Annotated in this window: 46 protein-coding genes and 1 pseudogene; 21 read left to right on the top strand and 26 right to left on the bottom strand. The window is 62.4% G+C overall.

From position 1 onward, the window contains the following. Positions 1-171 (bottom strand): annotated as a pseudogene (locus tag ACLEJR_RS20370) (carbon starvation CstA family protein); the annotation flags it as partial. Between the two features lie 158 nt (positions 172-329). Between ACLEJR_RS20370 and ACLEJR_RS20365 the strand changes: the two are divergent. Continuing rightward, entirely contained in the window at positions 330-686 is a 357-nt protein-coding gene (locus ACLEJR_RS20365; protein WP_440798600.1) for a PilZ domain-containing protein, read from the top strand. Positions 687-854: 168 nt separating this feature from the next. Here the strand turns inward: ACLEJR_RS20365 and radA are convergent, their stop codons facing one another. From radA to katB, 3 genes are all read right to left on the bottom strand, one after another. After that, on the bottom strand, positions 855-2222 hold the full coding sequence (gene radA, locus ACLEJR_RS20360) for a DNA repair protein RadA (protein ID WP_440798602.1): 1368 nt from the start codon (positions 2220-2222) through the stop codon (positions 855-857). Positions 2223-2264: 42 nt separating this feature from the next. Further along, on the bottom strand, positions 2265-2816 hold the full coding sequence (locus tag ACLEJR_RS20355) for an ankyrin repeat domain-containing protein (RefSeq protein ID WP_440798604.1): 552 nt from the start codon (positions 2814-2816) through the stop codon (positions 2265-2267). A gap of 182 nt (positions 2817-2998) precedes the next feature. Beyond that, positions 2999-4540 (bottom strand): catalase KatB, encoded by a 1542-nt coding sequence (gene katB / locus ACLEJR_RS20350; RefSeq protein WP_440798606.1) that lies wholly within the window; start codon positions 4538-4540, stop codon positions 2999-3001. A gap of 283 nt (positions 4541-4823) precedes the next feature. Between katB and mscL the strand changes: the two genes are divergently transcribed. Next, positions 4824-5237, top strand: a complete 414-nt coding sequence (gene mscL, locus ACLEJR_RS20345) for a large-conductance mechanosensitive channel protein MscL (protein ID WP_440798608.1) — start codon at positions 4824-4826, stop codon at positions 5235-5237. A 160-nt stretch (positions 5238-5397) separates the two neighbouring features. Here mscL and ACLEJR_RS20340 read toward each other — a convergent pair whose 3' ends face one another. Further along, complete coding sequence (locus tag ACLEJR_RS20340; protein ID WP_440798610.1) at positions 5398-6174, bottom strand: ferredoxin--NADP reductase; 777 nt, start codon at positions 6172-6174, stop codon at positions 5398-5400. A gap of 252 nt (positions 6175-6426) precedes the next feature. On the opposite strand from ACLEJR_RS20340, the gene ACLEJR_RS20335 reads away from it, so the two are divergent. After that, positions 6427-7167: an autoinducer binding domain-containing protein gene (locus tag ACLEJR_RS20335; protein WP_440816037.1), complete on the top strand. Its 741-nt coding sequence runs from the start codon at positions 6427-6429 to the stop codon at positions 7165-7167. A gap of 182 nt (positions 7168-7349) precedes the next feature. Beyond that, positions 7350-8474, top strand: coding sequence for a methyltransferase (locus tag ACLEJR_RS20330; protein WP_440816034.1), 1125 nt, complete (start codon positions 7350-7352; stop codon positions 8472-8474). Between the two features lie 83 nt (positions 8475-8557). Here ACLEJR_RS20330 and ACLEJR_RS20325 read toward each other — a convergent pair whose 3' ends face one another. From ACLEJR_RS20325 to ACLEJR_RS20315, 3 genes are read right to left on the bottom strand one after another with little or no spacing between them, the layout of a single operon-like run. After that, positions 8558-8728 (bottom strand): DUF2474 domain-containing protein, encoded by a 171-nt coding sequence (locus tag ACLEJR_RS20325; protein WP_440798616.1) that lies wholly within the window; start codon positions 8726-8728, stop codon positions 8558-8560. 14 nt (positions 8729-8742) lie between these two features. Then, the gene (cydB, locus tag ACLEJR_RS20320) at positions 8743-9750 is read right to left on the bottom strand and encodes a cytochrome d ubiquinol oxidase subunit II (RefSeq protein WP_440816032.1); all 1008 of its coding nucleotides are present in this window, start codon (positions 9748-9750) and stop codon (positions 8743-8745) included. Positions 9751-9753: 3 nt separating this feature from the next. Further along, positions 9754-11193 (bottom strand): cytochrome ubiquinol oxidase subunit I, encoded by a 1440-nt coding sequence (locus ACLEJR_RS20315; RefSeq protein WP_440798620.1) that lies wholly within the window; start codon positions 11191-11193, stop codon positions 9754-9756. Between the two features lie 475 nt (positions 11194-11668). Here ACLEJR_RS20315 and ACLEJR_RS20310 point away from each other — a divergent pair, with 475 nt between their 5' ends. Beyond that, positions 11669-12919: an MFS transporter gene (locus tag ACLEJR_RS20310; protein WP_440816029.1), complete on the top strand. Its 1251-nt coding sequence runs from the start codon at positions 11669-11671 to the stop codon at positions 12917-12919. Positions 12920-13057: 138 nt separating this feature from the next. Here ACLEJR_RS20310 and ACLEJR_RS20305 read toward each other — a convergent pair whose 3' ends face one another. The 3 genes from ACLEJR_RS20305 to ACLEJR_RS20295 are packed head-to-tail and all read right to left on the bottom strand — an operon-like array spanning position 13058 to position 16778. Next, positions 13058-15259, bottom strand: coding sequence for a xanthine dehydrogenase family protein molybdopterin-binding subunit (locus tag ACLEJR_RS20305; RefSeq protein ID WP_440816027.1), 2202 nt, complete (start codon positions 15257-15259; stop codon positions 13058-13060). Further along, positions 15259-16248, bottom strand: a complete 990-nt coding sequence (locus tag ACLEJR_RS20300) for an FAD binding domain-containing protein (protein WP_440816024.1) — start codon at positions 16246-16248, stop codon at positions 15259-15261. The genes ACLEJR_RS20305 and ACLEJR_RS20300 overlap by 1 nt, the downstream gene beginning before the upstream one ends. Then, positions 16245-16778 carry a (2Fe-2S)-binding protein gene (locus ACLEJR_RS20295; protein WP_440798628.1) on the bottom strand — a complete coding sequence of 178 codons (534 nt, stop codon included), beginning with the start codon at positions 16776-16778 and terminating at the stop codon, positions 16245-16247. Before ACLEJR_RS20295 ends, ACLEJR_RS20300 begins: the two co-directional genes overlap by 4 nt. 200 nt (positions 16779-16978) lie before the next feature. Between ACLEJR_RS20295 and ACLEJR_RS20290 the strand changes: the two genes are divergently transcribed. Then, positions 16979-17257 (top strand): type II toxin-antitoxin system RelE/ParE family toxin, encoded by a 279-nt coding sequence (locus ACLEJR_RS20290; RefSeq protein WP_440816042.1) that lies wholly within the window; start codon positions 16979-16981, stop codon positions 17255-17257. Between the two features lie 15 nt (positions 17258-17272). Then, on the top strand, positions 17273-17560 hold the full coding sequence (locus ACLEJR_RS20285) for a HigA family addiction module antitoxin (RefSeq protein WP_440798630.1): 288 nt from the start codon (positions 17273-17275) through the stop codon (positions 17558-17560). A gap of 6 nt (positions 17561-17566) precedes the next feature. Here ACLEJR_RS20285 and ACLEJR_RS20280 read toward each other — a convergent pair whose 3' ends face one another. Both ACLEJR_RS20280 and ACLEJR_RS20275 read right to left on the bottom strand, forming a co-directional pair. Beyond that, positions 17567-18133 carry a DJ-1 family glyoxalase III gene (locus ACLEJR_RS20280; protein ID WP_440798632.1) on the bottom strand — a complete coding sequence of 189 codons (567 nt, stop codon included), beginning with the start codon at positions 18131-18133 and terminating at the stop codon, positions 17567-17569. A gap of 74 nt (positions 18134-18207) precedes the next feature. Next, a complete protein-coding gene (locus tag ACLEJR_RS20275; RefSeq protein ID WP_440798634.1) occupies positions 18208-18654 on the bottom strand; it encodes a DUF4879 domain-containing protein in 447 nt (148 codons plus the stop codon). A gap of 214 nt (positions 18655-18868) precedes the next feature. Here ACLEJR_RS20275 and ACLEJR_RS20270 point away from each other — a divergent pair, with 214 nt between their 5' ends. From ACLEJR_RS20270 to ACLEJR_RS20255, 4 genes are all read left to right on the top strand, one after another. Next, positions 18869-20164, top strand: coding sequence for an NCS2 family permease (locus ACLEJR_RS20270; RefSeq protein WP_245139705.1), 1296 nt, complete (start codon positions 18869-18871; stop codon positions 20162-20164). Further along, positions 20161-21240, top strand: a complete 1080-nt coding sequence (gene trmA, locus ACLEJR_RS20265; RefSeq protein ID WP_440798636.1) for a tRNA (uridine(54)-C5)-methyltransferase TrmA — start codon at positions 20161-20163, stop codon at positions 21238-21240. Before ACLEJR_RS20270 ends, trmA begins: the two co-directional genes overlap by 4 nt. Before the next feature lie 309 nt (positions 21241-21549). Next, positions 21550-21990 carry a type II 3-dehydroquinate dehydratase gene (gene aroQ, locus ACLEJR_RS20260; RefSeq protein ID WP_245139699.1) on the top strand — a complete coding sequence of 147 codons (441 nt, stop codon included), beginning with the start codon at positions 21550-21552 and terminating at the stop codon, positions 21988-21990. A 5-nt stretch (positions 21991-21995) separates the two neighbouring features. Next, positions 21996-22847, top strand: coding sequence for a shikimate dehydrogenase (locus ACLEJR_RS20255; RefSeq protein WP_440816022.1), 852 nt, complete (start codon positions 21996-21998; stop codon positions 22845-22847). A gap of 154 nt (positions 22848-23001) precedes the next feature. Here ACLEJR_RS20255 and ACLEJR_RS20250 read toward each other — a convergent pair whose 3' ends face one another. After that, positions 23002-23679, bottom strand: a complete 678-nt coding sequence (locus ACLEJR_RS20250) for a TetR/AcrR family transcriptional regulator (RefSeq protein WP_440798640.1) — start codon at positions 23677-23679, stop codon at positions 23002-23004. Between the two features lie 102 nt (positions 23680-23781). After that, complete coding sequence (gene quiC / locus ACLEJR_RS20245) at positions 23782-25683, bottom strand: 3-dehydroshikimate dehydratase QuiC (RefSeq protein ID WP_440816019.1); 1902 nt, start codon at positions 25681-25683, stop codon at positions 23782-23784. A 306-nt stretch (positions 25684-25989) separates the two neighbouring features. On the opposite strand from quiC, the gene ACLEJR_RS20240 reads away from it, so the two are divergent. Continuing rightward, positions 25990-27291, top strand: a complete 1302-nt coding sequence (locus ACLEJR_RS20240; RefSeq protein WP_440816017.1) for an MFS transporter — start codon at positions 25990-25992, stop codon at positions 27289-27291. Between the two features lie 139 nt (positions 27292-27430). Here the strand turns inward: ACLEJR_RS20240 and ACLEJR_RS20235 are convergent, their stop codons facing one another. Together ACLEJR_RS20235 and ACLEJR_RS20230 are read right to left on the bottom strand one after the other, a co-directional pair. Continuing rightward, on the bottom strand, positions 27431-28309 hold the full coding sequence (locus tag ACLEJR_RS20235) for a DMT family transporter (protein ID WP_440798646.1): 879 nt from the start codon (positions 28307-28309) through the stop codon (positions 27431-27433). A 73-nt stretch (positions 28310-28382) separates the two neighbouring features. Further along, positions 28383-28532, bottom strand: a complete 150-nt coding sequence (locus ACLEJR_RS20230) for a hypothetical protein (RefSeq protein ID WP_440798648.1) — start codon at positions 28530-28532, stop codon at positions 28383-28385. Positions 28533-28611: 79 nt separating this feature from the next. Between ACLEJR_RS20230 and ypfJ the strand changes: the two genes are divergently transcribed. Continuing rightward, positions 28612-29496 carry a KPN_02809 family neutral zinc metallopeptidase gene (gene ypfJ, locus ACLEJR_RS20225; RefSeq protein WP_440798650.1) on the top strand — a complete coding sequence of 295 codons (885 nt, stop codon included), beginning with the start codon at positions 28612-28614 and terminating at the stop codon, positions 29494-29496. Continuing rightward, entirely contained in the window at positions 29497-30444 is a 948-nt protein-coding gene (locus ACLEJR_RS20220; RefSeq protein WP_440816015.1) for an alpha/beta hydrolase, read from the top strand. It begins immediately after the preceding gene. Between the two features lie 142 nt (positions 30445-30586). Here ACLEJR_RS20220 and ACLEJR_RS20215 read toward each other — a convergent pair whose 3' ends face one another. From ACLEJR_RS20215 to ACLEJR_RS20205, 3 genes are all read right to left on the bottom strand, one after another. Then, entirely contained in the window at positions 30587-31180 is a 594-nt protein-coding gene (locus ACLEJR_RS20215) for an HAD family hydrolase (protein ID WP_440798654.1), read from the bottom strand. Continuing rightward, positions 31177-32046 (bottom strand): acyl-CoA thioesterase II, encoded by an 870-nt coding sequence (gene tesB / locus ACLEJR_RS20210; protein ID WP_440816014.1) that lies wholly within the window; start codon positions 32044-32046, stop codon positions 31177-31179. The genes ACLEJR_RS20215 and tesB overlap by 4 nt, the downstream gene beginning before the upstream one ends. 106 nt (positions 32047-32152) lie before the next feature. Beyond that, positions 32153-32722, bottom strand: coding sequence for a GNAT family N-acetyltransferase (locus ACLEJR_RS20205; protein ID WP_440798725.1), 570 nt, complete (start codon positions 32720-32722; stop codon positions 32153-32155). 72 nt (positions 32723-32794) lie between these two features. Here ACLEJR_RS20205 and ACLEJR_RS20200 point away from each other — a divergent pair, with 72 nt between their 5' ends. Continuing rightward, positions 32795-33715: a histone deacetylase family protein gene (locus tag ACLEJR_RS20200; protein WP_440816012.1), complete on the top strand. Its 921-nt coding sequence runs from the start codon at positions 32795-32797 to the stop codon at positions 33713-33715. A gap of 282 nt (positions 33716-33997) precedes the next feature. Beyond that, the gene (locus tag ACLEJR_RS20195; RefSeq protein ID WP_440816011.1) at positions 33998-35242 is read left to right on the top strand and encodes a TIGR03862 family flavoprotein; all 1245 of its coding nucleotides are present in this window, start codon (positions 33998-34000) and stop codon (positions 35240-35242) included. 134 nt (positions 35243-35376) lie between these two features. Here ACLEJR_RS20195 and ACLEJR_RS20190 read toward each other — a convergent pair whose 3' ends face one another. Together ACLEJR_RS20190 and yedA are read right to left on the bottom strand one after the other, a co-directional pair. Continuing rightward, positions 35377-36714 (bottom strand): DEAD/DEAH box helicase, encoded by a 1338-nt coding sequence (locus tag ACLEJR_RS20190; protein WP_440816009.1) that lies wholly within the window; start codon positions 36712-36714, stop codon positions 35377-35379. 59 nt (positions 36715-36773) lie between these two features. Next, positions 36774-37676 carry a drug/metabolite exporter YedA gene (gene yedA, locus ACLEJR_RS20185; RefSeq protein WP_440798664.1) on the bottom strand — a complete coding sequence of 301 codons (903 nt, stop codon included), beginning with the start codon at positions 37674-37676 and terminating at the stop codon, positions 36774-36776. Positions 37677-37838: 162 nt separating this feature from the next. Between yedA and ACLEJR_RS20180 the strand changes: the two genes are divergently transcribed. Further along, a complete protein-coding gene (locus ACLEJR_RS20180; protein WP_440798666.1) occupies positions 37839-38291 on the top strand; it encodes an Lrp/AsnC family transcriptional regulator in 453 nt (150 codons plus the stop codon). Between the two features lie 127 nt (positions 38292-38418). Here the strand turns inward: ACLEJR_RS20180 and ACLEJR_RS20175 are convergent, their stop codons facing one another. From ACLEJR_RS20175 to ACLEJR_RS20165, 3 genes are all read right to left on the bottom strand, one after another. Continuing rightward, on the bottom strand, positions 38419-39030 hold the full coding sequence (locus ACLEJR_RS20175; protein ID WP_440798668.1) for a 3'-5' exonuclease: 612 nt from the start codon (positions 39028-39030) through the stop codon (positions 38419-38421). A 22-nt stretch (positions 39031-39052) separates the two neighbouring features. Further along, positions 39053-39532: a LabA-like NYN domain-containing protein gene (locus tag ACLEJR_RS20170; protein ID WP_440798670.1), complete on the bottom strand. Its 480-nt coding sequence runs from the start codon at positions 39530-39532 to the stop codon at positions 39053-39055. Between the two features lie 126 nt (positions 39533-39658). Further along, complete coding sequence (locus tag ACLEJR_RS20165) at positions 39659-40426, bottom strand: DUF2076 domain-containing protein (RefSeq protein ID WP_440816006.1); 768 nt, start codon at positions 40424-40426, stop codon at positions 39659-39661. Between the two features lie 175 nt (positions 40427-40601). Between ACLEJR_RS20165 and ACLEJR_RS20160 the strand changes: the two genes are divergently transcribed. Beyond that, positions 40602-41264: a YciC family protein gene (locus tag ACLEJR_RS20160; protein ID WP_440816003.1), complete on the top strand. Its 663-nt coding sequence runs from the start codon at positions 40602-40604 to the stop codon at positions 41262-41264. 82 nt (positions 41265-41346) lie between these two features. After that, positions 41347-42426: an endonuclease/exonuclease/phosphatase family protein gene (locus ACLEJR_RS20155; protein WP_440816002.1), complete on the top strand. Its 1080-nt coding sequence runs from the start codon at positions 41347-41349 to the stop codon at positions 42424-42426. A gap of 140 nt (positions 42427-42566) precedes the next feature. Here ACLEJR_RS20155 and hrpB read toward each other — a convergent pair whose 3' ends face one another. Beyond that, positions 42567-45083: an ATP-dependent helicase HrpB gene (gene hrpB / locus ACLEJR_RS20150; RefSeq protein ID WP_440816001.1), complete on the bottom strand. Its 2517-nt coding sequence runs from the start codon at positions 45081-45083 to the stop codon at positions 42567-42569. 96 nt (positions 45084-45179) lie between these two features. Here hrpB and ACLEJR_RS20145 point away from each other — a divergent pair, with 96 nt between their 5' ends. Both ACLEJR_RS20145 and ACLEJR_RS20140 read left to right on the top strand, forming a co-directional pair. Beyond that, on the top strand, positions 45180-45599 hold the full coding sequence (locus tag ACLEJR_RS20145) for a polyribonucleotide nucleotidyltransferase (RefSeq protein WP_440798680.1): 420 nt from the start codon (positions 45180-45182) through the stop codon (positions 45597-45599). Positions 45600-45627: 28 nt separating this feature from the next. Beyond that, positions 45628-46521 carry a cation diffusion facilitator family transporter gene (locus ACLEJR_RS20140; RefSeq protein WP_440798682.1) on the top strand — a complete coding sequence of 298 codons (894 nt, stop codon included), beginning with the start codon at positions 45628-45630 and terminating at the stop codon, positions 46519-46521. The last annotated feature ends 14 nt before the right edge of the window (positions 46522-46535 follow it).

Genomic DNA, 46535 nt, shown 5'->3' with positions numbered 1-46535 from the left:
AAGGCTGTAGTAGCGGTAGGCGACCAGGTAGATGGCCACGGCTGCGACGACGATCCAGAGAGCGTTGATGGCTTCGCCGCGGCGCAGGGCCACGACGCCCAGGGCGCACGCTCCCAGGACGGCCAGCAAGAGCCAGGGAATATGGCGCAGCAGGCTATTATTGTTTGTCATTTTTATATTCCAGCCAGGGTGGACAAGAAGGTTAGCCACCGGAGTTTAGCGCTAACCGTCGCAAAGGCCATACCCGACATTCGTCTGTCACCGGCCGAACGGTGCCGGTGACGCGCCAGTTGGGTCTATAGTCAATGAATCTCCGGAGGGAATGCGTAATGAGCGAACGTCGCCGCTTCGTACGAATCGAATTTCATGCACGGACTGAACTGAGCCAGGGGCCCTATATCTGGCCGGTGAAACTGCTGGACCTGTCTCTCAAGGGCCTGCTGATCGAAAAGCCCGAGCCCTGGCTTGGCAACCCTGAAGAACCCTTCATGGCCGACATCCACCTGAGCAATGAGGTGGATGTGCAGATGGAGGTTCGTCTGGCCCACGACGATCACGGCCACCTGGGTTTCGTCTGCGAGCATATCGACCTGGACTCCATCGCGCATCTGCGTCGGCTGGTGGAACTGAACCTGGCCGATCATGACGAACTGGAACGGGAGCTGGCGGCGTTGATCCAGATTTGAATCGCCGGAGCTTCCGTGGCGAGGGAGCTTGCTCCCGCTGGGCTGCGCGACAGCCCCAAGTCCAGCAACACCAAGCCCAGCAACCCGGTGTGTCAGAAAAATTGAGTGAAGTTTCCGGGCCTGCTTCGCAGGCCAGCGGGAGCAAGCTCCCTCGCCACGGGGAACGCGTTACTCAAACAACGCATCCAACGCCTGTTCCAAACGTGTCACCGCGATGATCTGCAACCCCACCGGTGCCTCCTTCGGCGCATTGCCCTTGGGCACGATGGCGCGTTTGAAACCGTGCTTGGCCGCTTCCTTGAGCCGCTCCTGCCCGCTGGGCACGGGGCGGACTTCGCCCGACAGTCCCACTTCACCGAACACCAGCAGGTCATGGGGCAATGGACGATTACGCAGGCTGGACATGACCGCCGCCATCAACGCCAGGTCAGACGCGGTCTCCAGCACCTTGACCCCGCCCACCACGTTCAGGAACACGTCTTGGTCGTGGGTCGGAATGCCGCCGTGCCGATGCAACACGGCCAGGAGCATGGCCAGGCGATTCTGGTCCAGGCCCAGCGTGACCCGGCGCGGGTTCGCCAGGTGGCTGTCGTCCACCAGCGCCTGCACTTCCACCAACATCGGGCGAGTGCCTTCCCACGTTGCCATGACCACACTGCCCGGCACTTCTTCCTGGGCACGTGTCAGAAAGATCGCCGAGGGGTTGGAGACTTCTTTCAGCCCCCTGTCGGTCATGCCGAACACGCCCAGCTCGTTGACGGCGCCGAAACGGTTCTTCACTGCCCGTAACAGACGCAGGCGCCCATCGGATTCACCTTCGAAATACAACACGGTGTCGACCATGTGCTCCAGCACCCGCGGGCCCGCCAGCGCGCCTTCCTTGGTCACGTGGCCCACCAGGAAAATCGCCGTGCCGCTCTGCTTGGCGTAACGCACCAGCAACGCCGCACTTTCGCGAACCTGGGACACACCGCCCGGGGCCGACTGGAGTTGCTCGGTGAAAATCGTCTGGATCGAGTCGATCACCATCACCTTGGGTTTTTCCAGGCGTGCCGTGGCGATGATGGTTTCAATGCAGGTTTCGGTCATGACCCGCAGCTGGTCCTGGGGCAACCCCAGGCGTCGGGCGCGCATGGCGACCTGTTGTTGCGACTCTTCACCGGTGACGTACAGCGCCGGCATGCGCGTGGCAATGTTGCATAAGGTTTGCAACAGGATGGTGGATTTACCAATGCCCGGGTCCCCGCCGATCAGCACCACCGAACCGTCCACCAGACCGCCACCGAGCACGCGGTCCAGCTCGCCGGAGGCGGTGGAGAAGCGCGGGATTTCCTCGACGCTGACTTCGGCCAGGGTCTTGATCTGCGCCTGCTGGCCGGCCCAGCCCGTGCGCCCGGTGGGCGCCGCTGCGCCGCCGCTTTCCACCATGGTTTCGGTCAGGGTGTTCCAGGCCCCGCACTCACTGCACTGGCCGGCCCATTTGGGAAAGGTCGAGCCGCACTCGGTGCAGCCGTACATGCGCTTTGCCTTGGCCATCTGAACCCCCGGGAAAAACCGCGATGATAGCCCAGGCGGAGGTCAACGAGGGGCCGGCATTCTGATTTCACCCTTGGCCAGATCCGTCGCGGTATTGCCCAGCGGGTCGGCGGCATCCAGGTCAGCGCCTTTGGCTTTCAAGGCATCCAGCAGTTCGACACGCTTGAACAGCCCGGCGTACATCGCTGCGGTCTGCCCTGCCGCGTTGCGCTGGTCGGGACTGCACTCGGTGGATAACAAGCGGCGGGCGATCTGCACCTCGCCCTTGAAAATGGCCCCCATCAGTGCTGTGTTACCGCGCTTGTCCTGGGCACAGGCATCGGCGCCGGCCGACAGCAGCCGCTCCACCGCAGGGCCCTGACCGTGATACGCCGCCAGGATCAACGCGGTGTAGCCCTTTTCATCCTGGGTATCGAGGGCGTAGCCGGCCTCGATAAAGGTGTCGAGCATCGGCACGTCGCCCCGGCGGGCGGCGTCGAAATAATAATTCTGCAGTTGTTCCCGTATGGCAGCCGGGTCGGCCGGCACAGGCTGGTCGGCCAGCACGCCCGCCGACCAGATCGCAACTATCGATAATAGAAACCTGACCTTCATGAGATCTCCTTAAACGCGCTCCCACAGGGAATCGGGGGTGAGCAAATCCTCAGACCACACAAAGCCAATGTGGGAGCGAGCTTGCTCGCGATTGCGGTCTGTCAGCCGAACCTTCGCCGACTGGCCCACCGCTTTCGCGAGCAGGATCGCTCCCACAGGGTTAACCCCCTGCTGGCAGTCGGTCAGTCGGTCAGTTTTTCCGCCAGCGCCTTGACCCGGGACAGGTCGCCCTTGGCGACACGGGCCACGCCAGTGCCGTATTCAGGATCAGCCTTGTAGAGGAACGACAGGATGATGTGCTTGCTTTCATCATCGGTGGTCGCCAGGGAGCCGCCGAAGCTTTCGATCAGATCGTTGCGTTCTTTCTGATTGAAGGAGCGGTACAGGTCACCGGCCTGCTTGAAGTTCTGCTCGCGCTGAATCTTCGCCTGCTGGGTACTGCCGCTCAGCGCGGTCTGGCTATAGCGGGCCGCCGGCTGTTCGTCGCGGGGCTCCAGCCGGCTCGGCTGGTAATTCACGCCGGTGCTGGTGCTGCCGGGGTTCATCGCACCATCCTGGTTACCGTTGTTCACCGCGACCTTGGGCGCGTTGATCGGCAACTGCAACGCATTGGCGCCCAGCCGATACATTTGCGTATCGGCATAAGAGAACACCCGGCCCTGAAGCAGCCGATCTTCCGAAGGCTCGATGCCCGGCACCAGATTGGCTGGGGCCATCGCCACCTGTTCGGTTTCCTGGAAAACATTCGCCGGATTGCGGTTCAGAACCATCTGCCCGACTTTGCGCTCAGGCACCCCCGGCCAGATCTTAGTGGCGTCCAATGGATCGAAGTCGAACTTTGCCAACTCTTCAGGCTTCAATACCTGAACGTACAGATCCCACTTTGGAAAGTCCCCCTTGTTGATATGGCTGACCAAGTCGTTAGTCATATGACTGTAATCTTGCCCTTGAACTTTCACGACTTCTTTCGGATCGAGGTTTTTCAGCCCCTGCAAACTTTTCCAATGAAATTTCACATAGTGAATATCACCCTTGGCATTCACTAACTTGTAGGCGTGTACACCATTGCCATCCATTTCGCGGTAACTGGCCGGCGTACCGGAGTTGGAATACAGCTCGGTCAGAGTACGTGTCGCCTCTGGGACATGGGAGAAGAAGTCGAAACGACGTGAATCGTCGTCCAGATTGGTCCGCGGGTCCGGCTTGAAAGCGTGGACCATATCGGGAAACTTGATGGCGTCGCGGATGAAGAAGGTCGGGAAGTTGTTCCCCACTAGATCCCAGTTACCGTCGGCGGTGTAGAACTTGGTGGCAAAGCCACGAGGGTCGCGCAGGGTCTCCGGTGAATGGTTGCCATGCACGACCGCCGAAAAGCGCACGAACACCGGTGTGGTCTGGCCTGCGGCGAAGACCTTGGCCTTGGTCAGGTCGCTGAGGTCGTCGGACACCGTGAAGGTACCATGGGCGCCCGTGCCCCGGGCATGTACCACGCGCTCGGGAATGCGTTCACGGTCGAAGCGCTGGAGCTTCTGAATCAATTGCACGTCCTGCAGCAAGGTCGGGCCGTTGGGCCCCGCTGTCTGCGAGTTCTGGTTATCGCCGACCGCGGCACCGTTATCCCGGGTCAAGGTCGCGGCGTTGACGGAAAAAGACAGCAGGCCCGCCGTCAGCGCAAAAAGGGCACGACGGTGGGAAAACGTTCCGCCGCCAAGGGAAGTATTCATAGAAATTTCCTCTGATGTTATAGAGCGCATCCGTGTGCGCCCTTCAGAGGCTAGTGCTCGAAAATCCAAAACCTAAATAGAAAAGCCGTACCGCTTCGATAGAAAAAACGTTGTGGGGGATCGGTACTAAACCCAGTATCACGCGCGATTGATGGCACTTTGTAAACTTTTCGGCAGGCACTGGGTCGATAACTGAAGCTTTGTAAGCGGGCGTTTCAAGCGGGACGCGTCTGGCTGAATTACACTGCCACTCAAACTCATCTGTCACAAGGAACAACAACTCATGGGCGTGCTAAGCGAGTTCAAGGCCTTCGCGGTCAAAGGCAATGTCGTCGACATGGCCGTCGGGATCATTATCGGTGCCGCTTTCGGCAAAATCGTCTCGTCCTTCGTCGGTGATGTGATCATGCCGCCCATCGGTCTGCTGATCGGCGGAGTCGATTTCAGCGATCTGGCAATCACGCTCAAGGCCGCCCAGGGGGACACGCCTGCAGTGGTGCTGGCCTACGGCAAATTTATCCAGACCACCATCGATTTCATCATCGTGGCGTTCGCGATTTTCCTAGGCGTGAAAGCCATTAACCGCCTCAAGCGCGAAGAAGCCGTGGCGCCCAGTGCCCCTCCGGTTCCGAGCAAGGAAGAATTGCTCCTGACCGAGATCCGCGACCTGCTCAAGGCGCAGAACGAGCGGCCCTGAGCCCTCGTCAGAAGCAAGCTGGGCCGCTCAGATCTGTGGCGAGGGAGCTTGCTCCCGCTGGGCTGCGGAGCGGCCCCGGCTCTTTGCGATTGCTGCGCAATCGAGCGCGAGCAAGCTCCCTCGCCACAGGGGCGCGCGCTGAACTCCTGGGCGCACTCTCCTACCAATAGTTTTCCACCGCCACTTGGCCCGGCCGACGCGTAAGGCTCAGTTGCAACCCCCTGGCCTTGAGCAGCTTGCGCGTGTCGTCGATCATCTGCGGATTGCCGCACAGCATCACCCGTGAATGCTCCGGCGTCAGCGCCACACCGGCCGCACGTTCAAGTTCGCCGTTCTCGATCAACGCAGTGATCCGCCCATTGAGGGTCCCCGGATGCGCCTCGCGAGTCACGGTCGCAATGAAGCGAAGCTTGTGGGCGTACTCCGCCAGGTACTCGCGTTGGGCCAACCCTTCGATCAGCGCCTGATACGCCAGCTCACGGGCCTCGCGGACGCTGTACACCAGGATGATCCGCTCGAATCGTTCCCAGGCTTCGAAATCCTGGAGGATCGAAAGAAACGGCGCGACGCCCGTCCCGGTGGACAACAGCCACAGGTCCCGGCCGTCGACAAAACGATCCAGTGTCAGGTAGCCGAAGGCCTGGCGCTCCACCAGCAGGCTGTCACCCGGCGCCAGGCGACTCAGCTCGCTGGTGAACTCACCCTGCGGGACCACGATGGAAAAGAACTCGAGGAATTCGTCGAAGGGTGAAGACACCATCGAATAGGCACGCCAGACGGTGGTGCCATCCGCCTTTTCCACACCCAGCCGAGCGAACTGGCCGGCGCGAAAGCGAAAGCCGCGATCACGGGTGGTGCGCAACGTAAACAGATGAGCGGTCACTGGTTGAACGTCGAGCAGGGTTTGACGGGTGAACTTTTCTTCGCTATCGGTCATGGGCCACTCCAACAAAACTAGGCCTGTAGTGTCCCGCAAAGCGTGTATTTTAACCACCGAACAATTAGTGGCGCTTTAATAGCAATCGCCGCATTCTCGCGCCATAAATCAACCAAACTTATACAATTCAACACCATTTGTAATGCCTGATGTTTCAAGATATATCTACCCCCGACCAAATCTGTTCAAAAAAACCTACGCGAAGTTAGGAATGGTCCTACACTGAATTTTCGCATCATGGATTGGATCCGCATGGACGAATCAACCCAGGAGAAAGCGATGGACAAGTGGAAGGACTTGCAACTCAAGAAGTTATCCTGCGAAAAAGATTTGCAGGCGGCTTATCGCCTGGTCCTTAATTTCTTTAACAATCAAGGCTTTGAATATTGCGCGTTTGCCACTTACCTCGGCAGCCCGGACAAGCACACCGGTAAGGTCAACCTGAATAATTACCCTTATGGATGGGACAGGTTCTATGAACAGAACGGTTACGCTTCAAACGATCCAGTAATAGCACATTGCAATCAATCAACGTTGCCGATCTTATGGAACGAGGGTGTTTTTGCCCGAACCCCCAAGTTATGGCGCGAACTTAATCGACAGGGACTTAAACACGGCTGGACTCAGGCCATCCATGATGAACACGGTATCCATTACAGTCTGTTCAGCCTCGCAAGGACGCACTGCCCAATCGATATAGAGGAGCATTATGGCAACCTCGGCTACGCCATTTTCGCCAGTCAGCGTCTGCATGCCCTGGCCAGCAAGAAGCTGTCGGATGCCAGCGCTGTCACCCACAAATATCATTTATCACCCAGGGAAATCGAAGTGCTGCGCTGGTCTGCCGAAGGCAAGACGGCCTCGGAAGTAGGCAGGATCCTTTGTCTTTCCGAGCGGACCGTGAATTTCCATGTGTGCAGTTGCATGCGAAAACTGAACGTCAGCAACAAGATTTCAGCGGTGGCCAAGGCAGCCCAGTTCCATGTGATCTGATGAACGCAGCAGCCGCGAGGAGCAGAAAAACCCGCAAGTAATGTGCAGAAAAAGAACGTACCATTTACGGCTCCACTTGAATGATGACGCTGCTTGTACGCGACGCAGTTCATTCAAGCGGTCCCGCACAGACACCTCCATCCAGGCCGCGGGACTTTCGTTGATCTCCAGAGCCCCCAGCCATGCCCTTGCTTGACAGCCCCTTCGCCCGACTCGACCTGATCCGCCAGCCCGAACAGCAGAACGAACCGTTGCAAGCCTTCGATGCGGCCGACGAATACCTGCTCGCGTACCTGGCCGAACAACAACCCGCCCCGCAAACCCGGGTGCTGGTTCTCAACGACGGCTTCGGCGCCCTTGCAGCGAGCCTGGCCGGCAAGGTGGCGGTGCTCAGCAGCGGCGATTCGTTCCTGGCGCTGCAAGCGCTGGAGAAGAACCTGGTGCGCAACGGCCAGCCTTTCGACGCGGTCCCGACATTGCCAGCGAGCGAGCCGCTGACCGGCCCGTTCGACCGGGTCTTGATCAAGGTGCCCAAGACCCTGGCCCTGCTCGAGGAACAGCTTATCCGTCTGCAAGGCCAACTGGCGCCAGGGGCCCAAGTGATAGCCGCCGCGATGATCAAACATCTGCCCCGGGCCGCCGGAGACCTGTTGGCACGCTACATCGGCCCCGTGCAGGCGTCCCTGGCGGTGAAGAAAGCCCGGTTGTTGATTGCGACCCCGGCCGTCGTGACACGGGCCGTATCGCCCTACCCGACCCGCTATTGGCTGGACGAGCCGAAAATCGAGCTGCTCAATCACGCCAACGTGTTCTGTCGCGAAGGGCTGGACATCGGCACCCGCGCATTCCTGCCGCACCTGCCGAAAAACCTGGGCCAGGCCCGGGTCGCGGACCTGGGTTGCGGTAACGGCGTACTGGCAATTGCCAGCGCCCTGCACAATCCCGAGGCCCACTACACGTTGGTGGACGAGTCCTACATGGCCGTGCAATCGGCCGCTGAAAACTGGCGGGCGGCCCTCGGCAAACGCGAAGTGACGGTCCGTGCCGGCGATGGCCTGGCCGGGCAACCCTCGCAATCATTGGACGTGGTGCTTTGCAATCCACCCTTCCATCAGCAGCAAGTGGTGGGCGACTTCCTGGCCTGGCGCATGTTCCAGCAGGCCCGCGAAGCGCTGGTGGTGGGTGGTGCGCTGTACATCGTCGGCAACCGGCACCTGGGCTATCACAGCAAGCTGGCGCGGCTGTTCCGGGGCGTCGAGCAAGTGGCCTCGACCCCGAAATTCGTGATCCTCAAAGCTCGCAAGTAAATAGCTCGCAAGTAATCTTTCCACTGTAAAAAACCCTCCTTTCGGAGGGTTGAAACCGTGCCGCAAGGCAACGGGATGGGAAATCAGTGGGTGGTCAGGCCGGCGGCGTTCATGAACATCCGCATCAGGCTGGCGACTACGAACAACGCCAGGACACTGCCGGCCCAGATCGCCGCCAGCCAGCCGAGCCGTTGCCAGAGCGGTTTTCGTTCGGCGGCCTCTATGTCTTTCAGATCAGGTTTGGCCATGTTCATCGCCTCGCAGTGGATCAGTGGTAACCGTCATCGTGGGTCACCTTGCCGCGAAACACGTAGTAGCTCCAGAAGGTGTACACCAGGATCAGCGGGATGATGAACAAGGTCCCGACCAGCATGAAGCCCTGGCTCTGGGGCGGCGACGAGGCGTCCCAGATCGAGATCGACGGCGGCACGATGTTCGGCCACAGGCTGATGCCCAGGCCACTGTAGCCAAGGAAGATCAGCACCAGGGTCAAAATGAATGGTGTGTAGTTGGCGTTGCGGGCCACCGCCCGGAACAACCCGTACATGGTCACCAGCACCAGGATCGGCACCGGCAGGAACCAGAACAGGTTGGGCAGGGTGAACCAGCGCGCCGCAATGTCAGCATGGGCCAGTGGCGTCCAGATGCTGACAATCCCGATCACCGCCAGCACCGCGAATGCCAGGGGTCGTGCCAGGTCATGCATCTGCTCCTGCAACTTGCCCTCGGTTTTCATGATCAGCCAGGTACAGCCGAGCAACGCATAGGCGGCAATCAGTGCCAGGCCGCAGAACACCGTGAACGGCGTGAACCAGTCCAGGGATCCGCCAGCATACTGGCGATTGACCACCTCGAAGCCATCGATAAACGCCCCCAGCGCAACGCCCTGGAAGAACGTGGCCGTCAGCGAACCGCCGATGAACGCCTTGTCCCAGAGGTGGCGTTTCTCGGCCTTGGCCTTGAACCGGAACTCAAAGGCCACGCCCCGGAAGATCAGGCCGATGAGCATCAGGATCAGCGGCAGGTACAGCGCCGACAGCACCACCGAATAGGCCAGCGGGAACGCCCCGAACAGGCCGGCACCGCCCAGCACCAGCCAGGTCTCGTTACCGTCCCAGACTGGCGCCACGGTGTTCATCATCACATCGCGGTCGCGCTCGCCCTTGACGAAGGGGAAGAGAATGCCGATCCCCAGGTCGAAGCCGTCCATGATCACGTACATCATGATGCCGAAGATGATGACCACGGCCCAGATCAGCGGAAGATCAATACCCATGGCTCAATTCCCCTTGTTCGAGCGGTCGTTGTGGTCGGCTTCGTCGTCGCCTTCGTTGGCGGCCGACAATGGACGGGCCGGGGTGCGTTTCTGGCCCGGACCGCCATCGGTCGGCTCGGCCTCGTGGGCCACCGGCCCCTTGCGCACCAGGCGCATCATGTAGCTCAGGCCGGCGCCGAACAGCGCGAAATACACCACCACGAACAGCACCAGGGTGATGCTCATCTGGGCGAGGCTGTGGCCGGACGACGCGTCGGCCGTGCGCATCAGGCCATAGACGACCCAGGGCTGGCGGCCGATTTCCGTGGTGAACCAGCCGGCCAGGATCGCGATCAGCCCGGACGGCCCCATCCACAGCACCAGGTGCAGGAACGGTCGGGACTGGAAGATCCGGTCGTTGCGGCGCAGCCACAAGCTGCACAGGCCGGTGAAAATCATCAGCAGCCCGAGGCCGACCATGACCCGGAACGACCAGAACACGATGGTCGAATTGGGCCGGTCTTCAGGTGGGAATTCCTTGAGGGCCGGCACCTGCTTGTCCAGGCTGTGGGTCAGGATCAGGCTGCCCAGGTAAGGAATTTCCACGGCGAAGCGGGTCTTCTCGGCCTGCATGTCCGGCAGCCCGAACAGGATCAACGGGGTCGGCTCATTGCCGACGTTTTCCCAGTGGCCTTCGATGGCGGCGATTTTCGCCGGTTGATGCTTGAGGGTATTGAGACCGTGGAAATCGCCGATCACGGCCTGTATCGGCGCGACGATCAAGGCCATCCACATCGCCATCGACAGCATGCGGCGAACGGCCGGGTTGTCACGCCCGCGCAGCAAATGCCAGGCTGCCGACGAGCCGACGAAGAACGCCGTGGCAACGAACGCTGCGGTGGACATGTGCAGCAGGCGATACGGGAACGAGGGGTTGAACACCACCGCCAACCAGTCCACCGGTATCACCCGGCCATCTACGATTTCATAGCCTTGGGGGGTCTGCATCCAACTGTTGGAAGACAGGATCCAGAAGGTCGAGATCAAGGTGCCGATCGCCACCATGACCGTGGAAAAGAAGTGCAGGCCGCGACCGACGCGATTCCAGCCGAACAGCATCACACCGAGGAAACCGGCTTCGAGGAAGAACGCCGTGAGCACTTCGTAAGTCAGCAGCGGCCCGGTGACCGCGCCGGCGAAGTCCGAGAAGCGACTCCAGTTGGTGCCGAACTGATAAGCCATCACCAACCCGGAGACCACGCCCATGCCGAAGTTGACGGCGAAGATCTTCGACCAGAAATGGTACAGATCGCGGTAGGTGTCATCGCGGGTCTTGAGCCACAGGCCCTCGAGCACCGCCAGGTAACTCGCCAGGCCAATGGTGATGGCCGGGAACAGGATGTGGAACGAGATGGTGAACGCGAACTGGATTCGGGCGAGATCGAGCGCCTCCAAACCGAACATAAGTCTTCCTCTGTCAGGTAAAACCGGCTGCGGGTGGGGCCTGCATCACGGCCCCAGTGATATGGAGTGCAATGCTTTTCAAATCGTTCTTTTTAAAACCGTTACCACGCAGGATGCTGGCCGGATGGCCGCCAGTTCAGCGCCCAAAAGGGAATTGATCTGGGTCAAGCAATGCGTAAAGAGTAGTCGGATTATTGCCGATGAACGGCGTGGTCTTTTGTCGCGTGACAGGTTGTCTCAGTGCGGTTACCGGTCAATGGCACGCGCACCTGTGGCGAGGGAGCTTGCTCCCGCTCGACTGCTCAGCAGTCGCAAGATTTCAAGTCCGCTACGCAGCCCGGCGGGAGCAAGCTCCCTGGCCCAAGTATGCGGAACACCGGATATCGATGTTTGGCTAACTATTTTTCCAGTGGTCGTACCTCTTGGTTACAGCTCGGTGATAATCTCGATGCCTTCATCACCGGACCCATCATAGATGCCCAGCCAAGCGCCGTTGCTGCTCCGTCACCACCGCCCTTTCATTGCCTTCTGGCTGGCGCGGATCTTCACCGCCAGCGGCTTCCAGATGCTCACCGTGGCCATTGGCTGGAACCTCTATCAACTGACCGGCAACGTGCTGGACCTCGGCCTCGTCGGCCTGGTGGAGTTCGCGCCGCGCGTGCTGTTCATGCTCCACACCGGGCACGTCGCCGACCGTTATGACCGGCGCAAGGTCGCGGCGATCTGCCAGTCGTTGCAGGCGTTAATTGCCCTGGCGCTGGTGATCGGCAGCGCCACCGATCAGGTCACCCGGGAAATGATCTTCATCCTCGCGTTTTTGCTGGGCGCGGCCCGCTCCTTCGAGATGCCGACCACCCAGGCGCTGCTGCCGAGTATCGTGCCCGCCGCGCTGTTTCCCAGGGCGGTGGCCGCCGCGCAATCGGCCCAGCAATCGGCCACCATCGTCGCCCCGGCACTCGGCGGACTGCTCTATGCCTTCGGCAGCGTCTGGGTCTATGGACCGACTGTGCTGCTCTATGTCATTGCCTGTTGCCTGATGCTCAACCTGCCGGCCCGGCAAACCCCGTTGAACAAAGGCAAGGCGACCCTGGACTCGTTGCTCGCCGGGATTCGCTTCATCCGCAGCCGCCCAGACATTCTCGGGGCGATCTCCTTGGACCTGTTCGCGGTACTGCTCGGCGGCGCCACAGCGCTGCTGCCGGTGTTCGCCAAGGACATCCTGCTGACCGGTCCCTGGGGCCTGGGCCTGTTGCGCTCGGCGCCGGCGGTCGGGGCCTTGTTGATGTCGCTGTGGTTGGCGCGGTTCGCCGTGGAGCGCAAGGTGGGTCGGGTGATGTTCACCGCCGTGGGTGTGTTCGGCGTCGCCACCATTGCCTTCGGCCTCTCCACTTCGTTCTGGTTCTCACTGGCGGTGCTGGTGGTGCTGGGCGCGGCGGACATGATCAGCATGGTGATCCGCGCCTCGTTCGTGCAATTGGAAACACCGGATGAAATGCGCGGGCGGGTCAGCGCGGTGAATGGCCTGTTCATTGGCGCGTCGAACCAGCTGGGCGAGTTCGAGTCCGGCCTCACCGCCCACTGGTTCGGCACCGTGCCGGCGGTGGTCATGGGCGGGATCGGCACGCTGCTGGTGACCGGGGTCTGGATCAAGCTGTTCCCGACCCTGGCCAACCGCGACCGGATGCATGAGCCGGTGCACGAGGCGCCGGAAGCGACGAAAGCCTAGGGTTGTATGAAAAGTCGCCGAGCGGCGATCAGGCAAGGCGAAAACAGGCGAGGAAGCGGAGTTTACTGGTTGTAAATGAGCATTCCGAGCCTGTTTTCAACGCAGCATGATCGTCGCGCAGGCACTTTTCCTACAAGCCTAAAGCAACTTGTCGAGGGTGATGGGAAACTCCCGCACCCGCTTGCCGGTGGCATGGTAAATCGCATTCGCTACCGCTGCCGCCACCCCGACGATGCCGATTTCACCCACGCCCTTGGACCCCAGCGCGTTGACGATCTCGTCGTGTTCCTCGACGAAAATCACCTCGATTTCGCCAATGTCAGCGTTGACCGGCACATGGTACTCGGCCAGGTTGTGGTTCATGTGCCGACCCAGGCCATGATCGGTCAGCGTTTCTTCGTGCAGAGCCATGCCGATGCCCCACACTACGCCGCCGAGGATCTGGCTGCGGGCGGTCTTGGGATTGATCACTCGTCCGGCAGCGATAGCGCTGACCACCCGATGAACCTTCACGGTGCCGAGGTCTTCATCCACGCGGACCTCGACGAACACCGCCGAGTGTGTGGCAGTGGCGTAGGCTTGGCGTTTGTCGTCCGGTCCGGCCGTGACCTCAGCCTGCAAGGGCGTCTCCCCGCTGTTTTGCGCCAGCTCGGCCAACGCCACACTGGCCTCGCCCAGGCGTAGTTGGCCATCGGCGAAGGTCACTTGCTCGATGGTCGCACCGCTAAAGGCCGGGCAAGTCTGCCGGGCCACGGCCAACAGCTTTTCCTTCAAGGCCTCGCAGGCCTGCTGCACGGCGGTGCCCACGGAGGAAACAGTGAACGATCCGCCCTGCAAGGGCGCAGTCGGCAAGGATGAATCACCGAGGACAAAGGTCACGTTCTCAAGGGAAACGCCTGACGCCTCGGCGGCGATCTGGGTCATGACTGTGTAAGTGCCAGTGCCGATGTCGGTCGTAGCACTGCTGACCGTGAGCTTGCCGTTCGCATCCAATGAGGCGCGGGCACTGGCCTTTTGCTGCATGGCCTCCCACACACCGCCGGCCATGCCCCAACCCACCAGTTGCCGGCCTTCACGCATGCTGCGCGGTTCCGGGTTGCGCTTGTCCCAGCCAAAGCGAAGTACGCCTTCGGCGTAGCATTCGCGCAGCGCCTTGCTGGAATACGGCTTGCCTTCGTTCTCGTTGCGTTCGGCGTAATTGATCAAGCGCAGTTGAACCGGATCGATCGCCAACGCGCACGCTAGCTCGTCCATGGCGCATTCCAGGCCGATCAAGCCGAGGGCGGCACCGGGAGCGCGCATGTCCAACGGCGTGTAGACGTCCAAGGGCGCCAGCTTGTAGGTCAGTTCCACGTTGTCGCAGTGATAGAGCATGCCACTCCACTCCACCACGTGCTCGGTGAAATCCTCGAAACGCGAAGTCTGGCCGACGGCGCTGTGGGCCAACGCCAGCAAGCGCCCGTTGGCCGCGGCGCCCAAGCGCAAGTGCTGGAAGGTCCGCGGACGATAGCCGAAGGTAAACATCTGCTGGCGCGTCAGGCTGACCCGCACCGAGCGTTTGAGCGCCAGCGCCGCCATCACCGCCAACGGCAGCTGGTATTGCGGCCGCAGGCCGGAACCGAAGGCGCCGCCGACAAACGCGGCAAACACCCGCACCTGTTCTTTCTCAAGACCGAAGACTTTCTGTATGTACGACTGACAGTTCTGCGTGCCCTGGGTCTTGTCGTGGATGTGCAGGCTGCCGTCAGGCTGGTAGAGCACGGTGGAAGCGTGCGGCTCCATCGGGTTGTGGTGTTCGATGGGGGTGCTGTAGGACACATCCACATTCAACGCCGCACTGGCGTATTCGCCCTGAAAATTCCCACGAGGCTTGGGCAATTCGGCCGGCGCCGGATGGGCTTCGTTTTGCAGGATCGTCAGATCGGTCTGATGGTCCTGAACCTCGTATTCGATTTCAACCAGCGAACCGGCATAGCGCGCCAGCTCAAGATTTTCCGCGACCACCAGGGCCAAAGGCTGGCCGCTGTAGAGCACCTGATCGTTGTACAGCGGCCGGAACGGCGAACCGTCCGCTGCGTCGGCATCCTGGTAGGGTTCGTCGTAGCTGGCGATCCGTGGCCGGTTGGTATGGTCGATCACCGCAATCACACCGGGCAACGCCAAGGCGCGGGAGGCATCGATGCGCAGCACGCGACCGCGAGCGACGCTGCCGGACACGACGCTGCCATGCAGCAGGCCGTCCTCGGGATATTCAGCGGCATAACGGGCCTGGCCTGTTACCTTGAGCAGACCGTCGACCCGGTCCAGCGGCTGCCCTATGGTTTTGCTTGAAACGTTCATCAGGCTTGCCCTCCCGACAGTGCCGCATCACCCAAGGCGCGGATCACCGCACGGCGCGCCAGCCTGACCTTGAAACCGTTGTGCGCCAGCGGCTCGGCATTCTGCAACAGCGCATCGGCGGCGGTGGTGAAGGTCTCGCGGCTGACGGTCTGCCCGGTCAGCCAGCTCTCCACGGCCCGGTCCCGCCACGGCTTGTGTGCTACACCGCCAAGAACCAGACGTGCCTGGCGGATCACCGGTCCATCGAGTTCCAACGCGGCCGCCACGGAGACCAACGCAAAGGCGTAGGACGCTCGGTCGCGGATCTTCAGGTAATGACTATGTTCAGCGAAACCAGCGGCGGGCAACTCGATACCGGTGATCAACTCATCGTCGGCCAGTTGGTTGTCTCGCTGCGGGGCATCGCCGGGCAGGCGATGAAAGTCGGCGAATTCGATGGTCCGCGCCCCGCCCCGCCCCAACACATGAACCACCGCCTCCAGGGCGGCCAGGGCCACGCACATATCCGAAGGATGCGTCGCGACGCATTGCTCGCTGGCGCCGAAAATCGCATGGATCCGGTTCAACCCAACCCGGGCGGGGCAGCCACTACCGGGCTCGCGTTTGTTGCACGGCACGCTGGCGTCATAGAAGTAATAACAACGCGTGCGTTGCAGCAGGTTGCCGCCGGTACTAGCCATATTGCGCAACTGCGGCGACGCGCCGGCCAGGATTGCCTGGGACAGCAACGGATAGCGCCGCTCGATCCACGGATGCCAGGCCAGGTCGGCATTGCTCACCAAGGCGCCGATCATCACTCCGCCGGACGGGGTTTCGCTGAGGTCAGCCAAGGGCAGTCCGGTGATGTCGATCAGGTGTTCAGGGTGGGTGAGGTTTTCCTTCATCAGGTCCAGCAGGTTGGTGCCGCCGGCGATGAAACGTGACACAGGGCTCGACAGCTCGACGGCCGCCTGCACGGTATCGGGCTTGCTGTATTGGAAAGGGTTCATCGGTCATCTCCCTGTTCCGACGGTTGCTGGCAGAGCGGCAGCGCTTCTTCGATGGCATCGCGAATGTTGTTGTAGGCACCGCAGCGGCACAGGTTGCCGCTCATCCACTCGCTGATCTGTCCAGGCGTCCGGGCCCTGCCCTCGTTGGCCAGGCCCACCGCCGAACAGATCTGCCCCGGCGTGCAATAACCGCACTGGAACGCGTCGTGCCGGATGAACGCCTGCTGTATGGGGTGCAACCGGTCGCCGTCGGCCAGCCCTTCGACAGTGGTCAGCCGGGCGCCATCGCACATCACCGCCAGCGTCAGGCAGGCATTGATCCGCTTGCCGTCGCGCAGCACCGTGCAAGCGCCGCACTGGCCGTGATCGCAGCCCTTCTTGCTGCCCACCAGGTCCAGCTGCTCACGCAGCAGGTCCAGTAACGTGGTCCAGGGCAAGACCTGCAACTCGCGCATCTGACCATTGAGTGTCAGACGGATCGGATGACGGACGAAGGACGCCTGCGTCGCATCGGACAGGGTCGCGCTCATAAACACCTCACGGTTGGTCGTACTCGCGGCGTTTTGGGAAACCGCCGTCATAAGGGGTACGACTTCAGGGTGAGGTGAGCGTTCAAGGCGATTGCGAGGTCTCGGAAAAACCGGGCGATCAGGCAAAGCACAGGTTTGTCGAGCCTGTGCGGTACATAGATACCGCATCCAGTGTAATGTATCGCCTTACACTCGTTTCCATGATTAAATCCTTCCAGCACAAAGGCCTTAGGATCTTCTATGAAACGGGTTCAACCCGTGGTATCCGGGCCGACCATTGCAAACGCCTGGCTCGCATGCTCCAGTTCATGGATCGGGCGCAGGCTCCGCACGACCTGGACATCCCTGGATGGCGATTGCATCCGCTCAGGGGTGAGCTGACCGATGACTGGTCGCTCAGCGTCTCAGGAAACTGGCGGATGATTTTCCGTTTTATCGGATCCGATATCGAACTGGTCGATTATCTGGACCACCACTGATCAGGAGGCTGGAACATGCCCATGCACAATCCGCCACACCCTGGCGAAACATTGCTGACGGACGTGTTACCCGAATTGGGCATCACGGTCACCGAACTGGCCCGACATCTGGGCTTCGCCCGGCCTCATCTTTCCCGAGTGTTGCACGGTCACGCGCCCATCAGCCCCGATCTGGCCGTGCGCCTGGAGCGTGCCGGGATCGGCAAGGCCAGGGTCTGGTTGGGCGTCCAGACCGACTACGATCTGTGGCAAGCCGAGCAGCGCGAACAACCGCTGATCGAACCCTTCCCACTACACGCTTGAGGTCCGTCAGGCCAACAACTCCGCCGCCACGACACTGCGTACGCCCTTACCGCTGAGCTGCTCCACCAGCGTCAGGGCAAACGCCAGGGCGGCGGCCGAGCCTTGGGCGGTGATGCAGTTGCCGTCCACCACCACAGGTTGATCGACGAAGCTGCAACCGGCCAACTGCTGGCTCACCGCCGGAAGGCAGGTCATGCGTCGTTGGCGCAGCACGCCGAACGCCTGCAAGGCCAGGGCCGGGGCTTCGGCGATGGCGGCGAAGAAGCGGCCGGCGGCGGCCTGGTCCTTGATCAATTGCTGCAACGGCTGATGCGCCGCCAGGTGCTGGGCGCCGATGATGCCGCCAGGCAGGACGATCAGGTCGAAGTCTTGTGCCAACAGGTCCACCAACATGCCGTCGGCGGTCAGGCGCGTGCCGCGGGCACAGGTGAGCATCCGCCGCCCTTCGATGCTCGCCACCACCACTTCGACCTGGGCCCGGCGCAGCACATCGATCAGGGTCACGGTCTGCAAGTCGTCGACACCTTCGGCGGCGGCAATCAGGGCTCGGGGGATCTTGGTTCCGGGAATCATGGGCTCTCTCCGCTGGGGTGTACCCCAAAGCCTAGTCACGTTTACCGGACTGCGTCGATGTCAGGCAGACCCCATCACTTGATGTACAACTCGGTGGACATCCGATTGCCCGGTGCGTTGATCGAGACATTGCTGAAGCTGAACGTACCTTCCTGCTTGCCCTTCAGGTCGAAGACATACAGGTAGCCGACGATTTTGGTTTGGGTGGAACAATCGTTGAGATTGCCATTGCTGAACGCGCACACCGGCGAGCGGGTACCGTCGACTTCGAAACCATCCAGGGTGACATGCGGCTGGCGCCCATAGCCGACCTCCAGCACGTAGACCTTGATATTCGAGCCACTGTGATTGCAGCGGGTCTGCGCTTGCCCCGGGGCAATGTCCTCGAAGCCACAGGCCGGCGATTCGACCTTGAGCACCTTGACTTCGCTCAACGGCGGCGCCGATGCGGCACTGGCGGTTGTGGCCGACAACCACAGGCCCAGCACGCAGCCCAACGCCGCCATCCAATTGTCTGTCATACGCCACCTTCAGATCTCCCGGAAACGGTGGGCAGTATGGCCCACTTGTTGCTTTGGCAAAACATCGACGAGGATCGCAGCCACATCGCCGCGCTGCTGGTATGATGCGCGGCTTTTTCCGACCCGCAGAAAATTCCCGGGCGCCGCTGGCGGCCTGTGCTTTGCTGTTGAGGTCGATACATTCACGGCGCCCGGCGCGCCACGGGGAGCAGACATGCTGGAAAGGCTGTTTCAACTCAAGGCACATGACACCAACGTGCGGACCGAGATTCTGGCGGGCGTCACGACCTTCCTGGCCATGGCCTATATCCTGTTCGTCAATCCGAGCATCCTCGGCGAGACCGGCATGGACAAGGGCGCAGTGTTCGTCGCCACCTGCCTGGCGGCGGCCATCGGCTCCACGGTCATGGGCCTGATCGCCAACTACCCGATCGCCCTCGCACCGGGCATGGGCCTGAATGCCTTCTTCACCTACACCGTGGTCCTGCACATGGGTCATACGTGGCAAGTGGCGCTGGGCGCGGTGTTCGTCTCCGCGGTGCTGTTCTTCCTGCTGTCGATCTTCCGCATCCGCGAGTGGATCATCAACAGCATCCCGTTGCCGCTGCGCTCGGCCATCGCCGCCGGTATCGGCCTGTTCCTGGCGCTGATCGCCCTGAGTAACGCCGGCATCGTGGTGAAGAACCCGGCGACCATGGTCGGCCTCGGCGACCTGAAACAACCGGCACCGATACTGGCAACGCTCGGCTTCGTGCTGATCGTCGCCCTCGAAGCACTGAAAGTGCGCGGCGCGGTGCTGATCGGCATCCTTGCGGTGACCATCGTCTCGATCCTGATGGGCTTCACTCCATTCGCCGGCATCGTCTCCACGCCACCGTCCCTGGCCCCGACTTTCCTGCAACTGGACATCAAAGGCGCCCTGGACATCGGCCTGGTGAGCGTGATCTTCGCCTTCCTGTTCGTCGACCTGTTCGACAACTCCGGCACCCTGATCGGCGTCGCCAAGCGCGCCGGGCTGATGGGCAAGGACGGCCACATGCCGAAGATGGGCCGTGCACTGATCGCCGACAGCACCGCCGCCATGGCCGGTTCGCTGCTGGGCACCTCGACCACCACCAGTTACATCGAGTCGGCGGCGGGCGTCAGCGCCGGCGGCCGCACCGGCCTGACCGCCATCGTCGTGGCGATCCTGTTCCTGCTGGCGCTGTTCTTCTCGCCACTGGCGGCCAGCGTCCCGGCCTTCGCCACCGCGCCGGCCCTGCTGTTCGTCGCGGTGCTGATGACCTCGGGCCTGGCGGAGATCGACTGGGACGACATCACCGTCGCCGCGCCGGTGGTGATCACCGCGCTGGCGATGCCGTTCACGTATTCCATCGCCAACGGCATCGCCTTCGGTTTCATCGCCTGGACCGCCATCAAGCTGGTGTCCGGCCGTGGCCGTGAGCTGAACCCGGCGCTGGTCATCCTGTCGATCCTGTTCGTGATCAAGTTGGGTTGGTTCAACGCATGACTTTCGATTCCCAGGCCTACGCCGCCCAACTCCAGGACAAGGTCACTCGCCTGCGTGAACTGCTGGCTCCGTTCGATGCACCGGAGCCGACGGTGTTCGACTCGCCGCTTGCGAACTTCCGCCTGCGCGCCGAATTCCGCCTCTGGCGCGAGGCCGGCGAGCGGCATTACGCGATGTTTTCCCAGGACGACAAGCGCACGCCGATCCTGATCGAGGAGTTTCCCATCGCCAGCCTGCGCATCAACCAGTTGATGCCGCAGCTCAAGGCCGCCTGGCAGGCCAGCGCGCCGCTGAGCCACAAGCTGTTCCAGGTGGAATTCCTGACCACCCTGGCCGGCGATGCGATGATCACTCTGTGTTATCACCGCCCGCTGGACGAGCATTGGCAGGCGGCGGCTGCGAAGCTGGCGAGTGACCTGGGCGTGCATGTCATTGGCCGCTCCAAAGGCAAGCGCGAAGTGATCGGCCACGACTACGTGGTGGAGAAACTCGACGTCGGCGGCCGCACCTTCAGCTATCGCCAGCCTGAAGGCGCGTTCACCCAGCCCAACGGTATGGTGAACCAGAAAATGCTGAACTGGGCGTACGACGCCCTGGGTGATCGCAGCGACGACCTGCTGGAGCTGTACTGCGGCAACGGCAACTTCACCCTGCCCCTGGCGACCCGGGTGCGCAACGTGTTGGCAACCGAAATCAGCAAGACTTCGGTGAACGCCGCGCTGAGCAACCTCAGCGAAAACGCTGTGGATAACGTCACGCTCGTGCGCCTGTCCGCCGAAGAGCTGACCGAGGCCCTGAATGAAGTCCGGCCGTTCCGTCGCCTGCATGGCGTGGATCTGAAAAGCTACGACTTCGGCAGCGTCTTCGTCGACCCACCCCGTGCGGGCATGGACCCGGACACCTGCGAGCTGACCCGACGCTTCGAAAACATCCTCTACATCTCCTGCAACCCTGAAACCCTCGCCGCCAACATCGCGCAACTGCACGACACCCACCGCATCACCCGCTGCGCCTTGTTCGATCAATTCCCCTGGACCCATCACATGGAATCCGGGGTGTTGCTGACTCGGCGCTAAGCCAAGCCCCTCACCACCTATCTCAGACCGTGGCGAGGGAGCTTGCTCCCGCTGGACTGCGCAGCAGTCCCAAAACTCAGCTTCACTCAACTGAGATACCGGAGTGACAGGACTCGGGGCTGCTTTGCAGCCCAGCGGGAGCAAGCTCCCTCGCGACGGGTTTGACCCCGGAAGTTGCGGCTGTTCGATCACCGAACACTTATTGCCCGTCACCGCCGGCTTCGTTTGAAAAAATTAACCGCCTAGTACAATTTATCCCCACGGCGAAAACCTGCCGAAGCCAACAACAAAAAATGGGGAGAAATTGCGATGCCTCCAATCGTTCTGGTGCTCAACGGCCCGAACCTCAACTTGCTCGGCACCCGTGAACCGGCGACCTACGGCCATGAAACCCTGGCGGATATCTCGGCGCTGTGCGGTCGCACGGCCGAAGAACTCGGCTTGGCGGTGGAGTTTCGCCAGACCAACCAGGAAAGCGAACTGATCGACTGGATTCACGGTGCCCGTGGCCGTTGCGCCGGCATCGTCATCAACCCGGCGGCCTGGACTCACACCTCGGTGGCCATCCGTGACGCCCTGGTCGCCAGCGAAGTCCCGGTGATCGAAGTGCACTTGTCCAACGTCCACGCCCGGGAAACCTTCCGCCATCACTCCTTTGTCTCCTCCATCGCCATCGGCGTGATGTGCGGGTTCGGCAGCCATGGCTATCGCCTTGCACTGGAACATTTCAGTCAGCGGTTGAAGGGTTGATGAGCATGTCGAATATCACTGTGCTCGCCGGGCTGATCGGTGCCGGTATCCAGGCCTCCCGCACCCCTGCGCTGCATGAGCACGAAGGCGATGCCCAAGGCATGCGTTACCTTTATCGGCTGATCGACCTCGACGCGCTGAAACTCGACAGCGGCGCCTTGCCCGAGCTGCTGAGCGCCGCCGAACGCATGAGCTTCACCGGGCTGAACATTACTTTTCCCTGCAAGCAGGCGATCATCCCGCTGCTCGATGAACTGTCACCCGAGGCCCGTGGCATCGGCGCGGTGAACACCGTGGTGTTCAAGGATGGCAAGCGCATCGGCCACAACACCGATTGCCTGGGGTTCGCCGAGGGTTTTCGTCGCGGCATGGGTGACGTTTCCCGCAAACACGTAGTCCAGATGGGCGCTGGCGGTGCCGGCGCGGCGGTTGCCCACGCGCTGTTGGCAGAAGGCGTACAGACGCTGAGCATTTTTGATGTCGAGGTCAGCCGTGCCGAAGCATTGGCGAACAATCTGAACCAACATTTCGGCGCAGGCCGCGCCAGGGCCGGACACGATTTGCGCAGCGCCATGGCCGAGACCGACGGCCTGGTCAACACCACGCCCATGGGCATGGCGAAACTGCCGGGTACGCCGGTACCCGTGGAATTGCTACGGGGCGAGTTGTGGGTCGCGGAAATCGTCTATTTCCCGCTGGAAACCGAACTGCTGCGCAATGCCCGGGCACTTGGCTGCCGTACGCTGGACGGCGGCAACATGGCGGTGTTCCAGGCGGTGAAGGCGTTTGAGCTGTTCAGCGGCGTGGCGCCGGATGCGCAGCGGATGCTCAGGCATTTCCAGAGCATGAATCACTGAAATCCTGAGCAGATCCCCCTGTGGAAGATCCCCCTGTGGGAGCGAGCCTGCTCGCGATAGCGTTCGATCAGCTTGCATTAATGTTGCTGACACATCGCAATCGCGAGCAGGCTCGCTCCCACAGGAAAGTTTTCCCACCGGAAATTCTGTTTATTCAGGCTTGTAGATACCGCAACACCGACTCACAAATCATCTCGCGGTGGCGCCGCTTGACCTCTTCATCCGACAGGTCGATCTGGAAAATCTCGCCGAACGTCTGGCGGTTGGAGACCCGGTAAAAACTGAACGAGTTGATCAGCAAGTGCACATCCAAGGGTTCGAGGCCGGCGCGGAACACGCCCTCTTCCACGCCCCGGCGCAGGATAACGCCCAGGGCGTCGAGGATGGTGTTGGTCATCGCCTTGAGCGCAGCGGATTGCTTGACGTATTCGGCGTTGTGGATGTTTTCGATACAGACGATGCGCACGAAATCCACGTTGCGGTCATGGTGGTCAAAGGTGAACTCCACCAGGCGCCGGATCGCCTCGATCGGTGCAAGCTCGGCCAGGTGCAGGGCACTCTCGGTGTGGCGGATGTCACCGTAGAGTTTTTCCAACACCTCGACATACAACTGCTCCTTGCTGCCGAAGTAGTAATAGATCATGCGCTTGGAGGTGTGGATGCGCTCGGCGATGGCGTCGACCCGGGCACCGGCCAGGCCCTGCTGGACGAACTCGACGATGGCTTCCTGGAGGATGTTTTCCCGGGTCTTCTGCGGGTTGTTCTTGCGACTCTTGCGCGGTGCGGCGACAGGAGCGTCGGGCACGGCGGATAGCTCTGGATTCATAGTCATTGCGGGCTCACGGCCGTCACTGCACAGACTGGCGATTATGGGCCGCACCTTGCGGCGACGAAAGCCACCGCACCACCCATTACCGCCGCGGTTACGATTTCCCTACAATTTGGCGTGTCGCAAGCCACCGCTGCGGGATTTCGCCATGGCCGCCAGCCGTACCGCGACGTTGGCCGCGCCATAGCCGGCGTAACCGTTCTTGCGCTGGATGATTTCGAAGAAAAACCGCCCCTCGAACGGCTCGGTGTAGACATGAAACAACTCGCCGCCCTGGGCGTCACGGTCGTATAGCACGTTGAAGTAGGCCAGCTCGCTGAGGAACTCGTCGTCGAAATCGAAGCGCGCCGCCAGGTCGTCGTAATAGTTGAGCGGAATGTCCAGCAACGGCACACCGGCCTCCTTGGCGCGGCTGACCTGGGCAAAAATATCATCGCAATCAAAAGCGATGTGATGCACGCCAGAACCGCGATAACTCGACAGGGCGTGTGAGATCGCGGTGTTGCGGTTTTCGGAAATGTTCAACGGCAGGCGGATCGAACTGCAACGGCTACGCAGCGCACGGCTTTTGACCAGGCCATACGGGTCGGGCAATACCACTTCATCGTCAGCCTCGAAATCCAGCAGGCTCTTGTAGAACAGTACCCAGCTGTCGAGGCTGTCGGCCGGCAAGGCCATCGCCATGTGGTCGATGCGCTTGAGTCCGGCACCGATGACAGCGCCGGGCTGCAAGTTGAAATCGGTGCCATAAACGTCGGCGTCCTGATCCACCAGGTAAATCAGACTGCCATCCGGGGCACGCACCGCCGCCAGTTCCAGCTCATTGGGCCCGACCAGGCCGCGGTAGGGCTGGCCCTTGTAGGCCACGGCCCGCGCCAGGGCGCTGGCGCTGTCCTTTACCCGCAACGCCGTGGCGCACAACGACGGGCCATGGGCGTCGAAAAAGTTGTGAGCGAAGGAGTACGGTTCGCTGTTGAGGATCAGGTTGATGTCGCCCTGACGCAACAGGCTCACATTCTTGGAGCGATGCTGGCCGGCCTTGACGAACCCCAGCCGCTCCAGCCAATGGGCCAGCTTGGCGCCGAGGTCATCGTCCACGGCGAACTCCAGGAATTCGATACCGTTGTATTCGCTGGCTGGCGGCGTGGCGAACAGGATGTCGGCATCAGGGATGGACGGCACTTGCTGCGCCAGGCGTTGGCGGGTCTTTTCTTCCAGGTACAGCAACGAGCGCAAACCATCGGCGGCGTTGGCCCGTGGCGGTGCGGCGCGGAAGCCGTCGTTGAAGATCTCCAGCGACAGCGGCCCGGTGTAGCCGCTCTTGATGATCGGCGCGAGGAAACCCGGCAAGTCAAATTCGCCCTGGCCCGGGAAGCAGCGAAAATGCCGGCTCCACTCAAGGACATCCATCGCCAAAATCGGCGCGTCGGCCATTTGCACGAAGAAGATCTTGTCGCCGGGAATCTCGGCAATGGCGCTTGGGTCGCCCTTGAGGGACAAGGTGTGGAAGCTGTCGAGCAGCACCCCGAGGCTGGGGTGATCGGCCTGGCGCACGATATTCCAGACCTGTTGATATGTATTGACGTGCCGCCCCCAGGCCAACGCCTCGTAGCCGATGCGCAAGCCCCGCGCCCCGGCCCGCTCGGCCAGTAAACGCAGGTCGTCGACCAGTATCTGCTCATCTCCGAGGCTGTCGGCCGCAGCATTGCTGCACACCAGCACCAAATCGGTGCCCAGTTCCTGCATCAGGTCGAACTTACGCTCGGCTCGCTCCAGGTTGCGCGCCAGCCGATCGCGACGGCAGCCCTCGAAGTCGCGAAATGGCTGGAACAAGGTGATGGCGATGTCCAGGTCGGCGCACATCTGGCGGATTTCCCGCGGGCTGCCGTCGTAGTAAAGCAGGTCATTCTCGAATATTTCCACACCGTCGAAACCGGCGGCGGCAATGGCCTCAAGCTTCTCCGGCAGGGTGCCGCTCAAGGATACGGTGGCAATGGAACGCTGCATGACTTCGGCTCCCGGGACAGGCATCGGCTATAGCTGGTGCGCCGTTTTTTTAGGTTGAGCCGATTATTGGGTTGTCGGTTTCTTTGGGCAATTTAATATGTACCACCCAGTTAGTTTTCTGGGCGATTATCGAACAGAATGCCGGATGCCGAATTGACGATTTTTTGTCCACTGCGCACCATCGGCTCCACATTGACGCAGGCCAGATCGCCGGTATCGATGGATGAAAACCCCGATCACCCCATAAGAATTCCAAAACGGGTAAACGCTATGAATCCTTCCCAAAGTTCCCCCTTAAGCCCAGGCATGGGCGTCACGACCGGTGGTATCCGCGACAAGATCCGCGGTGCCCTGGCCGTGGGCAAGACCCGTTGGGGCATGCTCGCGCTGGTGTTCTTCGCCACCACCCTGAACTACATCGACCGGGCCGCCCTGGGCGTCATGCAGCCTATCCTCGCCAAGGAAATGAGCTGGACGGCGATGGACTACGCCAACATCAACTTCTGGTTCCAGGTCGGCTACGCCGTCGGCTTCGTGCTGCAAGGCCGGCTGATCGACCGGATCGGCGTCAAGCGGGTGTTCTTCTGCGCGGTGCTGCTCTGGAGCCTGGCGACCGGCGCCCACGGCCTGGCGACCTCGGCGGTGGGCTTCATGGTCTGCCGCTTCATTCTCGGCCTGACCGAAGCCGCCAACTACCCGGCCTGCGTGAAGACCACGCGGCTGTGGTTCCCGGCCGGCGAACGCGCCGTTGCCACCGGCATTTTCAACGCCGGCACCAACGTCGGTGCGATGTTCACCCCGATGCTGCTGCCGCTGGTGCTGCACGTGTGGGGCTGGCAGGCGGCGTTCCTGTGCATGGCCGCGCTGGGCGGGGTCTGGTTGCTGTTCTGGGGGCTGAAATATTTCAACCCGGAAGATCACCCCACCGTCAAATCGTCGGAGCTGGCGTACATCCAGGCTCAGGACGAACCGGACCAGGCCCGCGTGCCCTTCACCCGGATCCTGCGCATGCGCGGTACCTGGGCCTTTGCCCTGGCCTACTCGATCACCGCGCCGGTGTTCTGGTTCTACCTCTATTGGCTGCCGCCGTTCCTGAACCAGCAATACAACCTGGGCATCAACGTGACCCAGATGGGCATCCCGCTGATCATCATCTACCTCACCGCCGACTTCGGCAGCGTGGGCGGCGGGATCCTGTCCTCATTCCTGATCGGTCGCGGGCTCAACCCGATCAAGGCACGACTGATTTCCATGCTGTTGTTCGCCTGCTGCATCGTCGGCGTGATCCTGGCCGCGGGTGCCAGCAACCTGTGGATGGCGGTGTTCGCCATTTCCCTGGCCATCGGCGCGCACCAGGCCTGGACCGCGAACATCTGGAGTCTGGTGATGGACTACACGCCCAAACACATGATGAGCACGGTGTTCGGCTTCGGCGGCATGTGCGCGGCCATCGGTGGGATGTTCATGACCCAGTTGGTGGGCCACATCCTGACCGTGACCAACAACAACTACACCGTGCTGTTCACGCTGATCCCGGCCATGTACTTCACTGCCTTGATCTGGCTGTACTTCATGGCTCCGCGCAAGGTTCCGACCCTGGAAAACTGATTGGCACCCGTGGCGAGGGAGCTTGCTCCCGCTCGATTGCGCAGCAATCGCAAAAAAGCGAGGGCCGCTTCGCAGCCCAGCGGGAGCAAGCTCCCTCGCCACAGGGGACTGTCTGGTCAAAAAGGATTCTGTGTGGCGGCTACTTGCGGCGTTGCTGCCACGCCGCCGCCAACCCGCTCAGGCAAATCAGCACGATGCCGACCACCGTGGTCAGTGTCGGCGTATGGTTGAACAGCAACCACCCCAACAGCCCGGCAAACACGATCTGGCAATAGCCGAACGGCGCGAGCAGCGCCGGGGCGGCGAAGCGGAAGGCCTGGGTCAGCATCAGGTGCGCAGTCATTCCGCAAGCTCCCAGCGCCAGCATCATCGCGCCGTGCGTCAGGCTCGGCACCTGCCAGAAGAACGGCACCAGGGCACTCATCACCAGGGTATTGCACAGACCGGCGAAGAAGTTGCTGGTGGTCGGACTATCGATCTCGCTGAGTTTGCGCGTGAGCAACTGGTAGAAACAGAAAAACAGCGCCGAGCAGAACGGCAACAGCACCGCTGGCGTGAACAGGTCTCCACCAGGGTGGACGATGATCAGCACCCCGATGAAACCGAAGATCACCGCGATCCATTGCCCACGCGTGACGCGCTCGCCCAGCAACGGCACCGACAGCGCCGTCACCAGCACCGGAGCCAGGAAGTTCACCGCCGTGGCCTCCGCCAGCGGGATGTACAACAGCGCCGTGGTGAAAAACAGGCTGGTGCCCAGCAGACACAGTGCCCGGATCACTTGCCACAACGGACGCTTGGTCCGCAGGACCCGCAAGCCCGAACGCGGCAGGAAAATCCCGGCCATCAGCAGCGTATGCACCACGTAACGCGCCCACACCACCATGATGATCGGGTAGAAACCCGAAAGGTATTTGGAGATCGCATCGTGACTGGAAAACAGGAACGTCGCGGTCAGAATCAGCAGGATGCCTTTGAAAGCCTGATTGACGCCGGAAAGCGGAGTGCTGACGGTCATGTACGAATCCCGTATTGCGTGATGTAGGAAGCAAAGCATGCTGGCGACGAATAAGCGATAGCGCATCGCGTCGCTAAGGCCGTTTCAGTTTGACTGGCATCCACGAAAGATTCGCAGCCATGTCGAAAATCAAATGATGCGCAGCGTAAAGCAATTGCAGGATCGATGCGTTTCTCTCGGTTGATGAACCAAAATCCAGCTTGATTGCCTGAAGCTCAGGCATGGCGCGCACCTTGGGCCTGCGGACGCTAGACTCAAGGCAGCAGTAGCACCTTCCCACCGGTCATTCAGAGGATTCCCACATGCTATGGAAAAAAGGTCGCCGCAGCGACAACGTGGTGGACGCCCGTGGTGATGGGGGCGGCGCAGGCGGCATGCGCTTCGGCGGCGGCAAGGGATTGAGCCTCACGGCCATCCTGCTGATCGTCGGCATCGGTTGGATCACCGGCCAGGACCCGATGCAGATTCTCGGGCAACTGGCCGGACAGATGGACCAGTCCGCCCCCGCCTCGTCACAGACCCGCCAGGCACCGCCGGCCAACGACGAACAAGCCGAGTTCGTGCGCTCGATCCTGGGTGACACCGAGGACACCTGGGGCCAGGTCTTCCAGCAGGCCGGGCGCCAGTACCAGCAGCCGAAACTGGTGCTGTTCAGCGGGCGGGTCAATTCCGCCTGTGGCCTGGCCTCCTCCGCCACCGGCCCGTTCTACTGCCCGGCGGACCGGCAGGTCTACCTGGACATGAGTTTCTTCAAGGAAATGTCGCAACGCTTCTCTGCCGCCGGGGACTTCGCCCAGGCCTACGTCATCGCCCATGAAGTCGGGCACCACGTGCAGACGCTGCTCGGGGTCTCGGCGAAAATCCAGGAGGCGCGCCAACAGGGCCGGCAAATGGAAGGCGACGGTGGCCTGTTGGTGCGTCAGGAATTGCAGGCCGACTGCCTGGCCGGCGTCTGGGCCAACCATGCGCAGAAACGCCTGAACTGGCTGGAACCCGGCGACATCGAGGAAGCCCTGAACGCCGCCAACGCCATTGGCGATGACCGGTTGCAGCAACAGGGCCAGGGCCGGGTAGTGCCGGACTCCTTTACCCACGGCACCTCGGCACAGCGGGTGCGCTGGTTCAAGACCGGCTTCGCCCAGGGTCAGGTCAGCCAGTGCGACACCTTCGCGGCGAAAAACCTGTAGATGAAGTGGGGCGCATTGCTGGCACTGGTGCTGTTGTGCTCCACTGCCCAGGCCGATGAGCACGGCGTCAACGTCGTCGCCCAAGGGCGCCTGCAACTCAAGGGCGGCGCCCTGGTGGTCGGCGTCAGCCCGCCCCCGGCGTCGATCCAGCGCGTACTGATCATCGTCCATGGTCGGCTGCGCAATGCCCAAACCTACCTGCACAGCGCCGAGAAAGCCGTCATCGAAGCCGGTCAGCAGGCGACGACGCTGATCATTGCCCCGCAGTTTCTCAACCAGCAGGACGTGGCGCGTCATCAGTTGCCCAACGACCTGTTGCGCTGGCAAGGCAACGACTGGATGGCCGGAGGTTTATCCACCGGGCCGAACGCGGTCAGCTCGTTTCAGGTGCTCGACGACATCATTGCGCGGGTCAGCGACGTCCAGCAATTTCCCGAGGTGAAGGAGATCGTCATCGCCGGGCATTCCGGTGGCGCCCAGGTCGTGCAGCGCTATGCCCTGCTCGCCCACGGCCAGTTCCGGATCAGCCCGCGCTTTGTCATCGCCAACCCGTCGTCCTATGCCTACTTCGATGCCCAGCGGCCCATGGCGTTCGACGCGGCGGGTTGCCCCGGCTTCAATGATTGGAAATATGGCCTGCAGAAGCTGCCCGCTTACGCTGGCGGACAAACGCCGAAGCAGTTGGAGGATAACTACGTCAAACGCGACATCGTCTATCTGCTGGGACAACAGGATGTCGACCCCGAGCAGCCGGCGCTGGATAAAAGCTGTGAGGCCCAGACTCAGGGCCCGTACCGGCTACTGCGCGGGCATTTCTTCTTCGACTACCTGACCCGGCGCCATCCGGTGGGGCTGAACCAACGGCTGATCGAAGTGCCCGGGGTCGGGCATGATGGGGACGGGATGTTCAATTCGCTGGAGGGGCGCAGGGCGTTGTTCGGGCAGTGAGTTCTATAGTGAATGGTAGGGCCCTATCGCGAGCAAGCTCGCTTCCACAGGGGATCTGCAGTGGATATGGATTCTGTGATCTTCACCGATCTATTGTGGGAGCGAGCCTGCTCGCGATAGCGATTTATCAGCCGACTATCTCTCAAGCGAACAGCATCCGCCGCAACTCAACACAATCCTGCGCATGCCAATCCGTCAGTTCCGGCCATGGATTGTCCGGCAGGTTCACCAGCACCGTCCGCGCCCCCGCGGCCCGACCACAGTCCAGGTCGAAGCGGTAGTCACCGACCATCACCAGCGCATCGGGCGCCACGTTCCAGGCTTCGGCCAGCTTGAGCAGGCCGCCGGGATGCGGCTTGGGCGGTGCTTCGTCACGGCCCAGGACGTCTTGCACGGCGAAACAATCGGCCAGGCCGATCGCCTCCAGCGTAACGTGGGCCAGCTCGCGGGCGTTGCGGGTCAGGATACCCAGCCGATCGCCGCGCTCCGCCAGGGCACGGACCAGCTCCACCGCCCCCGGCGCGGGCCGTGAGCCCAGGGCCAGGTCGCGCTCGTGTTCGAGCAACCAGGCATGCTTGGCCGCCGCCTCGTCAGCCGGCAATGCCGCCAGGTGAGTCAGGATGTCTTCCTCGGCCGGAATCGCCAGGGCCACGCGGATCGCCGCGAAATCATGCACGGCGATGGTCAGCGTACCGTCCATGTCGAACACCCAGTGCCGCACATCGGTCAGGCTCATGCCCAGTCCTTGCGATGGCGAATCAGGCCTTCCTGGGTCACCGAGGCCACCAGTTGCCCGGCGCGATTGAACACGCTGCCCCGGGAAAAACCACGGGAGTTGCCAGCCCACGGGCTGTCCATGGCGTAAAGCAGCCAATCGTCGGCCCGCAGGTCGGCGTGGAACCACAGGGCATGGTCAAGGCTGGCGACCTGCATGTCCTTGTGCCAGACCGACTTGCCATGAGGCAACATCGAGGTGGTCAACAGACCGAAGTCCGAAGCATAGGCCAGCAGGTACTTGTGCAAGGCCGGTGAGTCCGCCAGGGCGCCATCGGCGCGGAACCACACATATTTGATCGGATCGGCCGGCTGCGGATTGTAAGGGTCCTTTTCCGTGACCGGGCGCACCTCGATCGGCTTGGGGCACAGCAGCTTTTCGCGCATGTGCTCGGGCAGCAGATGCGCACGCTGCTGGGTCAGCTCCAGCTCGGACGGGAGGTTTTCCGGCCCGACCACCTGCGGCATGCTGCCCTGGTGTTCGAAGCCCAGTTCGTCGTACTGGAACGAGGCGCTGCAGGTGAAGATAGGATGGCCCTTCTGGATCGCCGTGACTCGGCGGGTGCTGAAACTGCCGCCGTCACGCACGCGGTCCACTTGGTACACCACCGGCAGGGCCGCGTCACCGGGACGCAGGAAATAGCCATGCAACGAATGCACATGGCGCGCCTCTTCCACGGTCTGGCTGGCCGCCGACAAGGATTGGCCGAGCACCTGGCCGCCGAACAACTGGCGAAACCCCAGGTCCTGGCTGCGACCGCGAAACAGGTTCTCTTCGATCGGTTCCAGGGTCAGCAGGTCGACCAGATCTTCCAACACGTGGCTCATTTAAGACGTTCCTCACACAGCGCAAATACCGCGCAGTCTGTGCTGCGGCGGTGGGATCGATTGTTGGCCCGGGCCAATGGGCGGGCAGTATAAACGTCCGTGTCGGCTAAGCGTGCAGGGTCTGGAGCCACTGCTCACGATTGATGCGATAGAGCACATGGTGACGCAATGGATGGTCAACTGCGAGTTTTGGGTGCTCGAAGTCGTCCGCCGGATCGTGGTGCATGCCGATTGCCTGCATGACTTTCTGCGAGGGCAGGTTATCCACCGCGGTGAATGCCACCACTTCGTCCAGCTTCAATTGTTCGAACGCACAACGCAGCGCGGTCCACGCCGCTTCGCTGGCATAGCCCAGACCCCAATGTTCGTGGGCCAGCCGCCAGCCGATCTCGATGGCCGGCGTGAACGGCGCGTCGAACCCGACCAATCCAAGCCCGGTGAAACCGATGAAGGCCCCGGTGTCCTTGCGCTCCAACGCCCACAGGCCAAAACCATGTTCGGCAAAATGCCCGCGCACACGCCCGATCAGGGCCGCGCTTTCCAGGCGGCTCAAGGGCGCAGGGAAATAGCGCATCACCTGTGGATCGGCGCACATGGCGGCGAACTCCGGCAAATCGTCGTCGCGCCATTGCCGCAATATCAGTCGCGCGCTTTCCAGCTCCAGTATCGGCTCCATCTTCATACCCTCTCCATGCCTTGAGTCTACATCGCTGGTAGGATCCGTCACTCGATCACCACTGAAAACACTATGCCGCTACCGCTGATTTATCACGAAGACTACAGCCCCGAATTCCCGGCGGAGCACCGCTTCCCCATGGACAAGTTCCGCCTGTTGCGCGATCACCTGGTGGACAGCGGCCTGACCCGCGACGCCGACCTGCTGCGCCCGTCGTTGTGCCCACCAGACATCCTCGCCCTGGCCCACGACCGCGGTTATATCGAACGCTACATGGGCGGCGAGTTGTCCCGTGAAGACCAACGGCGCCTTGGCCTGCCCTGGAGCGAGGCCTTGGCCCGCCGAACGGTACGCGCCGTGGGCGGTTCGCTGCTGGCGGCCGAGCAGGCCCTCGAGCATGGCCTGGCCTGCCACTTGGCTGGCGGCACCCACCACGCCCACTACGATCACCCTGCCGGGTTCTGCATTTTCAATGACTTGGCGGTGATCAGCCGCTATTTCCTGGCCAGCGGCCGGGTCTCGCGGGTGCTGATTTTCGACTGCGACGTGCATCAGGGCGACGGCACCGCCCGAATACTCCATGACACCCCGGACGCGGTGACAGTTTCCTTGCATTGCGAAAAGAATTTTCCTGCACGCAAGGCCCACAGCGACTGGGACATACCATTGCCGATGGGTATGCAGGACGCCGCTTACCTCAAGGTGGTGGACGATGCCCTCAATTACCTGCTGCCGCTCTACCAGCCGGACCTGGTGCTGTACGACGCTGGCGTCGATGTGCACAAGGACGACGCCCTCGGCTACCTGAAGCTGACCGACGAAGGCCTCGCCGCCCGGGACGAAAGCGTCATGCGCCATTGCCTGGGCCGCGACATCCCGGTGGTCGGAGTGATCGGCGGCGGCTACAGCAAGGATCGCCGGGCCCTGGCCCGCCGCCATGGGATCCTGCACCACAGCGCGCAAAAGGTCTGGGTGTCATCAGGATGTCACTGAATTCTGGGCGCGTTACCCACATCCGCTGTGGAACGGCCTGTGGATAACCTGAGCGAAACGGCCTACAGCCTATGCTGTGTATAGCTTCCAGAGCCCTGGTTGTTTTTTGACCACCATCTCAGCGACGCCTTCATTCCCCTGTGGGAGCGAGCCTGCTCGCGATGACGGCGTATCAGGCAACACATTTGTCTCTGATCCACCGCAATCGCGAGCAGGCTCGCTCCCACAGGATTTTTGTGCTGATAGAATGCCGCGCTCAACCCCGCCTCTGCAGTTCACGCCATGACCTCGACCGCCCCATCCAACATTCCAACCGTCGCCATCATCGGCGGCGGCCCCGCCGGCCTGATGGCGGCCGAGGTGTTGAGCCAGGCCGGCGTCCGGGTCGATCTGTACGACGGCATGCCGTCGGTGGGTAGGAAATTTCTGCTGGCCGGCGTGGGCGGCATGAACATCACCCACTCGGAAGCCTTCCCGGCGTTCCTGGCGCGCTACGCCGAACGTGCGCCGAACCTCGCCCCACTGCTACGGGCATTCGGCGCCGATCAGCTGTGCGGATGGATTCACGGCCTGGGCATCGACACCTTCGTCGGCAGTTCCGGCCGGGTGTTCCCCACCGACATGAAGGCCGCCCCGCTGCTGCGCGCCTGGCTCAAGCGCTTGCGCGAAGCGGGCGTGGCTATCCACACGCGTCACCGCTGGCTCGGCTGGAACCCGGACGGCAGCCTGCGGATCGCTTCCCCCGAAGGTGAAAAAGCCTTACAACCCAGTGCGACATTGCTGGCCCTGGGCGGCGGCAGTTGGTCGCGCCTGGGCTCGGACGGCGCCTGGATGCTGCCGCTGGAGCAGCGCGGCGTGGCCCTGGCGCGGTTGCAGCCGAGCAACTGCGGGTTCGACGTGCCAGGCTGGAGCGAGCTGATGGTCAACAAGTTCGCCGGCGCCCCGCTGAAGAATATTGCCATCGGTCTGAACGACGACGTGCCGCGCCTCGGCGAATGCGTGATCACCGCCACCGGCATCGAGGGCAGCCTGATCTACGCACTGTCGGCGCCGATACGCGAGGCCATCAACCAGCACGGCAGCGCAACCCTGCACCTGGACCTGCTGCCGGGCCGACCCGTGGATAAGATTCAACAAGCCCTGGCGAAACCTCGCGGCTCACGCTCCATGGCGAAGCACTTGCAAAGTCAGTTGGGGATCGATGGGGTCAAGGCGGCGCTGCTGCGCGAGTGCACCACGGCTGACGATTTCGCTGATCCGGCGCGGCTGGCCCAGACGATCAAGGCCTTGCCGATCACCTTGGTGAAAACCCGCCCGCTGGATGAAGCCATCAGCAGCGCCGGCGGCGTGACATTCGAAGCCCTGGATCAACGGCTGATGCTCAAGGCCGTGCCTGGAGTGTTCTGTGCCGGGGAAATGCTCGACTGGGAAGCGCCGACCGGTGGCTATCTGTTGACCGCGTGCTTTGCCAGCGGACGGGCGGCGGGGTTGGGGATGTTGGAGTTTCTTCGAAACGGCGGCGCTTAAGCTGCGAGCTACAAGCTACAAGCTACAAGCTACAAGCTACAAGCTACAAGCTACAAGCTACAAGCTACAAGCCTAGCGCGTCTGCTTGCAGCTCGAAGCTTGCCCCTTGCAGCTTGCCCTTCGCAACCGCCCTTCTACGGCTTCCGCTTACGCGGCCCGGTATTGAACACCGGCACTTTACGCACAGGCTTGATCGAAGGCTCCACCGGCGCCGCGTCGCCACTGTCGACCCACTTGCCCAGGTTGCGCTTGCCGCCACCGCCGGCGGTTTTCGGTTTCTTCGGTTTTTTCGGTTTCTTGATCACCTGGCCGCTGGCATCGGTGTCCGGCACCCGGTGCTCGGGCTCGAAGTCCTGTTCCATCTGCCGAGGCAATGTCCGACGGGTCAGCATCTCGATGGCCGACAGCAGATTCACCTCATCGGCGCAAACCAGGGAAATTGCCTCCCCGGTCGAGCCCGCCCGGCCAGTACGGCCAATACGGTGGATGTAGTCCTCGGCGACAATCGGCAAGTCGAAATTGACCACCAGCGGCAAATCTTCGATATCCAGACCCCGGGCGGCCACATCGGTCGCCACCAGGATCTGCACCTCACCCAATTTGAAACGGTCCAGCGCCCGTTGCCGGGTGGCCTGGGGCTTGTCGCCGTGGATGCCGTCGGCGTTGACGCCCAAGCCCTGGAGTTTTTCCACCAACGCATCGACGCCGTTGCGAGTCTTGGCGAACACCAGCACCTGCTTCCACTTGTTCTTGCGCATCAGGTGCACGAACAGCTCCGGCTTGCGCTTTTTGTCCACCGTCACCACCCATTGCTTGACGGTGTTGGCGGCCACGTTGCGCGGGCTGACTTCAATGCTCAGCGGATCATTGAGCATCTGCCCGGCCAGCAGACGGATGGCGTCGGAAAAGGTCGCCGAAAACAGCAGGGTCTGGCGTTTTTTCGGCAGCGCCTTGTAGATATTCGCCAGTTCCTCGGAGAAGCCGAGGTCGAGCATGCGGTCGGCTTCGTCCAGCACCAGGGTCTGGAGCTGGTTGAACTTCAGCGCATTCTGGCGGAACAGATCGAGCAGGCGCCCCGGCGTGGCGACCAGCAGGTCGACGCCCTTGCGCAGCTTCATCATCTGCGGATTGATACTGACGCCACCGTACACCGCGTAAGTGCTCAGCGGCAGGTTCTGCGCGTACTGACGGACGCTTTCATGGACCTGCTCGGCCAGCTCACGAGTCGGCACCAGGATCAGCGCCCGCACCGAGTTAGAGGCCACCTTCGGCCCTTCGGTGGTCAACAATTGCAACAGCGGCACGGCGAAGCCGGCGGTTTTGCCGGTGCCGGTCTGGGCCGCCGCCATCAGGTCACGGCCGGCCAGTACCGCCGGCATGGCCTGGGCCTGCACCGGGGTCGGGGTCTGGTAGCCGAGCGTGTCGAGAGCGCGCAGCAAGGGTTCGATCAGGCCAAGGGAGGCGAAAGTCATGGAATTACCGTAGGAAAATCAGCGCAAGGTGTATGCAATGCGCGGCAGTTTACCCTAAATCACGATACGGTCGGCGCAGGCTTGGGCTTGCGCCACTGCGGCAAGCCGATCAGCACCACCGCACTGATGATCACCAACATCGCCACCGCCTCTTCGACGCCAATGCTTTCGCCGGCGAAGACGATGCCCAGCAGCACCGCCACCGCCGGGTTCACGTAGGCATAGCTGGTGGCCGCCGCCGGACGCACGTGCTTGAGCAGGTACATGTAGGCATTGAAGGCAATGATCGAACCGAAGAAGGTCAGGTAGGCCAGGGCGAACCAGCCTTCGAACGGCGGCACCTGTTCCAGGCGTTCACCGCTGGCCACGCTGCCGATCAACAGCACCACACCGCCCACCAGCATCTCCACGGCACTGGCCATGGCCCCGGCCGGCAACGGCACGTGCTTGCTCAGCACCGAACCGAAGGCCCACGACGCCGCCGCGAACACCAGCAGCGTGGCGCCCAACGGACTCGATTGCAGGTTGGAGCCCAGGTTGAGCATGGCAATGCCGATCAGCCCCAGGACAATCCCCGCCCATTCCAGACGGGTATTGCGCGCCCCCCAGAAATACCCGCAGAGCAAGGTAAACAACGGCACCGTCGCCACGGCCAACGCCGCCACACCGGAGGCCACGCCGGTGTGTTCGGCCACGCTCACCGCGCCGTTGCCAAAACTGAGCAACAACACGCCAATGACCGCCCCGGCCTTCCATTGCGCCCAAGTCGGTGCCGGCGCCCCACGCCAGCGCAGGAAGCCGTACATCAGGGAGCCTGCCAGCACAAAGCGAATCCCGGCCAGCAACAGCGGCGGCCAATGTTCCACGCCAATACGAATCACCAGGTAGGTCGAACCCCAGATAACGTACAAGGCGAAAAAGGCAGCGATCAATGGCAGAGGGAAACGGCGTAGGCCCGGCATGGTTGGCTCGAAGTCAGGTCAATGAAGAGAGGTTATTCTAGAAAGGCGACCGGCGGAAAATAAGCTACAAAACCTGTTTATCCGAGCCATACACTTTTCAAAACACGGAGATCAACGCTATAAACCGTGCTTTCGAAAGTGCCCCTCTCTGGAAGCCATACCGTGGACAAATACGACCGCATGCTGCTCGCCGCCCTGCTGGAAAACGGCCGTGCGTCCTACGCCGACCTGGCCCGTAAAGTGAACCTGTCAGCCCCGGCGGTGGCCGAGCGGGTCAGCAAGCTGGAAGCCAACGGGGTGATCACCGGTTACCAGGCCAAAGTCGACATGGCGAAGATCGGCCTGCCGGTGCAGTGCGTGATCGAACTGCGAATGAACCAGCACGGCAACCAGAAGACCTACGACGAACTGTGCAAGATCCCACAACTGACCGAGTGCCACCGGGTCACGGGCGATCCCTGCGTGATCATGCAAGCGGCCGTCGGCTCGATGCCGGAGCTGGAGGAACTGATCAACCGTATTGCCAAGTTCGGCTTCAGCAAGACCTCGATCGTGCTCTCCAGCGCCATTGAAAAGCGCGTGCCGTTGGGGCAGTTGGAAGGCAATGGCAAATAGCAGATTCAACACAAATCAATATTGTGGGAGCGAGCCTGCTCGCGATTGCGGTGTATCAGATACGAATATGCTGCCTGACACTGCGCTATCGCGAGCAGGCTCGCTCCCACAGGGGTAGATGGTGCGTTCAGACTACGCGATAGCGCTTGAGATGCTCATTGATCTTCGCCGCCGGCACTTTCTGCAAGCTGCACAGCAAGTCATGGGACAACTCCCGCAGCCCATGTTTCTGCCGCAGTTCGCCGGCCAGATGGGCGGTGAGGTTGGCGGCCATTTCGGCGTCGGCCATGGCCCGGTGAGCCTGGCCGGTGTGGGGCAAGCCGGCGAAGCGGTTGAGGGTGCCGAGCTTGTGGTTCGGTGCTGCCGGCATCAGGCGTCGGGCCAGCAACAATGAGCAGGCGAAGTTCTGCAAGCGGGTGCGCTTGATTCGTCCCAGTTCGAAGTCCCAGAACTTCTGGTCGAACGCAGCGTTATGGGCCAATAGCGGCGTGATGCCGACGAACTCGTTGACCTCGTTCATTACCTTTTCCGCCGGCGGTGCGCTGCGCAGCATGGCGTTGCTGATGCCGGTCAATTGCTCGATGAAGGCCGGCACCCGTACGCCGGCGTTCATCAGGCTCTGGTAACGGTCGACAATCTGCCCACGTTCGAGAATCACCACGGCGATTTCCGTGGCCCGGCAACTGCTGCTCGGGGTGATGCCGGTGGTTTCAAAGTCGATGACTGCGATGCGTTCCAAACCTGTCTGAACTCCGTATGAATCAATTCTTGAGCAGCAACGCGCCTTCGATAGGCACGTAGCGGCTGGCAGCGCGGATCAGCGAGTTGGCCGTCAGCCCCGGCACGCCATAGGCCACCGCTTGCACCCCATGCTTGCTGATGATGCGTTCGAGCAGCATGTCGAAATCGCCATCGCCGGAGGCCAGCACCACTTCATCGACGTGATCGGCGGCGTCCATGATGTCCAGCGTGATGCCCACGTCCCAATCGCCCTTGGCCGAGCCGTCACTGCGCTGGATGTAGGGCTTGAGCTTCACGACGAAGCCCAAGTTGCGCAGGATCTGCTGGAATTGCTGCTGTTTGCTGTCGCCACGGTCGATCGCATAGGCGTAGGCCTCGACGATCTGCCCCTGCCTGCTGACATCGGCCCACAGCGCGGCGTAGTTGAAATGGCAGCCGTAGGCCTGGCGCACGGTGTAGTAGAGGTTCTGGACGTCGGCGAACACTGCAATTTTTTTCACCGCGGTTCCTCTTGGATGCACGAGCGCAGGCCGGCGGGCCCGTAAAGGCGCTCAGTATGCCAGCCCAAAGGAACGTCACGCGAATAATCGGTCCGAGGCGCACGGGCGCCCCGGACGAATGGCAGGTCAGACGAAAGAGTCGTCGTCGCTGAAGAAGGAAGAATCGTCGTTGTAGTCGGCGTCGCTGAAACCTCCCTGGTCGCTGCCATAGTTATCGTTGTCGGCAACGCGCTGATCATCGCCCCAACCGCTGTCGCCACTGTTGCTGGTGTCATTGACCGGTTGGGCCGGCTCCTCGCGCAGGATCTCGACGATTTCCTGCGGTTGCTGGTTGTTGTGGAACAGGCTGCTGATACCTTGGGCCAGCATCACGCCGCCGGCCACGCCCGCTGCGGTCTTCAGTGCGCCACCGAGAAAGCTGCTCGCTGCCGGGGCTTGCTGCTGCGGCGCGCCGTAGCCCGCAGGCGGTGCGCTGAACCCGTGCTGGGGCGCAGCCGAGCTGAACGACTGCCGCCCCGGTTCCCGCCAGCCGCCGGACGCCGGGGCGCTTGGGGCAGGCGCCGGGCGCGAGTCCCGATTGCTGCCGCCGAAAATGCTCGACAGGAAACCACCGCCGCCATTGCTCGACGCCGGCGTCTGGCTGCGGGCCTGTTGCAGTTCGGCCTGCAATTGCTCGACCTGCTGGGTGAGCTGCTTGTTCTGCTCATCGAGGCGCTTGATCGCGGCCTCCTGCACCAGAATCGCCTGGGCCATGAAATAACCGGCCGCGGGCTGGTTCGCCAGGTGCTCCTTGATCCGCGCCTCGGCCTGGGCGTCGCGCGGGGCTGAGTCCTTTTCGGCTTGTTGCAGCCGTGAAAACAGTCCATCGATCAGGGTTTGTTCTTCGCTGTTCATGGCGACCTCATCAGATTGCCGGGTAGAAAACCATTCCGATCCCAAGACCGGTGCGAACCAGTTATGGGGCTCGTCCGCATGGTTTCAACGGTCTTTACCAGATGTTTACGTTTGCTTGTGCGGGGGCCCGATCGGTTAAAGTGTCGGACCGCTTTTTAAACTGCGATACCGAGCCATGAATCCGTTTGACGTGCTGCGCGACTCCCTTTATTTCTTCAAGCGCCATCTGGGCCGGATCGCTCAGCTGTGCCTGCCGTTGGTGATACTGGAAGCGCTGCTGCAACAAGGCGTGGACAGCGCGGTCGGCCCCGAAGGTTTTCCCGGCTACAGCCTGATCGTCGGATTGCTGGTGTACCCGCTATACACCGCCGCGCTGATCCTGTTTCTCGACGCCCGCAGTCGTGGCGATGCGCCACGCTCCCGTGATCTGCTGGCCACGGCGCTGACCCTCTGGCCGCGTTTTGCCCTGCTGACGGCCCTCAACACGCTGCTGATCCTGGTCGGCATCTCGTTATACGTACTGCCAGGCTTGTGGTTGATGGTGACCCTGGCCTTCAGTGAGTACCTGCTGGTCCTGAGGGGCTTGACGCCGCTGGCGGCGATGAGGGAAAGCATGAAAATGAGCCGCGGTAATTTCTGGCGGATCCTGGCGTGCATCCTCTGTGTAATGGGCCCGTTGTGGCTGCTCAAGGGCGTCAGCGTCTCGGCGTACCCGCCGCCTCAGAATCCCTTGCTCAGCTTGTTGATCGACAGTGTCCACAGTTTCCTGCAGCTGTTCACCAGCGTGGTGCTGTTCCGCATGTTCATGCTGCTCGAAGGGAAACCGGACAACCGCTGAGGACGTCCCCCAGGGCTTGGGCTCGGGAAGCGCTCTCGGTTATGCTCGGGCTCACTTTTGTGTTTCGCCCATAAGCCGAGCCATGACCCGTCTATTGCGCTACATCCTGCTGGGCCTGCTGTCGATCGTCAGCCTGGCCGCCCTGTCGATCTACGCCCTGACCTGGCGTCCGCAGCCCCGGGAAGCGATGCCGGTCAGTTGCGCGGCCAACGCAGCGCCGCTGATGCCCGGCCAGGCTCTGAAAGTGATGACCTGGAACGTGCAGTTCCTGGCCGGCAAGCGCTATGTGTTCTGGCATGACCTGGCCCAGGGCGACGACGAAAGCCCGACCCTGGAAGACATGGCCTTCAGCCTCGATGAAGTGGCGCGGGTCATTCGCGACGAACAACCGGACGTTGTCCTGCTCCAGGAACTGGACAACGGCGCCAAGGCCAGTGACTACCAGAACCAGCTCAAGTTGCTGCAGGAACGCCTGGCCGATCTCTACCCGTGCAGCACCAGCGCCTTCGACTGGAAGGCCGATTTCATACCCTCCCCGCACATCTTCGGCAGCGTCGGTCGGCAATTGGCGACCTTGAGTCGCTACCGCATCGACCGCGCCGAACGGGTCCAGCTGCCGGTGGCCGACGCCAATTTCATCAGCCGTCAGTTCCAACCCAAGGACGCCTTGCTGGTGAGTTACCTGCCGCTGAATGACGGCGGCCGACTGGCGGTGCTCAACACCCACCTGGAACGGGCCGCCAAGGCGGATGAAACCCTGCCCGCACAAGTCAGCGCCGTGGCCAAGGCGCTGGACAAACTCGAATCCGCCGGCACGCCGTGGCTGATCGGCGGTGACTTCAACTTGCTGCCCCTGGGCCAGTACCGGCGCCTGCCCGTCGAACGGCGCACGCCCTACTCCGCCGACAGCCCGCTGCACCTGCTGTGGGACAAATACCCGATGATCCCCACCAACAACGAGGCCAGCGGCATCGACCGCGAGCACTGGCTGACCCACTACCCGAACGACCCCGGCCTCAACGGCCCCGACCGCACCGTCGACTACCTGTTCTACAGTCCACGGATCAAACGGGTCGAAGCCCAGGTGCGGCAGGACGATACCCTGCGGATCTCCGATCATCTGCCGGTGATTGCGCGGTTCTTGTTGCCGGCTGCGCCGTGATCTGAGAATCACCGCCGAATCCCTTGTGGGAGCGAGCCTGCTCGCGATAGCGTCAGGTCAGCCAGCAATGATGTAACTGACACACCGCAATCGCGAGCAAGCTCGCTCCCACAGGGTCTGTGTTCAATTGCGCAATCAGCTCACTTACGCGGCTTCGCCCGCGCCGTGGCCTCGGCCACCAACGGATCATCCGGCCAGTAATGCTTGGGATACCGTCCTTTCAAATCCTTCTTCACCTCGGCGTAGGTGCTGCGCCAGAAGTTCGCCAGGTCCTGGGTCACCTGCACCGGGCGGCGCGCCGGGGATAGCAGGTGCAGCTTGACGATCTGGCGGCCGCCGGCGATGCGCGGGGTGTCGGCCAGGCCGAACAGTTCCTGCAAGCGCACCGCCAGAATCGGTGGATGCTCGCTGTAGTCCAGGCGGATCGACGAACCCGACGGCACGCTCAGATGGTGGGGAGCCAGTTCGTCCAGTCGCTGCGGCAACGGCCAGGGCAGCAGGTTGTGAACGATGCTGGAAAGATCCAGGTTGGCGAAGTGACTGAGGCGCGACACCCGTCCCAGGTAGGGCATCAACCAATGTTCGAGGCTGCCCAATAGCGCCGTGTCGCTGACGTCCGGCCATTCGCTCTCGCCTTTGGCGTCCAGGTCCAGGCGGCGCAACAGCGCCACTCGCGCCTGCCATTGGCGCAGCTCCGGGGTCCACGGCAGCAGTTCCAGGCCCTTGCGGCGCACCAGGTTCACCAAGGCCTGGCTGCGGGCGGCTTCATCAAGGCCGGTCAGTGGCTCGCGACTGAGCACCAGTTCGCCGACCTTGCGCTGGCGCTCGGCCCGCAACACGCCTTCGCGTTCGTCCCAATCCAATTGATCCACGGTGCGCACCTGCTCGGCCAACACCGAGTCGAACAGCGCCGGGTCGAAATCGCTTGCCAGGTAGATCCGCTCCTCGCGCTGGCCCTGGCGACTGCCCAGGTCGGCGACCACCAGCCACGCTTGTTTCATCAGGCTGTCAGCCTCGGCGAACAGCGCGGCGCGACCGTTGGCCAGGCGATATTCCGCCCCGCCCGGTCGGCGCTGCTGGGCAACGCGGTCCGGGTAGGCCAGTGCCAACAGCGCGCCAAGCCAGCGCGGATGGTCGGGATCCGCCACCGCTTGCTCGGCCTTGCCGCGCAAGTAGCCGCGATATTGCCGGGCCAACTGCCGCGCCCGCTGCACGCCACCCTGTGCACCGCGCGCGGCCCGTTCTTCGCCCGACAACAAGGCCAGGCGACTGTGCAGATCCGCCCCGGCACCGCGCAGAATGTCACGTTCGCCCAACAGCGCCGCAACGTTGCAGGCCATGTCCGCGAGGCCCAGCGCCTGGCCGCGCAGCAGTAAATGGGCGATTCGTGGATGAGCGGGCAACTCGGCCATGGCCTGGCCGTGGCGAGTCAGTTGCGCACCGTCCAGCGCGCCCAGGCGCTGCAGCAGGTCTTGGGCCTGGGCATACGCGGCGGCCGGAGGAATGTCGAGCCAGACCAATTGCTGCGGGCTCACGCCCCAACGTCCCAGTTGCAACGCCAGGCCGGCCAGGTCCGCCGAGAGGATTTCCGCACTGCCATAAGCGGCCAGTTGTTCGTGCTGGTCTTCGGACCACAACCGGTAGCACACCCCCGGCTCCAGACGCCCGGCGCGACCGGCGCGCTGGGTGGCGCTGGCCCGGGAGATGCGCTGGGTGTCGAGCCGGGTCATGCCGCTGCCCGGATCGAAACGCGGCACCCGGGCCAAGCCAGCGTCGACCACCACCCGCACGCCGTTGATGGTCAGGCTGGTTTCGGCAATGTTGGTCGCCAGCACCACTTTGCGTTTACCGGAGGGCGCCGGATCGATGGCCGCGCGTTGGGCTGCCAGGTCCAATTCGCCGTGCAACGGACAGAGCAGCACATCGGTGTTCTCGCCTAAAGCGTCGGCCAGTTGCTGGTGGACGCGACGGATCTCTGCCTGCCCCGGCAAGAACACCAGCACACTGCCGTCTTCATCGTGCAGCGCTTGCAGCACTGTCTGCACCAGTCGCGGCTCGATGAACTCACCCGGCTGGAACGGACGGCCCCAGCGGACGCTGACCGGATACATCCGCCCTTCACTGCGCAGGATCGGCGCGTCGTCCAACAGCCCGGCCAGGCGCTCGCCTTCCAGAGTGGCGGACATCAGCAGGATCTTCAGCGGCTGGTCCTCGCGAAACAGTTCCCGGCCGTTGAGACTCAGGGCCAGCGCCAGGTCGGCGTCGAGGCTGCGCTCGTGAAACTCATCGAAAATCAGCAGGCCCACGCCTTCCAGCGCCGGGTCGTCCTGCAAGCGGCGGGTGAGGATGCCTTCGGTGACCACTTCGATGCGGGTGTTCGGGCCGATCTTGCTGTCGAGACGGATCCGGTAGCCGACGGTTTCACCGACTTTTTCCCCCAACTCACTGGCCAGTCGCTCGGCCGCCGCCCGAGCCGCCAGGCGCCGGGGTTCGAGCATCAGGATGGTCTGCCCGGCCAGCCAGGGCTCGTGCAACAGGGCCAGGGGCACGCGGGTGGTTTTACCGGCGCCGGGCGGCGCTTCGAGCACGGCTTCGTGGCGCGACGCCAGGGCTTGACGCAAGGCGGGTAAAACTTCATCAATCGGCAAAGAAATCATGCTGGCTCCAGAACAGAGGGCCGAGTATAACGGCGAACTGTTTGGCGTGGTCTGGACTCAAACCAGCAATGCCCCCTACCTGCTCAGGAGATTGTTATGCGTATGCCCTTTCGCGTGATTGGCGGCGTCCTGGTCGCCACCCTGCTGACCCAGGTCACCGCCTGCGGTTCGATCTTCTACCCCGACCGTCGCGGCCAGATCGATGGCAAGATCGACCCGGCGATTGCCGCCCTCGACGCCGTCGGCCTGCTGTTCTACATCATCCCCGGCTTGATCGCCTTCGCGGTGGACTTCGCCACTGGCGCCATCTACTTCGAACCAGGCAGGACCGCCCAGATTGCCCCGGAGAAACTCAAGCCGGCGATCAACGCCGACGGCAGTGTCGACAACCACAAGCTGCAGGCGATCCTGGAAAGCGAACTGGGCCGCAGCTTCCCGCTGGATGATCCACGGCTGATCCAGCACAAGGGCAGCGCGCAGCAACTGGCCGCGCTCGGGCTCAAGCCGGCCGCGTGATGGGCGCCACTGAAGGAACGACCGCGCCATGACCACCAGCACCGAACACGCGCGTCTATTGCGCCTGGCGACCCGGGCGTCGGTGGGCGTGGCGCTGATCCTGATTGTCGCCAAGGCGCTGGCCTGGTGGTTGAGCGGTTCGGTGAGCATGCTCGCCGGCCTGACCGACTCGGCATTGGATGGCGTCACTTCGCTGCTCAATCTGCTGGCGGTGCATTACGCGCTGCGCCCCGCCGACGATGACCATCGCTACGGCCATGGCAAGGCCGAGTCCCTGGCGGGCATGGCCCAGGCGCTGTTCATCGGCGGCAGTGCGGTATTGATCGCCTTGCAGGCCTTCGAGCGTTTGCAACACCCGGTGCCGGTGGACGCGCCGTGGCTGAGCGTCGGCGTGATCGTTTTTTCCCTGGCGCTGACCCTGGCGTTGCTGGCGCTGCAACATAAAGTCGTCCGCGCCACCGGCTCCAACGCCGTGCGCGCCGATTCGCTGCACTATCGCTCCGACCTGTTGCTCAACGGCAGCATCCTGGTGGCCCTGGTGCTGGCCGGCTTCGGCTGGTACCAGCTCGACGCCTGGTTCGGCCTGGGGATCGCCGCGTACATTCTCTGGAGCGCGGTGCAGATCGCCCGGGAAAGCTTCGCGGTGTTGATGGATGAGGAACTACCGCCTGACGTCAGCCAGCACATGCTGGAACTGGCCTGCGGCGTACCCGGCGTGCTCGGCGCCCATGACTTGCGCACGCGGATCTCCGGCAACCATTGGTTCGTGCAATTGCACCTTGAACTGCCCGGCGAGCTGACCCTGTCAGTGGCCCACGGCATCAGCGACCAGGCCGCCGATGCCATCCACCGCGCCTATCCGAAGGCCGAAGTGCTGGTGCATGCCGATCCTTCGGAGGTAGTGAAAAACACCCGCACCTGATTCCTGACCACCAC

Origin of the sequence: Pseudomonas sp. SMN5, assembly GCF_052041925.1 — a bacterium.
Classification (GTDB): domain Bacteria; phylum Pseudomonadota; class Gammaproteobacteria; order Pseudomonadales; family Pseudomonadaceae; genus Aquipseudomonas.
The sequence above is the reverse complement of the archived record's forward strand: the minus strand, read 5'-3'. Positions and strand labels throughout refer to the sequence as shown.

Coding starts and splice junctions, on each gene's coding strand:
- ACLEJR_RS20365 (WP_440798600.1), top strand. CDS start 330: ATGAGCGAACGTCGCCGCTTCGTACGAATCGAATTTCATGCACGGACT.
- radA (WP_440798602.1), bottom strand. CDS start 2,222: ATGGCCAAGGCAAAGCGCATGTACGGCTGCACCGAGTGCGGCTCGACC.
- ACLEJR_RS20355 (WP_440798604.1), bottom strand. CDS start 2,816: ATGAAGGTCAGGTTTCTATTATCGATAGTTGCGATCTGGTCGGCGGGC.
- katB (WP_440798606.1), bottom strand. CDS start 4,540: ATGAATACTTCCCTTGGCGGCGGAACGTTTTCCCACCGTCGTGCCCTT.
- mscL (WP_440798608.1), top strand. CDS start 4,824: ATGGGCGTGCTAAGCGAGTTCAAGGCCTTCGCGGTCAAAGGCAATGTC.
- ACLEJR_RS20340 (WP_440798610.1), bottom strand. CDS start 6,174: ATGACCGATAGCGAAGAAAAGTTCACCCGTCAAACCCTGCTCGACGTT.
- ACLEJR_RS20335 (WP_440816037.1), top strand. CDS start 6,427: ATGGACGAATCAACCCAGGAGAAAGCGATGGACAAGTGGAAGGACTTG.
- ACLEJR_RS20330 (WP_440816034.1), top strand. CDS start 7,350: ATGCCCTTGCTTGACAGCCCCTTCGCCCGACTCGACCTGATCCGCCAG.
- ACLEJR_RS20325 (WP_440798616.1), bottom strand. CDS start 8,728: ATGAACATGGCCAAACCTGATCTGAAAGACATAGAGGCCGCCGAACGA.
- cydB (WP_440816032.1), bottom strand. CDS start 9,750: ATGGGTATTGATCTTCCGCTGATCTGGGCCGTGGTCATCATCTTCGGC.
- ACLEJR_RS20315 (WP_440798620.1), bottom strand. CDS start 11,193: ATGTTCGGTTTGGAGGCGCTCGATCTCGCCCGAATCCAGTTCGCGTTC.
- ACLEJR_RS20310 (WP_440816029.1), top strand. CDS start 11,669: ATGCCCAGCCAAGCGCCGTTGCTGCTCCGTCACCACCGCCCTTTCATT.
- ACLEJR_RS20305 (WP_440816027.1), bottom strand. CDS start 15,259: ATGAACGTTTCAAGCAAAACCATAGGGCAGCCGCTGGACCGGGTCGAC.
- ACLEJR_RS20300 (WP_440816024.1), bottom strand. CDS start 16,248: ATGAACCCTTTCCAATACAGCAAGCCCGATACCGTGCAGGCGGCCGTC.
- ACLEJR_RS20295 (WP_440798628.1), bottom strand. CDS start 16,778: ATGAGCGCGACCCTGTCCGATGCGACGCAGGCGTCCTTCGTCCGTCAT.
- ACLEJR_RS20290 (WP_440816042.1), top strand. CDS start 16,979: ATGATTAAATCCTTCCAGCACAAAGGCCTTAGGATCTTCTATGAAACG.
- ACLEJR_RS20285 (WP_440798630.1), top strand. CDS start 17,273: ATGCCCATGCACAATCCGCCACACCCTGGCGAAACATTGCTGACGGAC.
- ACLEJR_RS20280 (WP_440798632.1), bottom strand. CDS start 18,133: ATGATTCCCGGAACCAAGATCCCCCGAGCCCTGATTGCCGCCGCCGAA.
- ACLEJR_RS20275 (WP_440798634.1), bottom strand. CDS start 18,654: ATGACAGACAATTGGATGGCGGCGTTGGGCTGCGTGCTGGGCCTGTGG.
- ACLEJR_RS20270 (WP_245139705.1), top strand. CDS start 18,869: ATGCTGGAAAGGCTGTTTCAACTCAAGGCACATGACACCAACGTGCGG.
- trmA (WP_440798636.1), top strand. CDS start 20,161: ATGACTTTCGATTCCCAGGCCTACGCCGCCCAACTCCAGGACAAGGTC.
- aroQ (WP_245139699.1), top strand. CDS start 21,550: ATGCCTCCAATCGTTCTGGTGCTCAACGGCCCGAACCTCAACTTGCTC.
- ACLEJR_RS20255 (WP_440816022.1), top strand. CDS start 21,996: ATGTCGAATATCACTGTGCTCGCCGGGCTGATCGGTGCCGGTATCCAG.
- ACLEJR_RS20250 (WP_440798640.1), bottom strand. CDS start 23,679: ATGACTATGAATCCAGAGCTATCCGCCGTGCCCGACGCTCCTGTCGCC.
- quiC (WP_440816019.1), bottom strand. CDS start 25,683: ATGCAGCGTTCCATTGCCACCGTATCCTTGAGCGGCACCCTGCCGGAG.
- ACLEJR_RS20240 (WP_440816017.1), top strand. CDS start 25,990: ATGGGCGTCACGACCGGTGGTATCCGCGACAAGATCCGCGGTGCCCTG.
- ACLEJR_RS20235 (WP_440798646.1), bottom strand. CDS start 28,309: ATGACCGTCAGCACTCCGCTTTCCGGCGTCAATCAGGCTTTCAAAGGC.
- ACLEJR_RS20230 (WP_440798648.1), bottom strand. CDS start 28,532: ATGCCTGAGCTTCAGGCAATCAAGCTGGATTTTGGTTCATCAACCGAG.
- ypfJ (WP_440798650.1), top strand. CDS start 28,612: ATGCTATGGAAAAAAGGTCGCCGCAGCGACAACGTGGTGGACGCCCGT.
- ACLEJR_RS20220 (WP_440816015.1), top strand. CDS start 29,497: ATGAAGTGGGGCGCATTGCTGGCACTGGTGCTGTTGTGCTCCACTGCC.
- ACLEJR_RS20215 (WP_440798654.1), bottom strand. CDS start 31,180: ATGAGCCTGACCGATGTGCGGCACTGGGTGTTCGACATGGACGGTACG.
- tesB (WP_440816014.1), bottom strand. CDS start 32,046: ATGAGCCACGTGTTGGAAGATCTGGTCGACCTGCTGACCCTGGAACCG.
- ACLEJR_RS20205 (WP_440798725.1), bottom strand. CDS start 32,722: ATGGAGCCGATACTGGAGCTGGAAAGCGCGCGACTGATATTGCGGCAA.
- ACLEJR_RS20200 (WP_440816012.1), top strand. CDS start 32,795: ATGCCGCTACCGCTGATTTATCACGAAGACTACAGCCCCGAATTCCCG.
- ACLEJR_RS20195 (WP_440816011.1), top strand. CDS start 33,998: ATGACCTCGACCGCCCCATCCAACATTCCAACCGTCGCCATCATCGGC.
- ACLEJR_RS20190 (WP_440816009.1), bottom strand. CDS start 36,714: ATGACTTTCGCCTCCCTTGGCCTGATCGAACCCTTGCTGCGCGCTCTC.
- yedA (WP_440798664.1), bottom strand. CDS start 37,676: ATGCCGGGCCTACGCCGTTTCCCTCTGCCATTGATCGCTGCCTTTTTC.
- ACLEJR_RS20165 (WP_440816006.1), bottom strand. CDS start 40,426: ATGAACAGCGAAGAACAAACCCTGATCGATGGACTGTTTTCACGGCTG.
- ACLEJR_RS20160 (WP_440816003.1), top strand. CDS start 40,602: ATGAATCCGTTTGACGTGCTGCGCGACTCCCTTTATTTCTTCAAGCGC.
- ACLEJR_RS20155 (WP_440816002.1), top strand. CDS start 41,347: ATGACCCGTCTATTGCGCTACATCCTGCTGGGCCTGCTGTCGATCGTC.
- hrpB (WP_440816001.1), bottom strand. CDS start 45,083: ATGATTTCTTTGCCGATTGATGAAGTTTTACCCGCCTTGCGTCAAGCC.
- ACLEJR_RS20145 (WP_440798680.1), top strand. CDS start 45,180: ATGCGTATGCCCTTTCGCGTGATTGGCGGCGTCCTGGTCGCCACCCTG.
- ACLEJR_RS20140 (WP_440798682.1), top strand. CDS start 45,628: ATGACCACCAGCACCGAACACGCGCGTCTATTGCGCCTGGCGACCCGG.